This window comes from Streptomyces sp. NPDC058697 (assembly GCF_042715345.1).
Taxonomy (GTDB): Bacteria; Actinomycetota; Actinomycetes; order Streptomycetales; family Streptomycetaceae; genus Streptomyces; species Streptomyces liliifuscus.
Genome location: NZ_JBHXSU010000004.1, coordinates 279,125 through 335,794 on the forward strand (window position 1 = coordinate 279,125; position 56,670 = coordinate 335,794).

The following is a 56,670-nucleotide window of genomic DNA, read 5'->3' on the forward strand; positions in this document are numbered from 1 at the left end:
CGTCGCGGGCGAAGGTGAGCGTCCCTTCGAGGAACTCGTGGTCCGAGCCGTAGCAAAGCGCCTGGTGGACGAACCGCGTACGGCCCACTGCGCCGCTCCTTCCGCCAAGTCCTCTTACAAGTGCGCTTGCTCCACGAGCAGTCCGGGAACGCGGTCCCAGCCGGTGACCCGCATCAGCCGCTGGATGTGCGGGGCGACGCCGTGCAGGACGAGGGTGCCGCCTGACGCGGACAGGGCGCCGCCCGCGAAGACCAGCAGGCGCAGCGCACCGACGTCGATGAAGCGCAGGTCGCGCAGGTCGATGCGGATGCGCACCCCGTTCACCGGGCGGGCGCGGGCACGGGCCGTCTCGGCGTGCAGGGCGCGGGCCAGGGCGGTCACGTTCGTGTCGTCGACCTCTCCGGCGAGCGCGAGACCGGGCGGGGCGAAGGTGCGGGTGATGGAGAGCAGTTCGTCGTGCCAGACGAGGTCGGCGGCGACCCGGCCGTGGTGCAGGCCGTCGAGAGGGGCCAGTTCCCCCTCGTCGAAGACACGGCGGTCGTACTGGCAGATGCCGAGCACCGGCAGGGACGCGAAGACGGGTTCGAGGAGGAGTTCACTGTCGTGCAGCGTCTTGAGACCCTTGCCCGCCTGGCCGCGCATGACCTCCATGCTGACGCGCAGGCCCAGATAGCCGTCGCCGACCGCGCGCCGCGTCTCGCGGCGGATCACCTCGTCGAGGTCCCACAGACCGTCGGGGGTCGCGAGGTGCGGGTCCACGGTCAGCCGTCCGGCGGCGAGTTCGTCGTCGACCGCGCAACCGCGGGACTCCAGGAAGGTGAGGGCGAGGTCGGCCGGCAGATCGGCCGGGCCCAGCAACAGCCCGCGGTGGCCACTGGCCAGCCCGTCCAGGAGGAACGCGGCGACCACGGTCTCGCGCTCCTCGTCCGCTTCGTAGCCCAGGAGCAGATGGTCCCCGGCGCGCATCTCCCCGACTGGTTTCGGTGCGGGCACGGTGTCCATCCCCCGCACCTCCCAAGGTCGCCGCTCGGCGTGCCGGATCGCATCCACGCTACGCCCAATACAGCCTCGGCGTGAGGACGAGGGCCCGAATACCGGTCACCCGGACAGAGGTCGGACACGGGCGTTCCCGGGCGTTAGGGTGACCGCCATCGGTCGGGTGAGGGGGAGCGATGGTGGCCTCGGTACGCAACGGCAGGACCGGCAATCTCCCCGCCGAGTCCAACGCCTTCATCGGCCGCAGATCCGAACTGGCCGAAATATCAGCCCTGTTGGGGACCGCACGGCTCGTCACCCTCACCGGCCCCGGCGGAGTCGGCAAGTCACGGCTGGCACTGCGGGCCGCGCACACCGTGCGGGCCTCCTTCCCCGGCGGAGTGTGGCTGGTCGAACTCTCCGACCTCAAGAACCCCGAACTCCTCACGAACACCCTGGCCGAGGCGACCCGGCTGACCGAGCAGACGCTGCGCCCGCTCCTGGAGGCCGTCTGCGAGCATCTCGACGACGGGCCGCTGCTGCTCGTCCTGGACACCTGCGAGCACGTACTGGACGAGTGCGCGCGTGTCGTCCACGAACTCCTCGCGCACGTACCGGAGTTACGGGTTCTGGCCACCAGCCGGCAGCCACTGGGCGTAGCCGGTGAGCATCTGCTGTCCGTGACGCCGCTGCCGCTCGGTGAACGCGCCGACGCGGTGGCGCTGTTCGCGGCCCGCGCCGCGGCCGCCGTGCCGTCGTTCACGCTGACCGACACCAACCGGCCGGACGTGGCGGCGGTCTGCGCCCGTCTCGACGGGATCCCGCTGGCCCTGGAACTGGCCGCGGTACGACTGCGCGGCTTTCCCCTCGACCGGCTCCTGGAGGGCCTCGACTCGCGGTTCGACCTGCTCGTCTCCCCCGCCCGGCCGCGGCTCGCCCGGCACCAGACACTGCGTACGGCGATCGGCTGGAGCCACGAACTGTGTACTCCGCTGGAGCGGCTGCTGTGGGCCCGCCTCTCGGTGTTCGCGGGCGGCTGGGACGTGGAGGCGGCCGAATTCGTGTGCCACGGGGGCCCGTTGGACGCCGAGGAGATACTCGCGCTGCTCGCGTCGCTCACCGAGAAGTCGATCGTGACACGCGAGGGCGACGGTGTGGCCGGGCGCTACCGCATGCTCGACACGGTCCGCACCTTCGGCGCCGAGTGGCTCGAAGGCCTCGGCGAGCAGGACACCGTACGCGACCGTCACCGTGACTACTTCCGCTGGATCGCGCGCCAGGGCCAGGCCGAGTGGCTGGGCCCGGGCCAGCGGATGTGGGCCGAGCGGCTGCGTGTGGAGCACGCCAACCTGCGGGTCGCGCTGGAGGAGTGCCTGGCGGCGCCGGAGCCCGAGACGGCACTCGAACTCGCGGGCACGCTCTGGTACTTCTGGTTCGCCTGCGGTTTCGCCGAGGAGGGCCGCGGCCATCTGGAGCGCGCGCTGCGGCGGGCGCACGACGGTGGCCCCGAGCACACGCTGGCGACCTGGGCACACCGCCTGGTCACCGTGGTGCCGGACGACCTGGACGCCGCCGAGTCGGTGAGCGCGGCGTACGTATGGGTCGCCGAGGAACGTCAACTGCCCGTTCCCGCACTGCCGTTGACCGGGGCGAGTCTCGCGGTGCGCGGCGAGTCCGCGCGGTCCGCGCTGCTGTACGGCAGCAGCACGCAGGGGCCGGGCGGCGGGGGCGGAGCGGAGTTCTTCCAGCTCCTCACACTGGCGCTGCAGGCGTATCTCCTGGCAGGCCAGGGCGCGTTCGAGCGGTGCGCGGCGGTGGCCGAGCGGCTGCGCGCCGACTGCGCGAAGCGCGGTGAACTGTGGATGAGGGCCTGGGGCGACTTCTTCGTCGCCCTCGCCGGGATCGGGCTCGGACGGCCGCACGAAGCGCTGGTCTCCGCCCGCGAGGCCCTGGCCGCCAAGTGGCGCGTCCACGACCGGCTGGGCGCCGCGGCCGTCGCCGACCTCCTGGTCGCCGCGGAGGCCTCCCGCGGCGAGCCCGAACGCGCCGCCCGCCTCCTGGGCATGGGCACACGCCTCTGGCACGCCGCCGGGCTCCCCCAGCTCGGCGACACCGGGACGACCGTCTTCCGCCGGGAGTACGCACGCCACCTCCGCAAGGCCCTCGGCGAGGGCGTCTTCACCGAAGCGGTGCGCGAGGGACGGGAGTTGAGCCCGGAGGCGGCGATCCGGCTCGCACTGGACGGCGCACTCGACGAACCGGACCTCTGAGCGACGCCGGACTTCTGGGCCTCAGAACGGCACCGGCCCGAGAATGCCGTCACCCGACGGATGGCAAGTGTGCCGTGCGGGTCTAACGTCGAAGGCATGTCCGAGACGGCCACAATCCGGGCACACGGAGATTGCCGAGATGCCGAATCGGGCCCACGCGCTCACCATCGACAAGGGGCCACCTGCAGAAATCCAGAATGTTCGAAAGGAAAGGCACCCCCATGGGAACCTTCACCACCAGCGACGGAACCGAGATCTTCTACAAGGACTGGGGCACCGGGCAGCCGGTCGTCTTCAGTCACGGCTGGCCCCTCAACGCGGACGCGTGGGACGGACAGGCCCGGCTGGTCGCCGACAACGGCTTCCGTGCCGTCGCCCACGACCGTCGGGGCCACGGCCGCTCCGGGCAGCCGTGGCAGGGCAACCACATGGACCAGTACGCGGACGACCTGGCCGAGCTCCTCGACGATCTCGGACTCAAGGACGCGGTCCTGGTAGGCCACTCGACCGGCGGCGGCGAGGTGGCCCGCTACATCGGGCGCCACGGCACCGCGCGGGTCGCCAAGGTCGTGCTGCTGGGAGCGGTACCACCGCTGATGCTCAAGACGGACGCCAACCCCGAGGGCACCCCGCGGGAGGTCTTCGACGGCCTCCGGCTCGGCGTCGCGGGGGACCGCTCGCAGTTCTACTGGAACTTCAGCGAGGCCTTCTTCGGCTTCAACCGGCCCGGTGCCACGGTGTCGGAGGGCATGCGCCGCTCGTTCTGGCTGTGGAGCATGCAGGTCGGGCTGAAGGCCGCGTACGACTGCATCGAGCAGTTCTCCGAGACGGACTTCACCGAGGACCTGGGGCGCATCGACGTACCCACGCTGGTCGCGCACGGTGACGACGACCAGATCGTGCCGATCGTGGCGGCCGCCCCCAAGACGGCGCAGCTCGTCAAGGACGCCACCCTGAAGGTGTACCCGGGCGCCCCGCACGGCCTCGTCGGCGAGTACGAGAAGGCCTTCAACGCGGACCTGCTCGACTTCATCAGGAGCTGAAGCACGGTCGTCGGGAGCCGGGGCGGGCCCCGCAGCCCCGGCTCACAGCCAGCCGTTGCGCCTGAAGCCCCGGTGGATGGCGAAGCAGAGGGTGGCGATGACACAGAGGACCAGCGGGTAGCCGTACGTCCAGCGCAGTTCGGGCATGTGGTCGAAGTTCATGCCGTACACACCGCAGATCATGGTGGGGACGGCGACGATGGCGGCCCAGGCCGTGATCTTGCGCATGTCCTCGTTCTGGGCGACCGTGACCTGCGCGAGGTGGGCCTGGAGGATCGAGTCGAGCAGCCCGTCAAAGGCGTTGATCTGCTCGGTGACACGGGCGAGATGGTCGGCGACGTCACGGAAGTACGGCTGGATGTCCGGGGAGAGGGCCGCCGGCGGCTCGTGGGCGAGTATTTGCAGGGGCCGGGCCAACGGGACCACCGCTCGTTTGAGCTCCAGTAGTTCCCGCTTGAGCTGGTAGATCTGGCCGGCGTCGCCACGCGCGGCGTGCTCGGCGAAGACGGCGGTCTCGACGGCCTCTATGTCGTTCTGTACGGCGTCCGTGACCTCAAGGTAATCGTCGACCACATGATCCGCGATGGCGTGCAGGACGGCGGAAGGGCCCTTCGCAAGCTGGTCCGGCAGGCTCTCCAGGGCTTCGCGGAGCGGGCCCAGGGAGCCGTGGCTGCCGTGCCGGATGGTGATCACGAAGTCGCGGCCGATGAAGACCATCAGCTCGCCGGTGTCCACCACCTCGCTCGTGGCTGTGAGCTGCTCGTGCTCGACGTAGCGCACGGTCTTGAAGACGGCGAACAGCGTGTCGTCGTACCGCTCCACCTTGGGCCGCTGATGGGCGTGCACGGCGTCCTCGACGGCCAGCGGATGGAGGCCGAAGAGTTTGGCGAGGCCCGCGAACTCCTCGTCCGTGGGCTCATGCAGCCCGATCCAGACGAAGCCGCCCCTGCCCCTGCGGGCCCGCCGGATCGCCTCGGCCGGTGCCCAGTCGCCGGGCTGCCGTCCGCCCTCGCGGTAGACCACGCAGTTCACCACCGCGCTGCCGAGCGGGGAACGGGCGGGATGGCTGAGGTCGACGGTACGGCGGTACGCGCGGCGCACCGCTCTGCTCAGGTTGCTGATCATGGGCACGGGTCGGTCTCCTTCGGTGACCGGGTCAGTGTGCCACCGAATTCCGTTCGCTCCGCGTATGGGTCACCGGGCCGCTGACCGGGGTGAACACCTCCGGGCGAGGCCGGGCCGTGACTCGCCCGGAGGTGGGTCCTCGCCCGCCGCCCGGAGGTGCGTCCCCGTCTACAGGCCGACGTCCCGGCTGCGGATGTCCTCCAGCGACTCCCGGCGGACGAGAAGCCGGGCGTGACCGCGGTCGACGGCCACCACGGGCGGGCGTCCGACCAGGTTGTATCCCGAGGCCATGGAGAGGTGATAGGCACCGGCGACCGGCACGGCCAGCAGGTCGCCCGGGTGTACGTCACCGGGCAGCCGGACGTCGGAGGCGAGGATGTCGCCCGCCTCACAGTGCCGGCCGACCACGGTCACCGGCGTCGGCTCCGCGGTGGAGTGGCGTCCGATCAGCCGGGGCGCGTACCGCACTCCGTACAGCGCGGGGCGCGGGTTGTCGCTCATCCCGCCGTCGACGGCCACGAAGATGTGGTCGGCGGTCCGCTTCACCGCGAGCACGTGATAGAGGGCGAGGCCCGCCGGTCCGGCGATGGCGCGCCCGGGCTCGATGAGCAGCCGCGGCACCGGCAGCCTGGCGGCGGCGCAGCTCTCGACGAGTTCGGCGCGCACCTTGCGGGCCAGCGTGGTGAGGTCGAGTGCCTCCTCCCCCGGCCGGTAGGCGATGCCGTGACCGCCGCCCAGGTCCAGTTCGGGCAGTACGACACCGTGGGCGTCGCGCAGACGGGCCATCAGCCCGACCATGCGTCGTACGGCCGCGAGATACGGCTTGACGGTGGTGATCTGCGAGCCCAGGTGGCAGTGCAGGCCGGTGAGTTCCAGTTGGGGCTGGTCGAGGATGCGGGCGATGGCGTGCTGGGCGTAGCCGTCGGTGAGGGTCAGGCCGAACTTCTGGTCGTCCGTGCCCGTTCGGATCTTCTCGTGGCCGCCCGCGCTGATACCGGGGACGACCCGCACCATCACCCTCTGGTGTCCACCGGTGCCGACCGCCGCCGCGAGCCGCGCGATCTCCGACGGGCTGTCGATCACGATGCGTCCGACGCCCAGCCGCAGCGCGGTCTCCAGGTCGTGCGGCGACTTGGCGTTGCCGTGCAGCACGATCCGCTCGGGCGGGAAGCCGGTGGTGACGGCGAGTTCCAGCTCACCGGCGGAGCACACGTCCAGGCCGAGCCCCTCCTCCTCGACCCAGTGGGCCATGGCACGGCACAGGAACGCCTTGGCGGCGTAGAGGACTTCGGCCTCGGGAAAGGCGTCCCGGTAGGTGCGGCAGCGTGCGCGCACCTCGCTCTCGTCGAGTACGTAGACGGGCGTGCCGAAGCGGTCGGCGATCTCGGTGAGGGGTACGCCGCCGACGGCGAGGTCTCCCCGGTCCTGGCGGGCGGTGGAGGCGGGCCACACCGACAGGTCGTCGGCGCGGGTGGTGACGGCGGGCTCGTGCACTGTGGTCATCGCGGTTCCCTTTCCGGCCTCAGAAGGTCCGTACGGCCCGTACGGCGCGGGTGGTCGCCCCGCTCGCGCGCGGCACCTCGGCGGCCCGCGGATCCCATGCGCGGGGTGCGGCACCGGCCGGGGGTGCGGAGAACTGGGGGTCCACGGTGACCGTGGTGACGCCGAGGGGTTCGGTGAGGGCGCGGAGTACGGGCTCGGCGAGGCGGATCCAGGCCTGCCCGTCGCCGAGGGTGGCGGTCAGGAGCTCCCTGCTGGTGAAGCCGACGGCGGTCCGGGCTCCGAGGGGTGTGCGGAACAGCCGGGTCGAGCATCCTGCTGGTCCCGGCCGGACGGGTACGTACAGGGGTCCGGCCGGGAACCGTTCTGAGGGCTCGGGGTCTTCGGCGCACACAAGGTCTGTCATGGGATGCCTCCTGGAGGATCCGGGTGGTGGAGCGTGATGGCGCCCCGGCGCGGGGAGGCGAACCCGGGGCGTGCCACGAAGGTATGCCCGCTTCCCCCGGCTCCCTGGGCCGCCGACGCGCTTCATGACGCGATGCTGACGGGGAACCGCCACGGACTGACGGGACGCTGACGCGAGGGGACGCGGGGATGCCTGGGGGACGAGAAGATCCCGGGAGCAGACGGAAACGGCGAGGTCCCGCCGACCGTCGCGTCGGCGGGACCTGGGGCGGGCGTCCGGGCCCGGTTTCCTGCGGGTGGCCGGCTCAGGCCTGTGTCTCGGTGATGTTGACCATCCAGGGGATGCCGAACCGGTCCGTACACATGCCGAACACGTCTCCCCACATCTGCTTCTCGAGTGGGACGGCCACCGTGCCGCCGGCGGACAGCTTCTCCCAGTAGCCGCGCAGCTCGGCGTCGTCGTCACCGCTGAGGCTCACCGAGAAGTTGCCGCCCGGGGTGTACTTCATGCCCGGCGGGGTGTCGGCGGCCATCAGCGTGAAGCCGCTCGGGGTCTCCAGCATGCCGTGCATGATCTGGTCCGCTTCGGGGCTGTCCGCCATACCGGACTCCCCGAAGGTGTTGAGCGCCAGTGTGCCGCCCAGGACCTCCTTGTAGAACTCCAACGCCTGCCGGGCGTCACCGTCGAAGCTGATGTAGGGGTTGAGGCGCGAGGCCATGAAAACCTCCCAGAATGGGCCAAACGATCGGATCTGCGCAGACTAGCGCGGGCCACTGACAACGGCCCGTCGTAGCTGATGGGGAGCGCACGAAGGACAGGTGAACCGTGGGGGGCCTCGCCGCGCAGGGCGCATTTTCGGTCAGGAGGCACCCGGGCCCGGGCGATCGACAGGGACGGTTCGGGCTGTCCGGAGTGTCCCGGGCCTGCCTCTTACGCCATCCGTACGGATCTCGCCGCACCTGACGCCGTCCTGACACCCTGCCGGGCAGGGCTCCCCGGATTCGGGCCGCTCCCGCGCATACGCTCGCGCCGTGTTCAACGTGACGGGTCTGCTGAAACGCCTGGTGATCGGCAGGGCCAGGCGCAGTGAAGAGCTCCAGGAGACGCTGCTGCCCAAACGGCTCGCCCTGCCGATCTTCGCCTCCGACCCACTGTCGTCGGTGGCGTACGCGACGCAGGAGATCCTCCTCGTGCTCACCCTCGGCGGGCTCGCGTATCTGCACTTCACACCGTGGATCGCGGTGGCGGTCGTGTCGCTGATGACGGTGGTGGTGCTCTCGTACCGCCAGGTGGTGTACGCCTACCCGAGTGGCGGCGGCTCGTACGAGGTGGTCTCCACGAATCTCGGCCCGTCGGCCGGTCTGGTGGTGGCGGCCTCGCTGCTCGTCGACTACGTGATGACGGTGGCCGTCTCCGTCGCCTCGGGGGTCGACAACATCATCTCGGCGATCCCCCAACTGGCCGACTACCGCGTCCCGTTGGCGCTGGCCTTCGTGGCGGTCCTGACCGCCATGAACCTGCGCGGCACCCGCGAGTCGGGAAATGCCTTCGCGGCGCCGACGTACCTGTTCATCGGCGGCGTACTGATCATGGTGGGGACCGGTCTGGTCCGCTATCTGCTCGGTGACGCGCCGGTCGCCGAGAGCGCGAAATACGGAGTGACACCGGAGCCCGGGGACGCGCATCTCGCCGGGCTGGCGCTGCTGATGCTGGTGCTGCGGGCCTTCTCGTCCGGCTGTACGGCGCTGACGGGTGTGGAGGCGATCTCCAACGGCGTACCGGCGTTCCGCAAACCCAAGTCGCGGAACGCGGCCGCCACGATGGTGGCGATGGGGGCCATCGCGATCGTCATGTTCGTCGGTGTCACGACGCTCGCGATCGTCTCCAAGGTGCGCATCACCGAGGACTCCTGCCGGCTCACCGGCCTGGACGGCAACTGCGAGAGCCATACGCAGCGCACGGTCATCGCACAGATCGCGGCCGCGGTGTTCGGCGGTGAGAACAGTGTCGGTTTCTACTTCATCCAGGCGGCCACCGCGCTGGTGCTGGTCCTTGCCGCGAACACCGCGTTCAACGGCTTCCCGCTGCTCTCCTCGATCCTCGCCCAGCACCGCTATCTGCCGCGTCAGCTGCACAACCGCGGCGACCGGCTCGCCTTCTCCAACGGCATCGTGGCCCTCGCGGTCGTCGCCGGTCTGCTGCTGTGGGGCTTCCGGGCGAACGTCACGAACCTCATCCACCTCTACATCCTGGGCGTGTTCACCTCGTTCACGCTGTCGCAGACGGGCATGGTCCGGCACTGGAACCGTGAGCTGCGCACCACGACCGACCCGGCATCGCGCCGACGCCACCACTCGGCGCGGCTGATCAACGCGCTGGGCGCGGTGGTCACCGGCCTCGTCCTGGTGATCGTGCTCGCCACGAAGTTCCTGGAGGGCGCATGGCTGGCGGTGCTCGCAGCGATCGTGCTCTGGGTGATGATGCGGGGCATCCGCAGGCACTACGACGCCACCGCCGCGGAGCTCGCCGTGACGGACCCGCGCGAGGAACTCGTCCCGCCCTCACGGGTGTTGGGCATCGTGCTGGTCTCGACACTGCACAAGCCGACACTGCGTGCACTGTCGTACGCGCGTGCCTTCCGGCCCGACCGGCTGGAGGCGCTGACGGTGTCGGTGGACCGCGACGAGGCCCTCGCGCTGCGGGAACGCTGGGAGGAGTACGGCATCGACGTGCCCCTCAAGGTCATCGACTCGCCCTACCGCGAAGTGACCCGGCCGGTGGTCGGCTATGTGCGCTCACTGCGGCGGGAGAGCCCGCGGGACGTCGTGGCGGTGTTCATCCCCGAGTACGTCGTCGGTCACTGGTGGGAGAACCTGCTGCACAACCAGTCCGCCCTCTGGCTGAAGAGCCGTCTGCTGTTCACGCCCGGCGTGATGGTCATCAGCGTGCCCTGGCAGCTGAGCTCCTCGGCACACGCCGACCGTCCCACCCCCCGGGCACCGGGCTCGGTCCGCCGCGGCGAGCCGGCACCCACGAAATGAGACTACGAAGGGTGACGGGTGGTTGCATTCCGGACGGGCGCCGTACGACACGCGTCAATTTCACCGGCCGGAGAGTCAGCGAAGCATCAAGTCGCTCCCACCGCGTGACGCGCGTGCCTACCGTCGCCGCCATGTCTCGACGTATCGAGGGGCCCGCGTCCGGCCGTTTCCCCGATGTGCCGGCGTACGACGACGGCACATGGGTGCACGACCGCGCGTGGGCGGGCGAGGCGCGCTCGGCCGTGGGCTGTGCCGCGCTGATGCTGGGGCTGCTGCTGGTGTGCGACGCGGGTTCGGGACACCTCACAGCGTTGCGGTTCCTGCTGTGGGCGACGCTGGCCTTCGCCCTGTTCGCCGTGCTGCTGCCCGCCCGCGTGTCCGCGTGCGAGGGCGAGCTCGTGTGCCAGGGCCTCTTCGGACACCGGTCCGTGTGCACGGACCGGCTCGTGGCGGTGTGCCGCTCGGACGGAGTGGCCCAACGCCTCGTCCTGCGCGACGAGTTCGGCGGACGCGTCGAGTTCGATCCCCGGGTCCTGGCCGCCAACCCCGCGCTGTGGCGGCTCCTGGACGAGGGCGCGCGGGCCTCGGCGGCGGGCGGCTCGCTCGTCTGCGGCACGACGGAGCTGCGCCGCCTGTCGGAACGGCTCGACCGGGAGACGGCTCGGACGGTGTTCCGGATCTCCGGTCTCGAGTAGCCGCCGCTTCGAGCGCTTCGAGCGCTTCGAGCGCAGCTACTCCGCACTCCCCGGCTTCGTCGCCACCACCATCCGGCAGCGGGGGCTCCCGTCACTCCTGCGCCCGAACTCGGGGAGGGCGTACAGCTCCACCGAGAAACCGGCGCGGGCGAGTTCCCGTCGTACGTCGTCGAGGCGGAAGTCCCGGTAGTACATGACGAACGGGGGCCGCCACACGGCGTTCCGTACGCGCATCGCCGCGTCGAAGCCGAGCAGGGCCCAGTAGCCGCGTGAGCCGGGGCGGGCGGGGGCCCCGATCGGGAAGGCGAACCGCCCGCCGGGCCGGAGCACCGAGTGGACCTGCGCGAACAGCCCCGGCAGTTCCCCGGGCAGGAAGTGCCCGAACGCCCCGAAGCTCACCACCAGGTCGAAGGCCGGCCCGAACGGGAGGGCGCGGGCGTCACCGCGTACCCAGGCGGTCGGCGGCCCGCCGGGACGTGCCGCCCTTTCCCGGGCCACGGCGAGCATGCCGGTGCTGATGTCGACGCCGGTGACCTGCTCCCGGCACACCGTCCGCAGCACGTCCATGCCCGCGCCGGTGCCGCAGCACAGGTCCAGTCCTCGCTGGAACGGGCCGATCCTTCTGAGTGCCCGTGCGACGGATCGCAGTACCGAGTCCGGCGTACGGAAGGGGGTGTGGTCGAACTTCGGTGCGAGCAGGTCGTAGCCGTGCTCGACGGACGACAGTGCCTGTACGGCGAGTTCGCGGAACGTGGGGCCTTGCGGGGTGAACATGGCTGTTCAGCGTAGGCGTTCCACTGGGGTGCCGTGATTTGTCTGCGGGTTCGTTGTGGCTGGGCGCGCAGTTCCCCGCGCCCCTTCGGGGCGCGCCTCCCGCCCAGGCTCTGGCCATGGCGTGGTCTTCCCCAGGCCTCGGTCGCGCTGTCACTCTCGATCTATGAACTCCTTCCGTCCCGCGCCGGCCTGGCTGGCCGATGCCGTGTTCTACCAGATCTATCCGCAGTCGTTCGCGGACTCGAACGGCGATGGGATCGGTGACTTCGACGGCGTCGCCGAGCGTCTTGACCATCTGGAGTGGCTGGGGGTGAACACGGTCTGGCTGAACCCGTGCTTCGTCTCGCCGTTCGGGGACGCCGGGTACGACGTCGCCGACTATCTGAACGTGGCTCCGCGCTACGGATCCAACGACGACCTGGCGAAGCTCGTCGACCTGGCCGGCCGCCGAGGCATCCGGGTGCTCCTCGACCTGGTCGCCGGGCACACCTCCGCCGAGCACCCGTGGTTCAGGGCCTCGGCGAACGATCCGGACGACCATCGCTACATCTGGGCGCCGGAGGGACGGTCAGGGGGCACGCCGGAGGGGTTCGTGGCCTCGCCGGGCAGTCGGTCGGGCGCGTATCTACCCAACTTCTTCGACTTCCAGCCCGCTCTCAACTTCGGTTACGCGCGCGAGAGTCCGGCCGAACCGTGGCGGCAGCCGGTGGACGCGGAGGGGCCGCGCGCCAACCGTGAGGCCCTGCGCACGATCATGGACCACTGGCTGAGCCTCGGCCTCTCGGGCTTCCGCGTCGACATGGCCGCCTCGCTCGTCAAGGACGACCCGGACAAGGCCGGGACGAGCGGGATCTGGACGGAGTTGCGCCACTGGCTGGACCGTACGCACCCGGACGCGGTGCTGCTCTCGGAGTGGGGCGAGCCCGAGGTGTCGGTTCCGGCGGGGTTCCACACGGACTTCTTCCTCCACTTCGGCGGCCCCACCGACGGCCTGGCGCTGCGCTCGCTGTGGAGCAACGGCACCGGCACCGTCAATGACACCTGGGACCCGCTCGACTGCTTCTTCGACCCGAGCGGCCAGGGCTCGCCCCGCCCCTTCGTCGAGGCCTGGCAGCGGGCCTCGTCCGCCCTGGGCAGCAGCGGCTTCATCTCCCTGCCCACCGCCAACCACGACTTCTCCCGCCTCAACTGCGGCCCCCGTACGGCCGAACAGCTCCCCGCCGCCTTCGCCTTCCAGCTCACCTGGCCCACGCTCCCGGCCATCTACTACGGCGACGAGATCGGTATGCGCTACGTCCCGGACCTCCCCGACACCGAGGGCAGCGTGCTCGGCCCGCGCTACAACCGGGCGGGTTCCCGCACTCCCATGCAGTGGGACGACGGCCCCAACGCGGGCTTCTCGACGTCCGACCACCCCTACCTGCCGGTCGACCCGGCCCCCGACCGCCCCACCGTCGCCGCCCAGCGCGCCGACGACAGGTCCCTCCTCCATCTCGTACGCCGTCTCATCGCCCTCCGCACGACGACCCCGGAACTCGGGTCGGGCGGCTCGGTCGAGATCCTGCACGCCGGATACCCGTTCGTGTACGTGCGCGGCGGACGGTATCTCGTGGTCGTCAACCCCCAGCAGGGGCAAGCGAGTTACCGCCTCGACGGCGTGCGGCCCGGCCGAGCCCTGGAGTCGTCCGGTGTCGCGATCGACGGCGACACCGTCACGGCTCAGGGCTTCGGGTTCGGGATCTTCGACGTGACCGGGTAGTCCGGCCGTCAGAACAGGGCCATGGCTCAGCTCCCCAGCCGGAGGCCCGCGAGCCAGGCGTCCGGGCCGCTGTCACGCCCGTCGCCGCCCGTGCTGTGATCGGCCGGTGGTTTCGCCGCGTGGGGCACGGGCTGCCGGCGCCGCGGCGACAGCAGGGCAAGGAGCTTGTCGGCGCGCCGGACGGGGGCGGCGGGCGTGGTGGGGTCGGTGGCGGTCATCGGAGCCTCCGGTGTCGTCGGGTGCTTTCACCCCACCGACGAACCGCTCCTACGCCGATCGACACTCCGCGAGGCGCTTTTCCAGGAATCGCCGCTCGGCGTCGTTCTCCACCAGCTCCAGTGCCTGCTCGTACGCCTCGGCCGCTTCCGCCATGCGTCCCGTGCGCCGCAGGAGGTCCGCTCGGGTGGCGGGCAGCAGGTGGTAGCCGGCCAGATCGCCCGCCTTCTCCAGTTCCGCCACCAGGGCCAGGCCGGCTTCGGAGCTCTCGGACATGCCGACGGCCACCGCGCGGTTCAGCCGGACGACATCGGACGGCACGTGGCGAGCCAGCTCTCCGTACAGCGCGGCGATGTCGGCCCAGTCCGTCTCCTCGGCGGTGGCGGCGGTGACATGGCAGGCCGCGATGGCGGCCTGGATCTGGTACGGCCCCGGCCGCCCCCGGCGCAGCGCCGTCTCCAGCAGGGCGGCGCCCTCGTCGGCCTCGGCCCGGTCCCAGGCCGTACGGTCCTGGTCCTCCAGGGTGACCAGGTCACCGGCCGCGTCCACGCGGGTGTTCCGCCGGGCGTCGTGCAGCAGGAGGAGCGCGAGCAGGCCGAGGACCTCGGGCTCGTCGGGCATGAGCCGGGCCAGCACCCGGGCGAGCCGGACGGCCTCCGCGCAAAGGTTCCTCCGCAGGAGATCGGCGCCGGACGTGGCCGCGTACCCCTCGTTGAACAGCAGGTACACCACGCCCAGCACGCCGGTCGTCCGCTCGGGCAGCAGATGCGCGGGCGGTACGCGGTACGGGATGCCGGCGTTGCGGATCTTCCGCTTGGCGCGCACGAGGCGTTGCGCCATCGTCGCCTCGGGGACGAGGAAGGCGCGGGCGATCTCGGGCGTGGTGAGCCCCGCGAGGGTGCGCAGGGTCAGGGCGACCCGGGCCTCGATGGGCAGCGCGGGGTGGCAGCAGGTGAAGAGCAGCCGCAGCCGGTCGTCCGTCACCCCGCTGTCGTTGTCGAAGTCCGGGTCGTGCGGGTCGAACGGTCCCCCGTCGCGTGCCAGCACAGCCGCCTCCCGCAGTTTCGCCGCGCCCACGGCCTCCCGGCGCAGCACGTCCAGGGCGCGGTTGCGCGCGGTCGTGGTCAGCCAGGCGCCGGGGCGGCGCGGTACTCCGTCGCGCCGCCACCGGTCGAGGGCCTGGGCGAAGGCGTCCTGCGCGCACTCCTCGGCCAGGTCCCAGTCGCCGGTCACCCTGATCAGGGTGGCGACGACCTGGCCCCATTCCTCTCGGAAGGCGGCGGCGACGGCCTCCTCGACGCCGTCCGCGCCTTGGTTCTCGTTCACTCCCAGACCGGCCGCACCTCCACCGAACCGCCGCCGAGCGCGGCGGGATGCCTGGACGCCAGCGCGATGGCCTCGTCGAGGTCGGCGACCTCGATGATGTCGAAGCCGGCGACATACTCCTTGGACTCCACGAACGGCCCGTCGCTGAGCAGGACTTCGTCGCCCTGGACGCGCACGGTGGTGGCGTCGGTCGCCGGCCGCAGCCGCGCGCCGCCCTTCACCACGCCGCTGGTGCGGACCTCGTCGATGTACGAGGTGAAGCGGGGGTCGTCGGCGATCTCCTCGGGGCTGAGCTCCTCGCCGCCGACGGGGGTGCAGATGAACATCACGTACTTCATGATCCGGTCCTCCTCGATTCCCTCTGTTCCTGGTCCCTGCACCCCACCGACGAACGGGCCGGCGCCGGATCGACACATCCCCATGATTATTCGGGCGAGCCGACTTCACACCCTCGGTTGCACCCGTTTCACACCCGCTGTGGCACCCGTACGGGAAGTGCCCGGACGCTGTTGCCCACGAAGCTGGAGTGGCGGGCCAGGTCCGCCTCGGGCAGAGCCAGGTCGAGGCCGGGGAAGCGCGTGAACAGCCGCTCCAGGGCGATGGTGGACTCCAGACGGGCCAGCGGGGCGCCGAGGCAGTAGTGGGCGCCGTGGCCGAGGGACAGATGGCGGGTGGTGCCGGGCCTGGCGGGTCTGGTGACGTCGAAGCGGTCCGCGTCGGGCCCGTGCGCGGCCGGGTCGCGCCCGGCGGCCGAGTAGCCGGAGAGGACGGGCGTGCCCCGCGGAATCACGGTCCCGTCGACCGTCAGGTCCCGCACCGGATAGCGGAAGGGGAAGTAGCTGACGGGCGCGTCCCAGCGCAGGGTCTCCTCGACCACGTCCGACCAGCTCGCCTCGCCGATCGTGACCCGTTCCAGCTGGTCCCGGTGGCCGCACAGGGCACGTACGGCGTTGGTGATGAGGTTCAGCGTGGTCTCGTGCCCGGCGATGATCATCAGTACCAGGGTGCCGATGAGTTCCTCGTGGGTGAGCCGGTCGCCGCCCTCGTCGCGGGCGGTGATCAGCGCGCTGGTGAGGTCGTCGCCCGGCCGCTCGGTGCGGTCCGCGACCACCGCGCCCAGCACGGCCAGCAGCTCCTTGTTCGCGGCGAGGGCCGTCTCGGGCCGGATGTCGGTGGCGACGACCTGGTTGGAGAGGTGGTGCAGCCGGTCGCGGTACTCGGCGTCGACCCCGAGCAGTTCCCCGATGACGCCCATCGGCAGCGGCAGCGCGAAGTGCTCGCGCAGATCGGCCACTCCCCCGCCCTGTTCGGCCGCGCGGTGCAGGCCGTCGAGCAGACGGTCCGTCAACTCCTCGATTCTGGGCCGCAGTTGCTCGACCCGCCGGGCGGTGAACGCCTTGCTGACCAGTGAGCGCAGCCGACGGTGGTCGTCGCCGTCCGCGGTCGTCATCCCTCGTACGGTCGCGAAGGTCGTCAGGGGCCATCCCTTGGCTATCCGCCCCTCCCGCAGCGCGGTGAAGTGGCCTGCGTCCTTGGCGACTTCGGGGTGGGCGAGGAACTCCTTCAGCGCCTCGTGCCCGAGGACCGCCATGCCCTCCACACCGCCGGGCAGGACGACCGACGCGACGGCGCCGCGCGCGAGGAGGCGCGCGTTGTCGGCGTGCGGGCAGCCGCCGGCGGGGTCCATCCGGTGCGGTGGCGTGGCGGGGGTGTCCAACCCGGTGTTCATGGCAGGGGTGCTGTCCAACCGAATCTCCTGACTGTCGTCGGCGAGCCGCCCTCGCCGCCGTCCGTGACCGCCTGTGACCGTCACAGGAAGGGGGTGCCCGGGTCGACTCCCGACAGGACGCGGCCGTAGATCTCCAGGTTGGTGGCCGGGTTGACGAAGGAGTGCAGGGACAGGGCGTTGATGTCACGGGCGATGCGCTGCATGGGCACCTCCTGCTGGAGCGAGGAGGCACCGGAGGCGGAGGCGAGCAGATCGACGGCCTCCTTGCAGAGGCGGGTCAGATAGCCGCTCTCGGCCCGGATCCTGGCCCGCTCGGGCAGGCTGTACGGGGAGCCGTCGCGGGCCTTGGTCTCGATCTCGGCCGTCAGCCGGGCCGCCACCAGCTCGGCGCTGGAGATCCTCATCTGCGCCTCGGCCGCCTGGAGATGCGTGACGGTGGCCTCGTTCTGCCGCTCGTGGAAGGTGTACGTGATGCCGCGCCGGTGGATGCGCTCGCCGAACTCCGTCATCGCCGCCCGGGCCAGGCCCAGTGCCACCGGAGCGGCCCAGGCGCAGAACAGCAGCAGCACGGGCATGCGGTAGAAGGGGTCGTCCGCGTTGGCCTTCGACGGGATCTGTCCGGCGAGCATCGGGCCGACCGGAAGCACGCGATGGGCGGGGACGGGAATGTTCCGGGCCACGACGGTGTTGCTGCCAGTACCGGCGAGACCTGTGACATGCCAGTCGTCCAGGATCTCCAGCTCGGACATCGGCACCGCGGCCCAGACCATCTCGGGCGGCCCTTCCGGCGGCGAACCGTCGGCGGGCGTGACCGCGGCCGTCAGCAGATGCCAGTCCGCGTGATGACAGCCGGTAGCGAAGGCCGAGGCGCCGTCCACCCGATAGCCCCCGTCGTACGGCACCGCCGTGGCGCCGGGGACGAGCGTGCCGCCGACCCTCGCGTCGGGGCCGCTCGGGCCGGTGAAGAAGTCGTCCTGCGCCTCGTCGGGGAAGAGCGCCGCGATGTACGAGACACCCGCCTGACTCAGTGTCATCCACGCCGTGGAGCCGCACTCGACGGCGATCTCCGCGAAGGCGTCGACCTGTGTGCGCAGCGGGGTCTGGTAACCGCCGTAGCGGCGCGGGACGTTCATCCGGTGGATGCCGGTGCCGGTCAGCGCGGCGACGACCTCGTCGGGCACACGTCGTTCCCGCTCGGCCCGAAGCGCGTTCCGCCGGATCAACGGCCGCAGTTCCCTTACGCGTTCGACGATCCCGGCATCGACCATGCCGACCACCGTGACGCGAGGCATCTCCCCTGTCAACGCCCTGGGATCCGGCCGTCCGGCCCCCGCCGGAGGGAGTAGTGCTACAGTGCCATCAGCACTTGTGTACGCCTCCTTCTGGGGCGCCGGTGCTGAACTACCTCTCATCCAGCTGATCAGCCCGTCCCTTCCGACCGGCGAAGCAGCTTCTCCGCACCACCTCTCCTCGTACAGGCACAACGCGTGCGAGTCGTGCGACTCCTACGCCGTGTCCGGTCACGGGCTTCGCGTCCGCCGTACACGGCGTGGCGCGGCACGAGAGGTGATGTCTCCGCCGCCGGGGTGTGTCCATACCGCCCCAGATCCGGCCTCTCCCCCATCCCTCATGACCACATGAACCGTCCGCGAAAGGACACCCACCATGACCACCACACTCGAACGCCCGCCCACTCCCGTCACACAGGAGCAGGCCACCGGCGTACTCGACATCACCTCGAACGGGCAGGGCCACCTGCGGGCCCAGAGCCTGCTTCCCGGGCCCTCCGACCTCCAGGTCTCCGCCGCGCTGATCCGCCGACACGGACTGCGCAAGGGCGACCTCGTCGAAGGCGTACGCGGCAAGCAGCGAGCCCTCACCGAGGTCCAGCGGGTCAACGGCCTGCCGGCAGCGCAACTGCGTGGCCGCCCGCACTTCCATGACCTGACCCCGCTGCACCCGCGCGAGCGGCTGCGGCTCGAACACCCGGCGGGCGGTGCGACCACCCGCCTCATCGACCTGGTCGCGCCGATCGGCAAGGGCCAGCGCGGTCTGATCGTCGCCCCGCCCAAGACCGGCAAGACCGTGCTGCTCCAGCAGCTGGCCGCTGCCGTCGCCGGCAACCACCCCGAGGCGCATCTGATGGTGGTACTCCTCGACGAGCGGCCCGAGGAGGTCACCGACATGCGCCGTTCCGTACGGGGTGAGGTGCTCGCCTCCACCTTCGACCAGGCTCCCAAGCAGCACATCGCGCTCGCCGAGCTGGCCGTGGAGCGCGCCAAGCGGCTGGTCGAGGCCGGCCAGGACGTCGTGATCCTCCTCGACTCGCTCACCCGGCTGTGCCGGGCGCACAACAACGCGGCCGCCACCAGTGGCCGCACCCTCAGCGGCGGTGTCGACGCGGCCGCGCTGCACGGGCCCAAGCGGTTCTTCGGGGCCGCGCGCCTCACCGAGGAGGCCGGCTCGCTCACCATCATCGCCACCGCCCTCGTGGAGACCGGCTCCCGCGCCGACGACTACTACTTCGAGGAGCTCAAGAGCACCGGCAACATGGAGCTCCGCCTGGACCGCAACCTCGCGTCCCGCCGGATCTTCCCCGCCGTCGACATCACCCCGTCCGGCACCCGCCGCGAGGAACTCCTCGTCCCGGCCGCCGAGTTGGGGACCGTACGAGGCCTGCGACGCGCCCTGCTCTCCCGCGGGGACGCGCAGGCCGGCCTTGAGACGCTGCTGGACAAGCTGCGCCGGACCCCGGACAACGCGACGTTCCTGAGGCAGGTCCAGCCGACCGTGCCCGCGGACCAGTAGACCTGGACCTCGCGGGGCCGCCCCGGACCGGGCAGGACCACGGCCGCTGCGGCATCCGGGTGCTCGATGCCGCCGCCCGGCCCGGGCAGCCGGGGATGCGACCTGCGCGTTCCTAGGTTGGCGGTATGACAATCGGATTTCCTTCGCGTGCGGCCGTCTGCTGCTCCGCCGCCTGTGTGGTGGGCGCGCTGGCCTTCGCGCCGAGAACGGCCGCCGCCCACGACGGAGCCACCCCGGCCACTCCCCATGTCTCCGCGTCAAAACCCGCCACCGCGCGGCCCTCGACGCTGGACCGGCCCGGGACGCAGGTACGGCCCCGGGCCGGGGCGCCCAAGCTGCCCCAGGACGTCTCCGCCCGGTCGTGGGTGGTGGCCGACGCCGAGAGCGGCGAGGTGCTCGCGGCACACAACGCCCACCTCAAGCTGCCGCCCGCCAGCACGTTGAAGACCCTCTTCGCGCTGACCGTGCTGCCGGTGCTGCCCGCAGCGGTCCGGCACACCGTCACGGAGGAGGAACTGGCCGGCGTCGGCCCCGGCAGCAGCCGGGTCGGCATCGCCGCGGGGCGTACCTACAGCGCCGCCGACCTGTGGCGGGGCGTCTTCCTGAACTCCGGCAACGACGCCGTGCACGTACTGGCCGAGATGAACGGCGGCTGGCGCAGCACGGCCGCCCAGATGCAGGCCAAGGCCCGGTCCCTGGGCGCCCACGACACGCGGGTCGTCTCGCCCGACGGATACGACACGCCGGGCCAGGTGTCGTCCGCGTACGACCTTGCCGTCTTCGGGCGCGCCGGGCTGCGCAACGCGGACTTCGCGCGGTACGCCGCCACCGTCCGCGCCAAGTTCCCGGCCGACGGCTGGTCGTTCGAGATCCAGAACACCAACCGGCTGCTCACCGGCGCCGACGGGGTCGCGCCCTACCGAGGGCTCGTCGGCGTCAAGAACGGCTACACCTCCCAGGCGGGCAACACGCTCGTCGCCGCGGCGCGCCGGGACGGGCGCACCCTCGTCGTCACGGTGATGGACCCTCAGGCGGGCGGCGGATTCACCGTGTACGAGGAGGCGCGCTCGCTGCTCGACTGGGGCTTCGAGGCCGCCGGGCGTGTCGAACCGGTGGGCTCGCTGCTGCCGCCGCGCCGCGTGTCCACGGCGGGCCCGGCGGCAGTGCCCGCGGCCATGGCGGGCGAGGACGCCTCCGTCGGCTGGCTGGCGGAGGCGGGGACCCTCGCGGGCGCCGCGGGACTGGGCGCGGGTGCCGTGTCGCTGGTCCTGCGCCTCCACAGCGGGCGGTTCACCCGTGCCTGACCGACGGGCAGCCCGAGGAGCAGGCCGAGGGTGATCCACACATAGGTGTTGCTGCCGACGAAGCCGTCGATGCCGGACGCGTCGTCGAACCACAGCCACACCACACTGCTGCACAGCAGGACGTACAGGCCCCCGGCGATCCACAGCAGCCGTCTGCGCCGGAGCCCCTCCCCGAAGAGGATCGCGAGCGACGGCAGCAGCCAGACGAGGTGATGCACCCAGGTGATCGGGCTGAGGAGACAGGCGGCGAGCCCGGTGAGGGCGAAGGCGCCGAGGACGTCGTCCGCGGCCAGCGCCCGGCGCGCGCGCCACACCCACACGCCGAGCACGGCCAGCGCCGCCAGGGCCCAGGCGGCGCGGCTCGGTTCGGCGGGGTCGGCGAGCCGGGCCAGTACGCCTTGCAGCGACTGGTTGGAGACGTAGTCGAGGCGGCCGATGCGGGTGGTGTCCCAGACCGCCTCGGTCCAGTAGAAGCGGGAGGCGTCGGGCATGACCCAGGCCGCGAGTGCGGTGGCGGCAGCGGCGACGCCCACCGCGGTCCCGGCGGCTCGCCGCCGTCCGGCGAGGAGCAGCAGGACGATGAAGATCGCGGGCGTCAGCTTGATCGCGGCGGCGAGCCCGATCCCCACGCCGGCCCAGCGCACACGGCCCGTCGACAGCAGCCAGGCATCGCCGAGGACCAGGGCCAGGAGCACGAGGTTGACCTGGCCGAAGCTGAAGGTGTCGCGGACCGGTTCGAGAAGGGCGAGCAGACAGACCGTGACGGCGAGCCCGAACCAGCCGTGCCGGCGCAGCCTCTCCCCCGCCAGGACGTGCAGGACGAAGGCCGTCGCGGCGAGGTTGAGCAACAGGCACACGGCGATCGCGGCGTGCAGTCCGAACAGTGCCATCGGCAGCATGCTGACCGCGGCGAACGGCGGGTACGTGAAGCCGTACTCCGTCCCCGGCACCCGGTAGTCGTAGACGCTGCCGCCGTGGTGGATCCAGGCGTCGACGGCCCCGTGGTAGACCCGCAGGTCGAACCAGTCCCGCAGGAGCGGCACGGTCGCGGTGAAGACGGCCACAGCGGTGGCGAGGGCGAGCACGAAGAGCAGCCGCCCGCGGTCTGTACCGGTCAGCCTCATGCGGTCCGCCCCAGGACAGGTGCGGTCGTCGTCTGGTGCGCCTGCCAGAGCACGACCAGCGCGAGCATCCCGCCGGACACCGCCAGTGCCAGTTGCTCGGCATCGGGGGGACCGCCGCTTGGCAGGACCGCAAGCGCGAGGGCCCCGCTCACGGCGGCGACCCGGTGGCGTACGGATGTGCTGGGCGCGGCCGCGGCGATGAGGAACAGCCCCCACAGCGCGTACCAGGGGCGGATGGCCGGGCCGAGCACGGCCACCGTCGCCAGGCTGAGGCCCAGCGCGTAGACGGGGCTGAAGCGCGGGCTGCGCAGCCATATGGCGAGTATGGCGACGGCCGTGGCCACGAGGCCGAGGGCGTGCCAGGCGGGCAGCGCGAAGCGAGCGAGGTCGCTGCCCAGGCCTTGGAGCAGGGCACCGGTGGCACGGCCGAGGACGCTCGTGGGCGACAGGTTCTCCGGTGACACGGGCGTCTTGAGGGCGCCTATCCAGCCGTATCCCGTACCGGCGGCGGCCGTTGCCGCGACGGTGGTGGCCGCTGCGGCGGCCGTGGTCGTGGCGATGGCTCTTGCCATGCTGCGGCCGGCCCTCACCTGGAGGGCCACGACGGCCGCGAGGCCGAGCAGGGCAGGGACCTTGACGAGGGCCGCGAGCGTGACGAGCACCGCGCCCAGGACGGGCCACCGGCCGAGTGCCGCCACCAGGCCCGCGCCCAGCAGGCCGAGCATGATGGCGTCGTTGTGCGCGCCCGCGACGAGGTGCAGCAGCACGAGCGGGTTGAGCGCGCCGAGCCAGAGCGCGGCTGCCGGGTCCGCGCCGCTGTGCCTGGCCAGCCTCGGCAGCGCGGCCGCCATCAGCGCCACGCCGAGCAGCGCGACGACCCGCATGCCGAACAGCCCGGCGGGCACCTCGCCGCGGGTCAGCCCGGACAGCGCGGACGACACCGCGAGGAAGACCGGTCCGTACGGTGTCGCGGTCCGCTGCCACACGGGGGCGACCTCGTCCGCGAGCGGTCCGCCGAGTATGGCGGGGCCGTGCGTGTAGACGTCGATGTGCGCGTCGACCATCGCGCCCTGTGCGAGGTAGCTGTAGACGTCACGGCTGAACAGGGGTGGTGCCAGGAGCAACGGCGTGGCCCATACGGCGAGTACGACCAGCAGCGCTCGCGGGGTTGGGGGCTCGGGCCCTCTGATCACGCGGCCCAGCAGGCCCCAGGCCGCTATGAGCAGCACCACTCCGAAGTACACGCCGACCAGGCCGAGCGCCGCCCGTCCGGACGCGAGCGCCGGCAACTCCCGTACGGGCAGTGCCCCGGCCGTCTCGCCTCCCAGGGCGAGGACGACCGAGCCCGTGAGCCCGAGCAGTTGACAGCGACGCAGATCGACGGAGAAACCCTTGGCCAACACTCAGTCAGCGTGTCAACGCGGGGTGGCCGGAAAGCGACATGTCTCCCTCTGAGCGGCAGCCGCAGCATGTCCGCCGTGTTACCGGACGGCGGTCGGCTGTCCTCGGCCGTCGGACGTTCCCGTCCAACCGGCTCGAACACGGACACGCCCGTGCCGGCTAGAACACGGACACGCCCGTGAGGGTTGTGAAGCGGTCCAGGGCTGTTACTCCCGCCACCGAGTTGCCCCGCTCGTCCAGGCCGGGGCTCCAGACGCAGAGCGTGCAGCGGCCGGGGACGACGGCGATGATGCCGCCGCCGACGCCGCTCTTGCCCGGCAGGCCCACGCGGTAGGCGAAGTCGCCCGCCGCGTCGTAGGTGCCGCAGGTGAGCATGATCGCGTTGACCTGTTTGGACTGGCTCTGGGTCAGCAGGCGGGTGCCGTCGGAGCGGATGCCGTGGCGGGCGAGGAAGCCGGTGGCGAGGGCGAGGTCTGCGCAGGATGCTTCGATGGAGCACTGGTGGAAGTACTGGTCCAGGAGGACCGGGACCGGGTTCTCGATGTTCCCGTACGACGCCATGAAGTGGCCCAGGGCGGCGTTGCGGTCTCCGCGGGTTGCCTCGGAGGCGGCGACGTCCTTGTTGATGGCGAGTTGGTCGTTGCCGCTCTCCGCGCGCAGGAAGTCGAGGAGTGTGCGTGCCGCGTCGCCGGTTCGGGTGTGGAGGCGGTCGGTGACGACGAGGGCGCCGGCGTTGATGAACGGGTTGCGGGGGATACCGTTTTCGTACTCCAGCTGTACGAGGGAGTTGAAGGGGTTGCCGGAGGGTTCGCGGCCTACGTGTTCCCAGAGTTCGTCGCCTTCGCGGGCCAGGTCGAGGGCGAGGGTGAAGACCTTGGTGATGGACTGGGTCGAGAAGGGCTGGCGCCAGTCGCCGACGCCGTACACCGTGCCGTCCAGCTCTGCGACCGCCATGCCGAAGCTGTGCGGGTCGCAGGCCGCGAGCGCCGGGATGTAGTCGGCGGGGCGGCCGCGGTCGGGGGCGGCCGCGATCTCTTCGGCGATTCGCTGCAGGACCGGTTGGAAGGTCAGGGGCGAGCTCATGATCACCATTGTGACGCCGGTTCGTGTATGGGTGCGGGTTGGGTGGGGCTGGTCGCGCAGTTCCCCGCGCCCCTAAAAGCCGCGCCAGCCGCCCGCCGCCGAGTCGGGCCCGCGCCGGGGCATCCGATCACAGCTGTGTCATCCCGAACCATCAACTCACCCACGGGAGGTCGTGCTGAGATCGGAAACCCCGACACGCCCCCTCCGGCAGAAGGGCGACTACCGCCGAGTGGGGCCGCGCCCCGTCAGGGGCGCGGGGAACTGCGCGCTAAGCCCCCACCGGCCCGGCAGCCGACAAACGACCGCAAGCCCCCACCCCCCAGGGGCGCGGGGAACGGCGCAGTCTTTTGGCTTTAGGGGCGCGGGGAACTGCGCGACCAGCCACGACGCACCCGCACGTACGCACCCGGCCTCAGGCACGCTCATCAGGGGCGCGGGGAACTGCGCAATCTTTTAGGGGTGCGAGGAACGGCGCGAGCAACCCCCACCGGGCTGCACCCGGCGACGAACCCCCGGCCCCCTCAGCCCGGCTGGGAGCCCGCCAAGACCTCCGGGCGGAGCAGCGCCGCCAGGCGGTCCGCCGGGAGGAGGCCCTTTTCGAGGACCAGCTCGGCGACGCCGCGCCCGGTCGCGAGGGCCTCCTTCGCGATGTCCGTCGCGGCCGTATAGCCGATGTGGGGGTTCAGCGCGGTCACCAGGCCGATCGAGTTCTCCACGGTCACCCGCAGCGCGTCGGTGTTCGCCGTGATTCCGGCAACGCACCGCTCGGCCAGCGTCATGCAGGCCGCCCGCAGATGCGTCAGGCTCTCGGAGAGTGAGTGGAGAATGATCGGCTCGAACGCGTTCAGCTGGAGCTGCCCGGCCTCCGCCGCCATGGTGATCGTCACGTCGTTGCCGATCACCTCGAAGGCGACCTGGTTGACGACCTCGGGAATCACCGGATTCACCTTGCCTGGCATGATGCTCGAACCGGCCTGCACAGGCGGCAGGTTGATCTCGTTCAACCCGGCCCGCGGTCCGGACGACAGCAGCCGCAGGTCGTTGCAGCTCTTGGAGAGTTTTACGGCGATCCGCTTCAGCACTCCGGACATCTGGACGAACGCGCCGCAGTCCTGGGTCGCCTCGACCAGGTTCGCCGCCGTCACCAGGGGAAGACCGGTGATGTCCGCGAGGTGTCGGCGCGCCGCCTCGGCGTACCCGACGGGCGCGTTGAGCCCCGTACCAATCGCCGTCGCACCCAGGTTGATCTCGTGGATCAGCTCGACGGCCTCGGCGAGCCGGCTGCGGTCCTCGTCCAGCATCACCGCGTACGCGGAGAACTCCTGCCCGAGCGTCATCGGCACCGCGTCCTGGAGCTGGGTACGTCCCATCTTGAGGACGTCGCGGAACTCCAACGCCTTGGCCGCGAAGGCGTCCTGCAGTACGGACATCGCCTTCAGCAGCTCGCGTACGGCGAACACCGTGGCGACCTTGACGGCCGTCGGGTAGACGTCGTTGGTGGACTGCCCGAGGTTGACGTCCTCGTTCGGGTGCAGGAACTCGTACTCGCCCTTGGCGTGACCGAGAAGCTCCAGCGCCCGGTTGGCGACCACCTCGTTGGCGTTCATGTTGGTCGAGGTGCCGGCCCCGCCCTGGATGACGTCCACTACGAACTGGTCGTGCAGTTTCCCCTGCCGGATCTCCCGGCAGGCGGCCACGATCGCGGCCGCCTTCCGGGGTTCCAGCAGCCCGAGGTCCTCGTTGGCGCGGGCGGCTGCCTCCTTGACGGCGGCGAGCGCCTCGATCAGGTGCGGGTACGCGGAAATCGGCATCCCCGTGATGGGGAAGTTCTCCTTGGCACGCAGGGAGTGGACACCCCAGTACGCCTCGGCGGGGACGTCACGGTCGCCGAGAAGGTCGTGCTCACTGCGGACTGTCATGTCGGTGCGGTTCTTCCTTGTGGAGAGGGTGGGGTGGTGAGGCTGTGCACCTGCGGCGGATTCGTTGGGCTTTTCAGGACGTCGGAAGTCCTGCGATTGGGTCGAGTGCCCGGGCCGGGCGGATGCTTCCGACCACCGCGCCGCCGCCGAGGAGTGACGCCCCGGCGAACTCGGTGAGCGCGGACGGGTCTACGCCGCAGCGGGCCAGTGCCGCGGCGGTGACCGGTACGCGGGCCCGGTCGGCGCCGTCCGCGATCTTCACGGCGACCGCCCGGCCGTCGGGGAGCGCGGCGACCTGTACGCCCTCGAAGCCGTCCTTGGTGAGCAGGCCAGGTACGGCGCGCATCAGCGCGGCGACGTCGCGGCCTGTGCCGGACGCCATCTCGGCGTACTCGCGCATCGCGTCGGCGACTCGTGCCTCGGGGGTGCCGTGCGGGGCCGTCGTGATCCGGGCGGCGGCGCGCGCGAGCCCGTGCAGCGAGACGGAGAACAGCGGGGCGCCGCAGCCGTCGACGGTGACGCGGGCGATGGCCTGGCCGGTCAGGTCCTCGACGATCTCCGCGATCGCCTGCTGAAGCGGATGCGCGGGGTCGAGGTAGTCGTCGAGCGACCAGCCGTTCAGGCGTGCGGTGTAGAGCATCGCCGCGTGCTTGCCCGAGCAGTTCTGTGCGAGCCGGGAGGGCAGGCGGCCGGTGCGGATCCAGTCCTCTCGGACGACCGGGTCGTAGGGCAGGTCCGTGACGTTGCGCAGATTGTCCTCGGCGAGTCCGGCGAGTTCCAGGATCCGCCGGGTGCCGGCGAGATGGCGCTCCTCGCCGGAGTGGCTTGCGGCGGCCAGCGAGAGCAGGTCGCCGTCGAGCGGCAGCCCGGCCCGCAGCATCGCCACGGCCTGCACCGGCTTGAGGGCCGAGCGGGGGTAGAAGGCCGCCTCGATGTCACCGATCTGCAGTTCCACACTTCCGTCGGCGGCCAGCACTACCACCGATCCGTAGTGGATGCCTTCGATGACTCCGCCCCGTATGAGATGGGCGACGGGCGCGTGCAGCGGTTCGCGGATCGAGGGCGCCGCTGCGAGTGAGCAGCCGTAGTCGGCGAGGGTGCCTGAACTCATGCGTCCACCTTGGGCTTTCGTATCGACTCGACCCGGCGGCGTACGCCGTACCAGCCGGCGACCAGCGCCGCCACGATCAGCGGCAGGCAGAGGACCGTGGTGCGGCCCGCTCCTCCGTCCGCGTACATGAGGACCAGTACGGAGGCGAGGAAGAAGAGGGTCACGAGTTCGGTCCAGGGCGAGCCCGGGAGGCGGTAGCTCGGGCGGTCCAGCTCGCCGTCCTCCGTCTTCCGCCAGAACTGCAGATGACAGATCATGATCATGCCCCAGGTGGCGAGGATGCCGATCGCCGCGAAGTTCAGCACGATCTCGAACGCGTCGGCGGGGACGACGAAGTTGAGTCCGACGCCGAGTACACAGATACCGCTGGTCAGCAGGATTCCGCCGTACGGGACCTGGCTGCGGCTCATCACGGAGGTGAACTTCGGCGCCGAGCCCGACATCGACATGGAGCGCAGGATGCGGCCGGTCGAGTAGAGCCCGGAGTTGAGGCTGGACATGGCGGCGGTCATCACGACCAGGTTCATGACGCCGCCCGCGGCCGGGATGCCGATGTTGGAGAGCACGGTGACGAACGGGCTCTCTCCGGCGGTGTACTTGTTCCAGGGCAGCAGCATCGAGAGCAGGAGGACCGAGCCGACGTAGAAGAGGCCGACGCGCCACATGATCGAGTTGATGGCCTTCGGCATGATCTTCTCGGGGTTCTCGGTCTCGCCCGCCGCGACGCCCACCAGCTCGACGGAGGCGTAGGCGAAGACGACGCCCTGGACGATCAGCAGCATCGGCAGGAGGCCGTTGGGGAAGAGGCCGCCGTTGTCGGTGATCAGGGAGGGGCCGGGGGTGGTCCCGTCCACGGGGTTCTGCGTCACCAGCAGGAAGATGCCGATCAGCATGAAAGCGACGAGTGCGCCGACCTTGATGATCGCGAACCAGAACTCCAGCTCGCCGAAGATCTTCACCGAGATCAGGTTCACGGTCAGCACGACCGCGAGCGCGATGAGGGCGATCACCCACTGCGGGACGTCGGAGAACATGCCCCAGTAGTGGGTGTAGGTGGCGACCGCGGTGATGTCGGCGATACCGGTGGTCGCCCAGTTCAGGAAGTACATCCAGCCCGCGGTGTACGCGCCCTTCTCGCCCAGGAACTCCCGGGCGTAGGACACGAAGGCGCCTGACGAGGGCCGGTACAGGACGAGTTCGCCGAGGGCACGGACGACCAGGAAGGCGAAGACACCGCAGACGGCGTACGCGATGAAGAGCGAGGGTCCGGCGTCGGCGAGGCGGCCTCCGGCGCCGAGGAAGAGACCGGTGCCGATGGCGCCGCCGATGGCGATCATGTTGACGTGCCGGGACTTCAGGGACTTGCTGTAGCCCGCGTCACCGGCGTCGACATGAACAGCGGCTTTCCGTGTCTGCCCTGTCTCTTTTTCGAGGGACTGCTCGCTCACGCCTTCGGTCCGCCTTCCGTGGGGGTGTCCGCGCCGTCCGTGTGCTCGGAGCGCACGATCGCGGTGAGGGTCGTCTCGACGCGGTCGAGGTGGTGTGCCATGGCCTCGGTCGCGTCGTGTGCGCTGCCGTCGACCAGGGCCTCGACGATGGCGCGGTGTTCGCGGTTGGACTGCTCGCGGCGGCCCCCGAGCTCGTTCAGGAACGCCGACTGGCGGGCCAGCGCGTCCCGGATCTCCTCGATCACGCGGCGGAAGACCGGGTTCTGGGCGGCCTGCGCCACGGCGAGGTGGAAGAGCGTGTCCATGGCCACCCACGCGGTGGTGTCGGTCTCGCGCTCCATCCGATCCAGCAGGTGGGCCAGGTGGTCGAGGTCCTCGGGGGTGCGGCGCGCCGCCGCGTAGCCGGCCACGGGGATCTCGACGTGCCGCCGGACCTCCAGCAGGTCGCTGGCCGCGTAGTCGCCGAAGGTGGGGTCCTCGACGGGTCCGTTGGACAGCACGAATGTGCCCTTACCGGTCCGGGACACGGTCAGCCCCATGGTCTGCAGGGCCCGGAGTGCTTCGCGCAGCACCGGTCGGCTGACCTCCAGCCGTCGGCAGAGTTCCGCCTCGGAGGGGAGCTTGTCCCCCACGGCGTACTCACCGCGCTCAATGGCACCACGAAGGTGCCCGAGCACCGCTTCCATGGCGCTGATACGCCTCGGCACCGAGCCAGCTGTCTGGCTGTCTGACAGGTTCACGGGGGTGATCCTGGGGGTTACGGGAGGTGACTGTCAAGGGAGGCCCGGGGTGTGAGATCGCCTCGCGGGCCCCGCCCGCCCGGGCGATCAGAGGGGGCGGGCGTTCGGGCGACGGCCGCGGCACCGGCACCGGCACCGGCAGGCAGTCGTACGTCGGCCGTGGACCGGCCAGTCCTACTACGCCCAGGTGTGACCCCAGGGGCTACGCCCAGAGAGCCTCTGCCATCGAAACGCCCGCAAACGCCGCACCGAGGCCTACGGCCACGCTCGCGATCACGTTGGCGGTTGCGTAGAGACGGGCCCCGTCCTCGGCCAGCCGCAGGGTCTCGAACGAGAACGTCGAGTACGTGGTGAGCGCTCCGCACAGGCCGGTGCCGAGCAGCAGCTGGAGGTGCGAGGAGGCCGCTCCGGCCACGGCGGCGCCGGTGAGGGTGCCCAGGATCACGCAACCGACGACGTTCACCATGAAGGTGCCCCAGGGGAAGACCGTGTCGTGGCGGGACTGCACCGCGCGGTCGGTGAGATAGCGCAGCGGTGCACCGACCATGCCGCCGACGATCACCAACACCCAGTTCACAACGACTTCTTACCCTTCCCGCCCGTGGCGTTCATCGGCGCCGCGCCAGGGCCCGGCGCGTGGCCGTCACCGCGAGCCAGACCGCCGCGAGTGCCGCCACCAGGGTCGCGGCGAGATAGGCGAGGCCGGTGCGGGGATGGCCCGTGTCGACGAGTCTCTGGATGTCGACGGCGTACGTCGAGAAGGTGGTGAAGCCGCCGAGTACTCCGGTGCCGAAGAAGGGGCGTACCAGCGCGTGGGCCGCCCACGCCTCGGTGATCACGACCATGAAGACGCCGATCACGAAACATCCGCCGACGTTGACCCAGAACGTGGTCCACGGGAAGCCGCCCGTGTGCGTGGGCCAGAGGAGTGCGGCCCCGTAGCGCGCCGAGGCACCGAGCGCGCCGCCGACCGAGACCGCCGCCACGGCCGGCCCCTGCCCCCGCAAGACCGAAGGCCGTCGGCCGGACGCGCGCCGCTCCGCCGGTTCGTCCACCGTCTCGGAATCGGGGGCGGTCATGGGCGTACGTCTCCTGGTCGTGGCAGGAGATCAGGCTAACCCTGAGAGGTCAGGACGTGCCCGACGCCTCCTTCTCGACGGCCTCGAAACGGGCCGCCATCGCGGCCTGGAGCGCCTGGGCCGCCGACAACGGGCGGACCATGACCGTGAGCTCGTCGACGCGGCCGTCCTCGTCGAAGTGCAGGATGTCGCAGCCCTGGAGTGCGCGGTCGCCCACTCGCGCCTCGAAGACGAGGACGAGGTCCCGGCCGTCCGGGTTCGCGATCTCGCGGATGTAGTGGAAGTCCTCGAAGACCTCGATGACCGCCCCCAGGATCGCCGCGGTGATCGGCTTTCCCGCGTACGGCTTGAACACCACGGGGCTGGTGAACACGACGTCCTCGGCGAGCAGGTCGACGACGGCCGCGTGGTCGCCGTCCTCCACCGCCTTGCGGAAGGGATTCATCTGCCACCTCTTAGGTAACTAATTGATTAGCCACTTCGGACAGTAGTGGCCGCTGGTGGCATTGCGCAACGCCGGGGTAGGTACGTATGCATCACCGACCCCGGAGGTGCTGTCGTGTACTACCCGCTGACCGTCCGTGACTTCCTCGACCGCGCGGCCCACGTCTATCCGGACCGCGTCGCCGTCGTCGACGAACCGGAGCAGCCCGGGCCGAGCCTCGGCGAGCCCACCTACCGGGAGCTGGCGGCGCTCGCCCGTGCCCAGGCGGCCAAGCTCGACCAGCTGGACGTACCCGTGGGCGGCAGGGTGGCGGTGATCTCGCAGAACTCGGCGCGGCTGCTCACCTCGTTCTTCGGCGTCTCCGGCTGGGGGCGCGTCCTGGTTCCGGTGAACTTCCGGCTGACGCGGCCGGAGATCGACTACATCGTCCGGCACTCCGGTGCCTCGGTGGTCTACGCGGACGCGTCCTGCGCGGACGTGCTCGACACGCTCGACGTCAAGCACAAGTTCGTCCTCGGCGACGACGACGATCTGTTCCTTCGTGGCGTCGAGCCGCGGGAGTGGGCGGAGCCGGACGAGGGCGCGACGGCCAGCGTCAACTACACGTCCGGAACGACCGCCCGCCCCAAGGGAGTTCAGCTCACGCACCGCAATCTATGGCTCAACGCGGCCGTGTTCGGGCTGCACACCACGATCAGCGACCGTGACGTCTACCTCCACACGCTCCCGATGTTCCACGCGAACGGCTGGGGCATGCCGTACGGCGTCACGGGCGTCGGCGGCCGGCACATCGTGCTCCGTCAGGTCGACGGCGCCGAGATCCTGCGGCGCGTCGAGCGGCACGGCGTCACCCTGATGTGCGCGGCGCCCGCCGTCCTGAACGCCGTGCTCGACGCGGCCGCCGACTGGGAGGGCGAGATCCCCGGCCGCGACCGGGTCCGTATCGTCTGCGCGGGCGCGCCGCCGCCGACCCGCACCATCGAGCGTGTGATGGGCGAGCTGGGCTGGGAGTTCATCCAGATCTACGGGCTGACCGAGACCTCACCGCTCGTCACGGTCAACCGGGGGCGCGAGGAGTGGGACGACCTGGAGCCCACCGATCGGGCCCGGCGGCTGGGGCGGGCGGGGGTGCCCGCTCTCGGCGTACGCGTCGATGTGGACGTCGACGGCGAGGTGCTGACCGCGTCGAACCACAACCTGGACGGCTACTGGGACCAGCCCGAGGAGACCTCGAAGGCGCAGGCGGGCGGCTGGTTCCACACCGGGGACGGCGGATACCTCGACGACGAGGGGTACTTGGTGATCTCCGATCGCAAGAAGGACGTCATCATCTCGGGCGGCGAGAACGTCTCGTCGATCGAGGTGGAGGACGTGCTCACCTCGCATCCGGCCGTGCGCGAGGTCGCGGTCATCGGGATTCCGGACGCCAAGTGGGGCGAGCTGGTGACCGCGCTCGTCGTGACGGACGGATCGGGCGTCACCGCCGAGGAGCTGATCGCGCACTGCCGTACGCGGCTGGCCGGGTTCAAGACGCCCAAGCGGGTCGACTTCGTGGAGTCGCTGCCGCGCACGGCGACGGGGAAGCTGCAGAAGTTCAAGCTGCGGGAGCCGTTCTGGCGCGAGTGAGGCCGCGAGCGGTGAGGGGGTGACGGAAGCGGTCCTGCTTCCGTCACCCCCTCACCACGACTTCAGACCGTCACCGGTGGCTGAACCACGCCATCGCCGGCAGTGCCCTGTCGTCGTAGCCGAACAGGGCCTGGTTCTCCCAGCCGTTGCCGGAGGAGGGGTCCGTCGGGTCCCAGCCGTTGCCGGTGACCGCGGTCCAGGTGGACTCCCAGTAGAAGATGCCGAGTCCGCGGCCGTTCGGGACGGCCTCCACGATGCTCGCCATGTCCTTCATCCACTGCGTCTGGCCGGTGGTCGAGGCCGGGTAGCCGGCCACCAGCTCGCTGCTGAGGTCGATGATGTTCTCGTGCGAGTCCTTGCTGTCCAGCCGGAAGGGGTACGCCGTCTCGGCGAGGTACACGGGCTTGCCGTAGCGGGCCGCCGCGTCGTCCAGCGTCGTCTGGAAGTCGACGAGCGTGCCGTGCCAGTAGCCGTAGTAGGACAGCCCGATGACGTCGAACTTCACGCCGTTGGAGACCGCGCTGTCGAACCACCAGCGGGTGCCCGCCAGATCGCCGCCCTTGGCGAGGTGCAGGGCCACGGTGGTTCCGGAGTTGACCGCCTTGACCGCGTCGTAGCCGGAGTTGAGCAGCCCGGCGAGCTGCGACCAGTTCGAGGTGGAACCCTCGTTCCAGAGCATGCCGCCGTTGATCTCGTTGCCGACCTGCACCATGTCGGCCGTGGTGCCCTGCGCCTTCAGCGCGTTCAGCACGTCGTACGTGTGGTTGTAGACGTCGGTCCTGAGCTGGCTGTACGAGTGTCCTGCCCAGGCGGCGGGCTTGGACTGGGCGCCCGGGTCGGCCCAGGTGTCCGAGTAGTGGAAGTCGACGAGGAGCTTCATGCCCTGCGCCTTGACGCGCTTTGCCGTCGTCAGGACGCGCGCCTTGTTGTTGTAGCCGTCCGCGGGGTTCACCCACACCTTGAGGCGGGCGTAGTTCTGCCCGGCGGACTTGAGGATGGCGAGCGCGTCACCGGTCGTGCCGGAACTGTTCTTGTAGACGCCGCCCTTGGCCTCGCTCTTGGCGAGCGACGACACGTCGGAGCCCTTGATGGGCAGGCCCGCGGTGCCGGAGGTGAACGTCAGGTCGTCGACGTTGATCCAGTTGCCCGCCTTCGCATCGGAGTTGATGCTGATCGTGCACTGGTTGTTCGTCACGGCGACGGGGGTGACGATACGTATCCAGCCGCTGGACGAGACCGGGATGTCGGTGCGCTGTTCCGCACCGCCGCAGTTCTTCAGGGCGAGGTAGGCGGAGTTCTGGCCGCCGCCCGAGCGCACCCAGGCGGTGAGCTTGTAGTTGCCGTTCGTGAGGCCGGAGAGGTACTGGTACGTCTCCACCTTGTAGGCGGAGGCCGAGTAGTGCGTCAGGCGGTAGCTGCCGCCGTGGCCGCCCGACTCCGTGAAGGAGGCCGCGGTCTGGCCGCCCGCCGAGTAGGTCGACCAGCCGGTCGGGGTGGTGGTGCCTGTGCCGTTCGACTCGAAGCCGGCGTTGGTGAGGGTGCTTGCGGCGTGGGCGCTCTGCGGGGGCAGGGCGGTGAGGGCGAGGGCGGCTGCCAGCGGTAGCAGCAGGGCCTTGAGTGTGCGTCTGGGATGGAACATCGTCGTCCGTCGTCCCTTCGACGTGATGATGTGGATGTGCCCTGGAGGGGGCTGGGGGTGGGGTTCTTCGCCCCCGCCGCCCCTACCCGTTCCCGTCCCTTCTGGGGGCTCCGCCCCCAGACCCCCGTATCGGCCTGAACGGCCTCGTCCTCAAACGCCGGACGGGCTGGTGGTGTCGGCCCGGGCTGCGAAAATCTTTAGCCTCTCCGGCGTTTGAGGAGCGGGGGTTCGGGGGGCTGGCCCCCCGAAACGGACGGGAATGGGTAGGGGCGGCGGGGGCGAAAACAATGGGCGAGTCACTCGTCGAGGCGCACAACCCGGACGCCCCCGGCGGGCACCGCCAAGCGCCCCGCCGCCCGCTCACCGGTGAGCAACTCCGTACCAGGCGCATCGAGCGCCACCTTCGCATCGACCCCGGAGTGGTTGATCGCGAAGAGGAACACCCCCGACTCCCCCACCCGCCGCACCACTTCGACATCCCGAGGCAGATCCGCCCGCGGCGCGATCCGCGCATCATCGGCGGCCCAGCCGACAAGCGCGTCGAGCCCCTGGGCCCCGAGCCGCGTGGACACGTACCAGGCGGACCCCTCCCCGAGCCGGTGCCGGGTGACGGCCGGATGCCCCTCGGTGAGCCCGTCGGCGTACGTCCACACGGTCTCGGCACCGCGAGGCACGACGAACTCGGTCCAGACGTCCCCGGCGAGTTCGGATCCGTCGGGCCCGGTGATGCGGACCCGGTCGCCGGCGAGCAGCGGTGAGAACTCCTCGACGGTCAGGCCGAGTACGTCCCGCAGCGGGCCGGGGTAGGGGCCGTCGTGCACGGCGTCGTGCTCGTCGACGATGCCGGAGAAGTACGAGACGACGAGGGTGCCCCCGTTCTCGACGTACTCCGTGAGGTTCTGTCCGGCGGCCTCGGTCATCAGGTAGAGGGCCGGCACGACGACAAGGGGATAGGCCGACAAGTCGGCTTCGGGGTGGGCGAAGTCGACGGTGAGGTGGCGGTCGTAGAGGGCTTCGTAGAAGGCGTCGGCGCGCTCGCGCGGGTCGTGGTCCTCGCTGGGGCGCCACTGGAGGTTCTGCGCCCACCAGGAGTGCCAGTCCCACAGGACGGCGGCGTCGGCCTGGGTGCGGGTGCCGCGGATCGTACTCAACGCGTCGACGGACGCGCCGAGTTCGACGACCTCGCGCCACACGCGCGAATCCGTGCCCGCGTGCGGCAGCATCGCCGAGTGGAACTTCTCCGCGCCGCGCCGTGACTGCCGCCACTGGAAGAACATGGCGCCGTCGGAGCCGCGGGCCACATGGGCGAGGGAGTTGCGGGCCATCTGGCCGGGTGCCTTGGCGGGGTTGCGGGTCTGCCAGTTGACGCCCGAGGTGGAGTGTTCGAGGAGCAGCCAGGGGGCGCCGCCGGCGACGGAGCGGGTGAGGTCGGCGGCCATCGCGAGGTTCACATGCGTACGGCGGCCGTCGGTGATCAGGTAGTGGTCATTGGTGACGAGGTCGACCTCGCGGCCCCAGGCCCAGTAGTCGACGGAGTCGCACTGGCTGAGGGCGGTCATGAAGTTGGTGGTGACGGGTATGCCGGGCGCGAGCCGGTGCAGGATGTCCCGCTCGGCGACGAAGTTCTCGCGCATGGTGTCGTCGGCGAACCGCTTGTAGTCGAGCGCCTGCGCCGGGTTGCCGACCGTCGGGGCAACCCGGGGCGGGTTGATCTGGTCGAGGTCCGCGTACCGCTGGCCCCAGAAGGCCGTGCCCCAGGCCTCGTTGACCGCGTCGACCGTGCCGTACGTCCTGGCGAGCCAGCGGCGGAAGTGGGCGGCGCAGCTTTCGCAGTAGCAGGCCGAGACGGGGACGCCGTACTCGTTGTGGACGTGCCACATCGCGAGTGCCGGGTGGTCGGCGTACCGGGTGGCGAGCTTGGTGGTGATGTCCGCGGCGGCCGAGCGGTAGTGGGTGTTGCTGTGGCAGATGGCGCCGCGTGAGCCGAACTCGTAGCGGGTGCCGTCGGCGGCCACGGGCAGGGCCTCGGGGTGCTCGCGGTAGAACCAGGCGGGCGGCGCCACCGTCGGCGTACCGAGGTCGGCGCGTATCCCGTTCTCGTGCAGCAGGTCGAGGAGCCGGTCGAGCCAGCCGAAGTCGTGGTTCCCGGGCTCGGGCTCCAGCAGTGCCCAGGAGAAGATTCCGACGCTGACCATCGTGACGCCGGCCTCGCGCATCAGCCGGACGTCTTCGGGCCAGACGGATTCCGGCCACTGTTCGGGGTTGTAGTCCCCACCGAAGGCGAGCCTGGTGAGGCCCTTGGGGGTGGTCTCCGGCATGGATTGTCTCCCGGTCGATCGATCATTTGGGAACGTGCACACACAGCTCCAATGGCGCGGGGCCAACATAACCGCACAGCAACAACCATTGACAAGTGTCCTGGATGTTTCTCTACTGTGAACGCTCACAGAAGCAGCACGGGCAAGTCACACCGGCTGAAGCGCCGGAGGCGAGCCGCACAGGAAAAAAAGGGGCAGGCCTCCGCAGCAGGCGGAGACCACGGTCAGGGAGATAGATCCATGCCACACACGAAGCTGCGTCGCCTCGTGACCATCTCGGTCGCCGTCACGCTCGGCGCCACCGCACTTGCCGCCTGCGGCTCCTCGGACGACAACGACAGCGAGGCCGACTCGGGGCCGGTCTCGCTGACGTACTGGTCCTGGACGCCGGGCATGGACAAGGTCGCCGACCTGTGGAACAACGGCCAGGGCAAGAAGGACCAGATCAAGGTCACGGTCAAGAAGCAGGCGTCCGGCGACACGCTGGTCACCAAGATCCTCACCGCACACAAGGCCAAGAAGGCCCCCGACCTGGTCCAGGCCGAGTACCAGGCGCTGCCGACCCTGGTCAGCAATGACGCCCTCGCCGACATAGCCGGCGACGTCGACGGCGTGAAGGACAAGTTCGCCGACGGCGTCTGGCAGCAGACCACGCTGGGCTCGGACGCGGTGTACGCGATCCCGCAGGACTCCGGGCCGATGATGTTCTACTACCGCCAGGACCTGTTCAAGAAGTACGGCCTCGAAGTCCCGGAGACCTGGGACCAGTTCGCCGAGACCGCCCGCGCGCTGAAGAAGAAGTCGCCGGGCACGGACCTGACCACCTTCTCCGCCAACGACTCCGGTCTCTTCGCGGGTCTCGCCCAGCAGGCGGGCGCCAAGTGGTGGACGACAGAGGGCCAGAAGTGGAAGGTCGGCATCGACGACGCGGCGACGCAGAAGGTCGCCGACTTCTGGGGCGGTCTCGTCAAGGAGGGCGCGATCGACAACCAGCCGATGTACACCCCGGCCTGGAACAAGGCGCTCAACACCGGCAAGCAGATCGCCTGGGTCAGCGCCGTCTGGGCGCCCGGCACCCTGACCACCGCCGCGCCCGACACCAAGGGCAAGTGGGCGATGGCCCCGCTGCCGCAGTGGTCCGCGGGTGAGAACGTCACGGGCAGCTGGGGCGGTTCGTCCACGGCCGTCACCACGGACTCCAAGCACAAGTCGGCCGCCGCGAAGTTCGCCGCCTGGCTGAACACGGACCCCCAGGCGCTGACCGCGCTCGCGAAGGAGGGCGGCATCTACCCGGCCGCCACCAACGCGCAGACCAGTGGCGCCTTCACCGAGCCGCCGGCGTACTTCTCCAACCAGCCGGACTTCTACACCCAGGCCTCCGCCATCGCGAAGACCGCCGCGCCCTCCGCGTGGGGCCCGAACGTGAACGTCGCGTACACCACGTTCAAGGACGCGTTCGGCGCCGCCGCCAAGAACAAGTCGGACTTCGGAGCCGCCCTGAAGACGATGCAGGGCGAAACCGTCGCCGACCTCGAGAAGCAGGGCTTCGAGGTCGCGGAGTGACGAGCGCACGCCGGAAGTCGTACGGGGTCAAGGGGGCCCCGTACGCCTTCCTCCTCCCAGCCACGATCCTCTTCGCCCTCTTCTTCGCGCTGCCCATCGGCTACGCGATGTGGCTCAGCCTGCACAAGGTCCAGGTCAAGGGCCTCGGCCTGGGCGCGGGCGCCCGCGAGGAGGTCTGGGCGGGCCTGGAGAACTACACCGACTCCCTCACCGACTCCCAGCTGCTCGACGGCGCCGTGCGTGTGCTCGGCTACGGCGCCATCGTGGTGCCGGTGATGCTCGGGCTCGCGCTGCTCTTCGCGCTGATGCTCGACACCGACCGGGTCCGCCTCGCACCGGTCACCCGGCTCGCGATCTTCCTCCCGTACGCCATTCCCGGTGTCGTCGCGGCCATGCTGTGGGGCTTTCTGTACCTGCCGGACGTCAGCCCCTTCTACTTCGTCCTCGACAGGCTGGGCATGCCGCAGCCGGATCTGCTGGACGGCGGGCCGCTGTATCTCGCGCTGTCCAACATCGCGGTGTGGGGCGGCACCGGCTTCAACATGATCGTCATCTACACCGCGCTGCAGGCCATCCCGGCCGAGGTGTACGAGGCGGCGAAGCTGGACGGCGCCACCCCGCTGCAGATCGCGATCAGGATCAAGATCCCGATGGTGGCGCCCTCGCTGGTGCTGACCTTCTTCTTCTCGATCATCGCGACGCTCCAGGTGTTCAGCGAGCCGACCACCCTCAAGCCCCTGACCAACTCCGTGTCCACGACCTGGAGTCCGCTGATGAAGGTGTACCAGGACGCCTTCGGCAAGGGCGACATCCACTCGGCGGCGGCGACCGCGGTGATCATCGCCCTCGTCACGCTGGTCCTGTCCTTCGGCTTCCTGCGGGCCGCGAACTCCCGTAACAAGCAGGAGGCAGCACAGTGAGTTCTCTTGCCGTCCGCAAGGCGTCCCCGGCCGCGGGGACGACACCCGGCACCGCCCAGGGGCCGCCGCTGCGCCGCCGGATCGCCTTCGTCCCGACGGTGACGCTGCTGATCGGCGCGATCTACTGTCTGCTGCCGGTGGCGTGGGTGGTGATCGCGTCGACCAAGTCGGGCAGCGAGCTGTTCTCGACGTTCACGTTCCTGCCCGGCACGGGCTTCGCCGACAACGTGACAGACCTGAACGCCTACCGCGACGGCGTCTACTGGAAGTGGATGGGCAACTCCGCCCTCTACGCGGGCCTCGGCGCCCTCCTGTCCACCGTCGTCTCCGCGTTCAGCGGCTACGCCCTCGCGATCTACCGCTTCCGCGGCCGCGAGACCATCTTCAACATCCTGATGGCGGGCGTGCTGATGCCGCCGGTGATCCTCGCGATCCCGCAGTATCTGCTCATGGCCAAGGCCGACCTCACGGACTCCTACGCGTCCGTCCTGCTGCCGCTGATCCTGTCCCCGTACGGCGTGTATCTCGCGCGGATCTACGCCGCCGCCGCGGTGCCCGGCGATGTCGTCGAGGCGGGGCGGATGGACGGGGCGAGCGAGCTGGGAATCTTCACCCGGATCGCGCTGCCGATGATGGTGCCCGGACTGGTGACGGTGTTCCTCTTCCAGTTCGTGGCGGTGTGGAACAACTTCCTGCTGCCGTACATCATGCTCAGCGACGACGAGAAGTTCCCGATCACCCTCGGTCTGTTCACCCTGCTCGAACAAGGCTCCAACACGCCGGCCCTCTACACACTGGTGATCACCGGCGCGCTGCTCGCGGTCATTCCGCTCATCGCTCTGTTCCTGGTCATCCAGCGGTTCTGGAGCCTCGATCTGCTGTCGGGAGCCGTAAAGTCGTGACCATGAGCCAATCGGGGGGCCGGCGCAAACCGCCGACGATTCACGATGTCGCGCGCGAGGCGGGAGTCTCACGAGGGACCGTCTCGCGTGTGCTCAACGGCGGGCACTATGTGAGTCCCACGGCCCAGGAGGCGGTCAACGCCGCCATCCGCAGGACGGGCTACGTCGTGAACCGGCACGCCCGCTCACTGATCACCGGACGCTCGGACTCGATCGGCTTCCTCCTCACCGAACCGCAGGAGAGGTTCTTCGAGGACCCCAACTTCAATGTCCTGCTGCGGGGTTGTACGCAGGCACTGGCGGCGCACGACATCCCGCTGCTGCTGATGCTGGCGGGCACCGAGGACGAGCGGCGCCGCATCACCCGGTACATCACGGCGGGTCATGTCGACGGCGTGCTGCTGGTCTCCAGCCACTCCGGCGACCCGGTCGCCGAGCAACTGCGCGAGGCGGGGGTGCCGCTCGTCATGTGCGGCAAGCCCATCGGGGTGGGCTCCAAGGTGAGTTACGTGGCCGCGGACGACCGGGACGGCGCCCGGGACATGGTGCGCCATCTGGTGTCGCTGGGCCGTCGCCGTATCGGCGTGGTGACCGGTCCCCTGGACACACCCGGCGGTGTGGAGCGGCTCGCGGGCTACCGGGAGGTGCTCACGGAGTCGGGCATCGACTTCGACGAACGGCTCGTCGTGTCCGGGGACTACAGCCGGGCCAGCGGCGAGGCGGGCGCGGAACGGCTCCTGGCCCAGTGCCCGGACGTGGACGCCGTGTTCGTCGCGTCCGACCTGATGGCTCAGGGCGTCCTCACCTCACTGGAACGGGCCGGTCGCCGCGTCCCGGAGGACGTCTCGGTGGGCGGCTTCGACGACTCCTCGGCCGCCCTGGCAGCGCGCCCCCAGCTGACGACCATCCGGCAGCCCTACGACCGGATCAGCGCCGAGATGGTACGGGTGCTGCTCGCACAGATCGGCGGAGAGGATCCGGCGGCGGTGATCCTGCCGACGGAACTGGTGAAGCGTCAGTCCACCTGAAGCGTGTTGCAGAAGGCCGGGGCGCTTCAGGCGGCTTTGAGGGGTGGCCCCAGCAGCAGGTGCACGCCCTCCGCCGACAGCGTCACGGCCTCGGGCGAACCCGGGTCGATGGTGAGCGCCAGGCCGCGCACCGGCCAGTGGGCCGGAATCATGCCCAGAGGCACGAGGTGGTAGCACTGGACGTCCGGCAGGGCCTGCGCCATGCGCTCCTCGGACGTGAAGGCGAGGACGACCCGGCCGATGACCGGCAGAGTCAGTTTCGGCGTCTCCGTGTCGGAGGCCGGCACCAGCACCTTGGTCCCGGCCAGCCGCGTCCGCGCGGCGCCGTCCAGGCCGTTGTGGGCCAGGACGCTCAGCGCGCGCAGGATCACATCGGACGTGTCGTCCGAGGTTGTCGCTTCGTGAAGTGAGCCGTTCATGAGGGTTCCGCTCGTGAGTCGCGGGGCGGGACCATCCCTTGCCCCTCCGCGTCGAGTGTCCTTCGCATACCCCCGCCCCGCACTCTCATGCGAGGCCCGTATGGGTGTCCTGTACACTGAGTGACTGCGAAGGGGAGTAGTCCTGCGAACCGGTCGTCGACACACTGGAGCCCTCGGGTTCCCGGTGGCCGGGCCCGCGTGATCACACGGGTGGACGAGACCTTCGGCCAGGCATTGATGTGCCCGCGAGTCCTTGCGGCGCACCCGTCATGCCGGGCCGATCGGTTCTCCCGTCGCCCCAGTCGAGGGCGCTTCGCGAAGATCCGGGGGCCCGGCCCCTACAGAAAGCCACCCGGAATGCATCTCGACCCTCTGGCGATCCTCACCGCCTTCGGGCTGATCTTCCTCGCCGAGCTGCCGGACAAGACGATGTTCGCGTCGCTGGCCATGGGCACCCGTATGCGGCCGCTGTACGTGTGGTTCGGTACGTCCACCGCGTTCATCGTGCATGTCGCGATCGCCGTCGGCGCCGGAAGCCTCATCGGTCTGCTGCCCGACTGGACCGTCAAGTCGGTCTCGGCCGCGCTCTTCGCGTTCGGCGCCTTCATGCTGCTGCGCGGCACGGGGGACGACGACGAGGAGGACGCCGGCGGCCGGACCGTGACCGGCTTCTGGCCCGTCTACACGACCGCCTTCATGGCCGTCTTCATCAGCGAGTGGGGCGATCTGACACAGATCACGACCGCCAATCTCGCGGCGACCAACGGCGTCGCGTCCGTGGCGGTCGGTTCCGCCGCCGCCCTCATGTCGGTCTCCGCGCTCGCGCTGCTGGCCGGGCGGTTCATCGCCAAGCGCGTACCGCTGAAGACCGTGCAGCGGATCGGCGGGCTGTGCATGCTCGGACTCGCCGTCTGGTCGGTGGTGGAGATCTTCGCCGGGTGACGATGCGCGCTCCTGGACGACCGGTCAGGATCGGAGAAGCGTGCTCCCGCCGCTCGGCCATAGCGTGATTCCACCGGCGAGAAGCCGGTCCGAACCGGTGAAAACCGCCGGTGGAGATCGCGACCAGCGGAGGAGCCCGTCATGTCCGAAGGCCTCAGGACCATCACCTACCCCGTCAAGGACCTCGCCCGCGCCAAGGCCCTGTTCGGCACGCTCCTGGGAGTGGAGCCGTACGTGGACGAGGCGTACTACGTGGGCTTCCGGGCCCCCGGCGGGCCGGAGGTCGGGCTCGACCCGAACGGTCACGCGAAGGGACTCACCGCCCCCGTCCCCTACTGGCATGTCGCCGACATCAAGGCGAGCCTGGCCGGTCTCGTCGACGCGGGCGCCGATGTCGTCCAGGACATCCAGGACGTCGGGGGCGGCACGCTGATCGCCTCCGTCAAGGACGCGGACGGCAACGACGTCGGTCTCATCCAGGAGGCGTCCTGAAGCAGGGGTGAGGAACTCCATGCAGCTGCACTAGTTGCATGGTAAACAATGGCCGCTTTCTCTGTTACCGTGCGGACATGGCAGCAGAGAAGGTCGCTCCCCGGCTTGAGGACCAGTGGCGGGACATCCTGTCGGTGCACGCGCGCACCATGTGTGAGATCGACCGCGAGCTCCATCCGCACGGCCTGGGCGCCAGTGACTTCGAGGTCCTCGACATCCTCGCGTCGGGTATGACGACAGCGGGCCCTGACTCCGACTCGCATACGAGCACGGGTTCGGGCGCGGGCGCGGGCGCGGGTCCGGTCGAGCAGTGCCGGGTGCAGAACATCGCCGACCGGGTCCATCTGAGCCAGAGCGCCCTCTCCCGCCTCATCGGCCGCCTGGAGAAGGAGGGCCTGGTGGAGCGGAGCGTCTGCCAGGAGGACCGCCGCGGGGTCTGGGTTGCCCTCACCGGCAAGGGCCGCGAACTGCACTCCGAGGTACGCCCGCTGCAGCGCGCCGTCCTGGCCCGCATGCTGGCCAAGGGCTGAGGACTTAGAGCTGAGGGCTCAGGGCTGAGTCCCTCGGCGCCAAGAGCCCGTGTCCCCCAGCGGGGGCCGAGTCATCCCGCCGGACGCAGCAGGTTCCGTACAGCCTCGAACGCCGCAGCCACCGTCTCCGGATCGGCGCCCGGCCGGGCCAGTGCGCTCATCGGGATCGGTGTGACCGACGGCAGTCCGTCGTACGGGCTCAGCCCGTCCGGCGCGGGACCGACCGCGGCGAGGAGCGCCACGCCCACGCCCGTGCGCGCCACGTCGAGCACCCCCGCGAGATAGCCGGCGTCGCCGACCACCGTGGCGGCGACTCCGTGCGCGGCGAGGGTCGCGATGGCCCGGCGGCGGATCGCGCACGGGTCCTCGATGGCGACCAGCGGGACCGGGGCAGGCGCCGTCGGCGGCGTCCAGCCGGGAATGGCGTGCCAGGTCAGCGGGAGGCCGCCCACCGGAGTGCCCTCGGTGGCCGCCGCCTCCGTCACATACACCGCGACATCCACGCTGCCGCGCTCCACGGCCTCGACGAGCCGTGCCGAGCGGTCGATGCGAAAGCGCACCCGGCAGCCGGGCCGCACCTCCTGGACGGCCGCGGTCAGCCGGGGCAGGAACTGGTCGGCGGCGTGCTCGGTGGACCCGATGGTGACGGTGTCGCCCTCGGTGTCGAGCAGCACCCGCACCGCCTCGTCGTGGACGGCGAGGATGCGGCGGGCCTGCTCCACGAGGAGACGGCCCTCCGGGGTGAACCGGGTGCCCCGGCCCTCGCGTTCGACGACCGGGCTCCCCAGCGTCTTCTCCAGCCTGCGCACATGCTGGCTGACCGCGGACTGGCTCAGGGCGAGGGAGTGGGCCGCGCGGTGGAAACCGCCGCAGTCGGCTATCGCGGTCAGGCTGCGCAGGGCCACGATGTCCAGGACAGGTTGGGGCATACGGCGACCGTAGCCCGTCCCTCTCATCGATCGCGATCGCTGATCGATTTCGATGCGGAATCGTCGTTGGACGGAATCCGCCCGGGCCGGTCATGATGAACCCATGGTTCCCACGACCGCTTCTGCTGCCCTTCTGACGCAGCGCCGAGTCATCGACTTCGGCGTGGCGTGCAGCGCGCGCTGTCGTTGATTCCCCGCCGGTCACCGGCGTTCCCGCTCGGCCTCCACTGATCGTGTCTCCCCTGTCCTGACACGTGTCGGCAGGCTGCCGCGCCTCCTCCTCGCTCCTGCGGTCCCCCTTTCCCCCTGCCCTGAACAAGGGAGTTGCTTCTCCATGCCCTCCTCGCTGTCCACCTCCTGGGACGAACCCGAAGGCCTCGCCGCCCGCGGCACGCTGATCGTGCTGGCCGGCCGGGGCGAGCACGGTGGTGTGTACGAGCGGTTCGGCCGCCGTCTCGCCTTCGACGCCTATCGCGTACGTGCCCTCGGTGACCCGGTCGCCGATCCGTCCGTGCTCGACGAGGCGGCCAAGCTCCTGGCCGACGAGTCCCTGCCCGGCCCGAAGGTGCTGGTCGGCTCCGACACGGGCGCGCTGTACGCCGCTCGGCTCGCCGCCGAGCAGACCCCGGGGATCGACGCGCTGATCCTGGCCGGTCTTCCCACCGCCCCCTGGAAGTCCGGGAGTTGGGAGGCCGGGAGTTGGGAGGCGGAGGTCGAGGCACGCACCGCCTGCCCCACCCACCAGGCACGCCTCACGAACGACCCGGGCTTCCGGCGCGGGGCACTGGACGCGACCCCGGACCTGCCGGAGCCGAGCCTGGATCTCGTACGGGTTCCGGTACTGGCCCTGCACGGGGCCGAGGACTCGGTCAGTCCACTCGCCGACGCGCTCAGCGTCTACGAGGGGCACCCCGGCGTACGGACCGTGACCTTCAACGGCGGCCGGCACGACGTGCTCAACGACGCGCTGCACCGCACCGCCGCCGCCACGGTCGTGCTCTTCCTGGAACGGCTGCGCCTCTCCCCCGAGCTGCCCGCGATCGCGGAGGGCCTCGTATGAGCACCCGTGTGACGACGACGGTCGCGGAACTGCGCGAGCTGCTCGACTCCGGGCAGCCGCCCGTCCTGCTCGACGTGCGCTGGGCGTTGGGCGACCCGCACGGCAAGGACCACTACGAGGCCGCTCACATCCCGGGGGCCGTGTACGTCGACCTGGACCGCGAACTGGCCGGTCCGCCGAGCCCGGAGGGCGGCCGTCATCCGCTGCCGGACCTCGCGGATCTGCAGGCGTCCGCGCGGAGTTGGGGCCTCGGCGAGGGGCGGCCGGTCGTCGTGTACGACGACCTGGGTAACACGGCCGCCGCCCGCGCCTGGTGGCTGCTGCGCTGGGCCGGAGTCCCGGAAGTGACCCTGCTGGACGGGGCGTTGGGCGGGTGGCGGGCGGCGGGGCTGCCGTTGGAGTCCGGTCCGAGTGCGACTAGGCACGCACCGAATGCGCCGAAGCCGGATCCAGATGCAGATGCAGATGCACCGAAGCCGGGTGACATCGTCCTCCGGCCGGGCGGACTGCCGGTGACGGACGCGGACGGGGCGGCTCAACTGGCCGTCACCGGGCTGCTGTTGGACGCCCGCGCCGGGGAGCGCTATCGCGGTGAGCAGGAGCCGGTCGACCCTCGCGCGGGCCATGTCCCGGGCGCGGTCTCCGCCCCGACCGGCGAGAACCTCGCGGCCGACGGGACGTTCCTGCCGCCCGAGGAGCTGCGCAAGCGGTTCGAGGACCGCGGTGCCGGAGACGCGGCGGAGATCGGCGTGTACTGCGGGTCCGGTGTCACCGCGGCCCACCAGATCGCCGCCCTCGCGATCGCCGGGTTCGACGCGACGCTCTTCCCCGGCTCCTGGTCGGCCTGGTCGGCCGATCCCGCCCGCCCGGCGGCGACCGGTTCCCTGCCGTCCTGATGCGCACCGAGCAGTCCCGAACCGCCTTCGGCCGTCCCGAGAGGAAGACCGCCATGACGACGAAACAGATCGGGGTGACAGCCCCCGTACTGGAGAAGCCCGAACCGCCCGCCGAGCCCTCACCCGCCCGCGTCACCATCCGCGGTACGGCACATCTCCCCCGCCGCCGCCTGTCTGTCCCCCGTTCCGTACGCCGGGCCGCCGGACCGGTCGGGCTGGTCCTCCTGTGGTTCCTGGGCTCCGCCACCGGTGTGCTCCCGGAGTCCGTGCTCGCCTCGCCCGTGGACGTCGTACGCCAGGCCGTCGAGCTGACGAAGACCGGCGAACTGCCCGACGCCATCGCCGCGTCCGGGCGCCGGGCGGCGACCGGCTTCCTCATCGGAGCGACGGTCGCGCTGTCGCTGTCCCTGCTCGCCGGGCTGTTCCGGCTCGGGGAGGACGTCATCGACTCCTCGATGGGCATGTTCCGGGCGATCCCGTGGGTCGGTCTGATCCCGCTGTTCATCGTCTGGTTCGGCATCGAGGAGACCCCGAAGATCGCGCTGGTGGCGCTCGGCGTGACCTACCCGCTGTACTTCAACATCTACGGCGGCATCCGTTCCACCGACGCCCAACTCGTCGAGGCCGCACGGATGATGGGGCTCGGCCGGCTCGGCCTGATCAAGTACGTCATCCTGCCGAGCGCGCTGCCCGGTGCCCTCGTGGGACTCCGGTACGCCCTCTCCACCGCCTGGCTCGCCCTCGTCTTCGCCGAGCAGATCAACGCCGACGCCGGCCTCGGCTATCTGATGAGCAACGCCCAGCAGTACTTCCGTACGGACGTCATCGTGCTGTGCCTCGCCGTGTACGCGCTGCTCGGCCTGGCCTGCGACTTCGCCGTACGGGTCCTCTCGCGCCGCCTGCTGAGCTGGCGTGCCTCCTTCGAAGGCGAGGCGTGACCATGACCGCCAACACCGTGAACACCGTGAAGTCCCAGCCGGTGCCCGCGACCCCGACGACAGTGGCGAACAGTGTCGAGATCCGCGGTCTGTCCCGCGCCTTCGACGGCAACACCGTGCTGCACGAGCTCGATCTCGACATCCGTGAGGGCGAGTTCGTGGCCCTGCTCGGCCACAGCGGCTGCGGCAAGTCGACCCTGTTGCGCATCCTGGCGGGGCTCGACGACGAGATCGGCGGCGAGGTGACCGTGCCCGCCCGGCGCAGCGCCGCGTTCCAGTCGCCTCGCCTGCTGCCCTGGCTGAAGGTGTGGCGCAATGTCGTCCTCGGGCTGCCCGGCCGGCCCGACCGGGCGCTGGCCGACAAGGCGCTGGACGAGGTCGGCATCGCCGAGCGCGCCACCGTCTGGCCCAAGACGCTCTCCGGTGGTCAGGCCCAGCGCGTCTCGCTGGCCCGCGCCCTCGTCCGTGAGCCCGAACTCCTGCTCCTGGACGAGCCGTTCGGCGCTCTCGACGCGCTGACCCGCGGCAAGGTGCAACAGCTCGTCGCCGAACTGTGGGAGCGGCACGGCTGCGCGATCCTCCTGGTCACGCATGACGTGGAGGAGGCGCTGCTGCTCGCCGACCGCGTCCTGGTGATGGACGAGGGACGCATCGCGCACGAGGTCACCGTCGAGCTGCCCCGCCCCCGCGATCTGACCGCCCCCGAGTTCGTCACGCTCCGCGCCCGCCTGCTCGGCTGGCTCGGCGTGACCCACACCGGCACCTCCGACGTCCCCAACTCCCGTACCCCCGAATCCCGTACCCCCGAAGGGAACACCCCGTGAAGCGCACCATCTTCCGTACGCTCGCCGCCGCTCTCGGTCTGAGCGCCCTGCTGACGGTGACGGGCTGCGGAGGGGATTCCGCCGCGGACACGGCCGGCGGCTCCTCGGACGTCACGCTCACCATCGGCGACCAGGCCAAGACCCTCCAGACGATCCTTGCCGGTTCCGGAGCCCTCAAGGGGGCCGACTACAAGGTGAAGTGGGCCGAGTTCGAGGGCGCGGCCCCGCTGTTCCAGGCCGTGCAGGCGGGCGCCGCCGACACCACGTACTCCGCGGACCTGCCCGCGCTCCAGGCGCTCAGCGGCGGGGTGAAGTTCAAGAACGTCGCCGCTCTCAAGAACGACGGACATCACACCGGGATCGTCGTCCGCAAGAACTCGGACGTGAAGAGCGTCAAGGACCTCAAGGGCAAGAAGGTCGTGGTGTCCTCCGCGAAGGGCAGCATCGCCGAGTACCTGCTCGCCAACGTGCTTCAGCAGAACGGCCTCAAGTACTCCGACGTGAAGGTGCAGTACCTGCTGCCGACCGACGCACAGGCCGCCTTCTCCTCCGGGAAGGTCGAGGTCTGGGCGACCTTCGGGGTCTACCAGGCGGTCGGCCTCCAGCAGGGCGGCAGGCTGCTGGTCGACGGCGCCGACGGGCGGATCAGCGGTTACGGATTCATCGGGGCCTCCGAGAAGGCTCTCGCGGACAAGGCGAAGAAGGCCGCGCTCGGCGACTTCCTGAAGCGGCTCGGTACGGCCCTGAAGTGGACCAGCACCCACCAGGACGCGTACGCCGACGCGATCGTCGAGCGCAACGGCGCCGACCCCGCGATCGCGAAGACCCTGGCCTCGGCCGCGTACAGCAAGGTGCTGCCCGTCACGCCCGAGGTGAACGGGACCGTCCAGGACGTCGCCGACCTGATGCACGGCATCGGTGTCCTCGACCCGAACGTCGACGTGGCGAAGTCCGCCGACGCCTCCGTCCTCAAGTAGCGGCCGAGAGCCTTCAAACAGCCGCCGAGATCCTCAAGCGGCTTTCCGAGCAAAGGAGTTCACCATGCCTGTCGAGTTCATCAGCGCCGTGCACACCGACTCCGGGGCGTCCGGACCGGCCGCCGCGAGCCGCACCGGTCTCGATGTCGACCATCTGCGCAGGTACGCCCGGGCGTTGGACGACGGCGGCTTCGACCACACGCTGGTCGCCTATCACTCGGCTTCACCGGACGCCTTCCAGATCGCCCAGTTCGTGGCCACGCACACCGAGCGGGTGCGTCCGATCCTGGCCCACCGGCCGGGCGTGATCTTCCCGACGCACGCGGCCCGCGCGCTCGCCACCCTCGACCGGATCAGCGACGGCCGGCTGACCGTGCACATCATCTCCGGGGGCAGTGACGAGGAGCAGCACCGCGAGGGCGACTACCTCGACAAGAGGGAGCGGTACGAGCGGTCGGACGAGTACATCCAGATCCTGCGGAAGGTGTGGCAGGCCGACGGGCCCGTGTCTCACGAGGGCACGTACTTCAAGTTCGAGGGCTACTACTCGGACGTGAAGCCGGTGAACGGCCTGGTCCCGATCTCGGTGGGCGGCTCCTCCCAGGACGCGTACCGCGTGGGCGGACAGCAGGGTGACATCTTCGGGCTGTGGGGTGAGCCGCTGAAGGAGACGGCCGAGCAGATCGCCGCCGTGAACGCGGTCGCGGACGCCGCCGGTCGCCCCCGTCCCCGCATCTGGGTGTCGTTCCGCCCGATCATCGCGCCCACCGACGAGTTGGCCTGGGAGAAGGCGCACCGCACTCTGGGTGTGCTGAAGGACCAGGCGCAGAACACCGAGTTGCTGCGCCACTACAAGACGAGCGGCCGCCCGGCCAATGTCGGTTCGCAGCGGCTGCTCGACATCGCCGAGCGGGGCGAGGTGCACGACCGCTGCCTGTGGACGGCCCCGGCGGTCGCCACCAACGCGGCCGGTGCTTCGACCGCACTGGTCGGCTCCCCCGAGACGGTCGCCAAGGCGCTGCTCGACTACGTGGACATCGGCTGCGACCTGCTGTCGATCCGCGGCTACGACCCGCTCAACGACGCGATCGACTACGCCCGTTACGTCCTGCCGCTGGTCCGGCAGGAACTCGCCCACCGCGCTTCGGCCGACCGGGCCGCCTGACTTTTCACGTCCCGCGCGCTCGCTCGTCCCTCCCCTCTCTCGCCCCTCCTCCCCCACCATCCCCACCCTCCGTCCTCCGTCCCCGTCTGAATCGATTCCTCTCATGGAGACTCCGTGTTCCGTCGCACCCTGCTCACGTCCACCGCCGCGCTCGCGCTGCTGCTGCCGCTCGCCACGGCCTGCGGAGGTGACGCGGAGGCCGAGTCCTCGTCCTCTTCAGACCTCTCCTCGGTGACGCTGGCCGTCGGCGCCACCGGCTGGAAGAACGAGGAGGCCGTGCTCAAGTTCGCGCACCTCGACGACACCCCGTACAAGGTGAAGTGGAGCCTGTTCCAGGGCGGCGACCAGCAGCTTCAGGCCGTCCGTGCCGGAGCGCTCGACCTGGCCTCCTCCAGCGAGATCCCGCCGATCTTCGCCGCCGCCGACGGCAAGCCCAACTTCAAGGTCGTCGCCGTGCAGCGCGGCAGCACCCTCAACCAGGAGGTCATCGTCCCGAAGGGCTCGCAGGTGAAGGACATCGCGGGTCTGAAGGGCAAGAAGGTCGGCTACGTCCAGAACACCACCGCCCACTACTTCCTGTACGACCTGCTGAAGCGGGCGGGCCTGGAGTGGTCGGACATCGACGCCAAGCCGCTCCTGCCCAACGACGGGCTCGCCGCCCTGAACGGCGGCGGCATCGACGCCTTCGCCTCCTACGGCACATCGGTCATCACCGCCCACCAGCAGGGCGCCGTCACGGTCGGCTCGGGCAAGGACGTGCTGTCCGGCAACTTCCTCTGGTCGGCTCGTGAAAACGTCCTGAAGAGCCCCGGCCGGCGGGCCGCCGCGGCGGATCTGATCGCCCGGATCACCAAGGCGTACGCGTACATCCGTGACGGCCGCGAGCACGAGTTCGCGAAGGTCGTCGCCAAGGCCACCCACCAGCCCGTGGCCCAGGCGGAGAAGGACTTCCGCGACGCACAGGCACAGCGCCCGACCCAGGCCAGGGCAGTCGGCGACGACACCATCGCCTCGCAGCAGAAGGTCGCCGACGCCTTCACGGAACTGGGCGCCCTGAAGGGGAGGTTGGACGTGAAGTCCTTCTGGAGCCGTGCACTCGACACCGATCTGGAGAAGGCCCTGTGACCGTGCAATCCCGCGTGAACCGGGACGTGAACCCGGACGTGCGCCCGGACGCAGACCCGGACCTGCTGACCGCGCGCCTCGCCGAACTCTCCGTCGAATACGACCGTTCGGGCGCCTTTCCCGCCGAGTCGATCCAGGCGGTGCACGAGGCGGGGCTGCTCACCGCGACCGTCGGGGAACGGTACGGCGGCCGGGGCGCCCGGGGCGAGGAGACCGCGCGCATCCTGCACACGCTCGGCCGGGGCGATCCGTCCGTGGCCCTGATCACGGCCATGACCCTCAACACCCACGCCCGCGAGGCCGTACGCCCGACGTGGCCCGAAGAGCTGTACGCGCGCGTGCTCAAGGAGTCCGAGCAGCGACCCGTACTCATCAACCACGCGCGCGTGGAGCCCGAACTGGGTTCCCCCGCGCGGGGCGGACTGCCCGCAACCGTCGCCCGGCGCACCGCGGACGGCTGGTCGGTCGGCGGGCGCAAGCGGTTCGTGACGGGCGCGGAGGGGCTGGACTGGTTCCTGGTGTGGGCGACCACCGACGAGCCGGAGCCGCGCGTAGGCACGTTTCTGGTGCCCGGCGGCTCGCCCGGCATCGAGATCACCGACCGGTGGGACCAGTTGGGTCTACGGGCGAGCGGCAGCCACGACGTGACGTTCCGGGACGTGGAGGTCCCGTACGAGCACGTCATCGGGCTCGGCCCGTACGGTCCCGCGAGCGAGCAGGACAACCGGGCCGGAGCCTCCCTCCATCTCCCGCTCGCCGCCTTGTATGTGGGGGTCGCGCGTGCGGCGCAGGCCTTCTTCCACACCTTCGCGCACACGCGCGTGCCCGCCAATCTCGGTCACCCGGTGGCCCGTACCGAACGCTTCCGGCGGACGGCCGGGGAGATCGAGGTGCTCCTCGCCACCGCCGAGCAGCTGCTCTTCGACGGGGCCGCGCGGGTCGACGCCGAGGATCCGACCTACACGCCGGAGCAGGCCCTCGGCGCGCGCGTACTGGCCGACCGGCACGCGGTACGGGCCGTGGAGCTGGCCGTGCGGCTGCTCGGCAATCCGGGGCTGGCCCGCGGCAATCCTCTGGAGCGGCACTTCCGTGACATCCAGTGCGCGCCCGTGCACGCGCCCCAGGAGGACATCTCCCTGCTCGCCATCGGAACGAAGGCACTCGACCTGTGACCGCTCCCACGACAACCGCTCTTGAGTCCACGAAAGCCGCCGAGCTGCTCGGGCTGCTGGCCCGTGACCTGGCCCCCGACCGGTTGGCCACCGATCCGCGCACACTGGCCGCGCACGCCACCGACCGTTCCGGTGCCCGGTCCGACGGCAGTCCCCTCGCGGTCGTCCACGTCCGGCGCACCGAGGAAGTGGCGGTCACCCTTCGGCACGCGCATGCCCTGGGGGTGCCGGTCGTGCCGCGCGGCGCGGGCACCGGTCTGTCGGGCGGCGCGACCGCGGGCGAGGGCGTACTGGTCCTCGACCTGTCCGGGATGAACCGCATCCTGGAACTGTCGGCGGACGACCAGCTCGCGGTCGTCGAACCGGGCGTGATCACGGCCGAGTTGGACCGCGCGGCCGGTGCCCACGGCCTGCGGTACGCGCCCGACCCCGCGAGCGCCGCCATCTCCACGATCGGCGGGAACATCGCGACCAACGCGGGTGGTCTGCGCTGCGCCAAGTACGGCGTGACGCGGGACAGCGTGCTCGGTCTGGAGGCGGTGCTCGCGGACGGCACGGTGATCAGGACCGGCCGCCGTACGGTGAAGGGCGTCACCGGCTACGACCTGACCGCCCTGCTCACCGGCTCCGAGGGCACCCTCGCGGTGATCACCTCGGCGACGCTGCGGCTGCGGCCCGTCCCGGTGGCGACGGCCACGCTCGCCGCGTACTTCCCGTCTTTCGAAGCCGCCGCCGAGGCTTCGTACGCGATCGGCCGGGCCGGGGTCGAACCGGCGCTCGCGGAGCTGGTCGACGGGCCCGTGCTGCACGCCATCGACCCCGAACTGCGGGAGCGGGGGGCGGCGTTGCTGGTCGTCCAGTGCGACGGTGCGGGGGCGGCCGTGGAGGCGGAGGTGGTCGCGCGACTGCTCACTCCGCTGGCGACGACGGTCGAGGTGACCGACGATCCCGCCGAGGCCGAGTCGCTGCTCGCCGCGCGCCGGCTGGCCCTGCCCGCCCTCGAACGGCTGGGCCGGCCGCTGATCGAGGACATCGCGGTACCGCGTTCGCGGCTTGCGGAGGCGGCTCGTTCGATCCGTGCGGTTTCCGAACGCCATGGCGTCCCGATTTTCACCATCGCGCACGCTGCCGACGGGAATCTGCATCCGATCATCGTCGTGGACCCGGCTCTGGACCGGCTCCCGGATGCCGCGTGGGAGGCGGCGGGCGAGATCTTCGCGCTGGCGCTGCGGCTTGGGGGCACGCTCACGGGAGAGCACGGGGTGGGCGTTCTGAAGCGGCAGTGGGTCGCGGAGGAGCTGGGGCCTGCGGCGCACGCGCTTCAGCGGCGACTGAAGGAGGCGTTCGATCCCCGGGGGATCCTCAACCCCGGCAAGAGCCTCTGATCGGGGGCGGTCGGCTGCGGGTTGTGTGTGGCTGGTCGCGCAGTTCCCCGCGCCCCTGGGAGTGGGGGCTGGGCTGGTGGTGACCTGCGGGTCGTCGTCGGCTGAGCGCGCAGTTCCCCGCGCCCCTAAAAGCGGGGCTGCGCCCCGGCTTTTGTCTTTAGGGGCGCGGGGAACTGCGCGACCAGCCCCCACTCAGCCGCACCCAAAAACGAACCAGGGGCGCGGGAGCCAAAGGCATCCCGCGCCCCAGAACACGCCCCGCTCAGGCGTGCGGCCTCGCCAACAGCGCCCGCACGCCCTGAGAGCTGAGCGTCAGCCCATGCGGAGCACTCGCATCGATGCTCAGCGAGACCTCACTGGTAGGCCACTGCGCGGCAAGCGCACCGAGCGGCACCAGGCGGTAGCGCGAAACCGACGGCAGCAGCTCAGCCATCCGCACCTCCGAGGTGAACACCGGAACCAGCGGGTCCCCGCCCGGCTGCTCGATGACGGGCAGGGCGACGACGGAGGGATCACCGGCCGCCTCGTCGTCGGCGTCGTCCGGCACCGGGACCAGCACGTCACTGCCGGCCAGGGTGTCCAGGGCATCGCCGTCCTCGGCGTTCTCGGCCAGCACGGTAAGCGCTCGCTCGGCCTCCGCCGTGACGTTGTCGTTCGAGGAAATCTCCATGGCACATCCCGACGTAGTAACGAAAACAGGCCGCCCGGACCAGGTTCCGACCCGGGCGCGGCTGGTCGCGTACCCGACGCGGGACGGGCCATGCACGCCTCACCCGGACGTCACCGAACGCTCACGGAATCAGCGGGATGTCGTGGGACGGCAGCCCGAGCCGGTCGCAGCCGACGCGCCGCGCGAGCGGCTCGGCCATGGTCGGTCCGATGTGGGTCCAGTACGTGGCGGCGTCCCGGAAGTAGCGCTGCATCCGCTCGCCGTCGCGAGCGTAGCGCGAACCCGCCGTGCGGAAGAGGATGCTCTGTGTGACGTCCCAGGCCATGCGGCCCGCCGTGAGGAAGACCAGTGCGAGGCGGTTGTCGTCGGCGATGGTGAAGGGCGCCTCCCCGGAGACATTGCGACGGCAGGTCTCCATGTAGTCCTCGGCATTGCGCTGGAGGGCCGCCTCGGCGGTGTGGATCGCACCGAGCGCCTCGCCCAGGTGGCGCTGGTAGTCGTGGAGCTCGGCCCGCGTGCGGTCGGGTTCCAGGGTCAGCGGCCGCTCGGCGAGCATCCGGGCGTACTCGTCGGCGGCCGCGAACGCGGTGCCGACCATGATGGCGGCCAGTTCCCCGTGGAAGAAGCTGGGGGCGCGGCCCGCGTACAGCGCGTTGCCGTGCAGCTTCGATCCGGGTGTGCCGCCCTCCACCGGCAGGTCGAGCAGGCCTGCCTCCCGGGTGAGGTACTCGGGGATACGTGCCTGTTCCATGCGGATGCTGTTGGAGCCGCTGCCGCGCAGCCCGAGGACGCCGTGCCAGTCGTCGAGCAGCGTCCACACCGAGCGCGGCGCGACGAACAGCACGAGCGGTCCTGGCGGGTCGCCCGGCTTCTCCGGGGCGCGCAGGGTCTGGCCGACGTAGTGCGTGGAGTACGGCGATCCGGAGGAGTACGGCCAGGTTCCGTCGAGGACGACATGCCCGTCGCCGTCAGGGCGGGCCACACCGACCGGCATGACCGTGGACGCGGCGCGGAACTCGCCGTCGTCACCGAAGATCTCGTCCTGTGCCCGTTCCTCGAACTGCGCGGCGACCTGGAGCACATGGGCGGCGGTCAGGGAGAGCGCCCAGCCCGTGGAGGGGCAGCCGCGGGCGATCTCGGTGACCACGCGGTAGAAGGTCGGCACGCCGAACTCGTATCCGCCGTAGCGGCGCGGCTGCAGGATCCGGTAGAAGCCTGCCCGCAGAAAGTCGTCGTGCGTGTCTTTCGGGTAGCGCGTCAGCCGCTCGGTCGATCAGTTCGCGTTCGGTCAGTCCGGGTTCGGGAGCGGCGATCACGGTGCCTCCTGACGTGTGGGGCCGTCCGTACGTGACGCGATACAGGTGATTGAACACGCCACGGGCACCTGCTGTACCCATCGGATAGCGCCAAGTAGTGCCGTACGGGAGTGATCCGGTGGCACGTGGAGGGATGCCACCGCATCCGGATCCCAGGGTGAAAACGGACCAGTAGTGGTGACCGTCGCCCACGCGTCGAAACCGGGCGCGCGCCTAGCGTGGAGCCATGCCGATGCAACCCTGGTTTCCCGATGCCAAGCTGGGCATCTTCATCCACTTCGGCGTCTACGCCGTGGGCGGCGCTGCCGAGTCCTGGTCGTTCTACACGGGTGAGATGACGCACGAGCAGTACATGAAACAGCTCGACGGCTTCACCGCGTCGCACTACGACCCGGACGCCTGGGCGGAGTTGTTCGCCCGGGTGGGCGCGCGGTACGCGGTGCTCACCGCCCGGCACCACGACGGTGTCGCCCTCTGGGACACCGACCACCGCAATCTCGATGTGGTGCGGGA

52 protein-coding genes and 1 pseudogene (2 of these 53 only partly in view) are annotated in these 56,670 nt (G+C 70.6%); 25 read left to right on the top strand and 28 right to left on the bottom strand.

The features are described from left to right. Positions 1-88 carry the 5' portion of an anti-sigma factor RsbA family regulatory protein gene (locus ACFWXQ_RS12135; protein ID WP_383948017.1) on the bottom strand. Its footprint begins 887 nt before the window's first position, so the window shows 88 of its 975 coding nt (coding positions 1-88); its start codon is at positions 86-88; its stop codon lies off the left edge, out of view. A 26-nt stretch (positions 89-114) separates the two neighbouring features. Next, positions 115-1,002, bottom strand: coding sequence for an MEDS domain-containing protein (locus ACFWXQ_RS12140; RefSeq protein ID WP_386268091.1), 888 nt, complete (start codon positions 1,000-1,002; stop codon positions 115-117). Between the two features lie 170 nt (positions 1,003-1,172). Between ACFWXQ_RS12140 and ACFWXQ_RS12145 the strand changes: the two genes are divergently transcribed. Both ACFWXQ_RS12145 and ACFWXQ_RS12150 read left to right on the top strand, forming a co-directional pair. After that, positions 1,173-3,245 carry an ATP-binding protein gene (locus ACFWXQ_RS12145; protein ID WP_383948008.1) on the top strand — a complete coding sequence of 691 codons (2,073 nt, stop codon included), beginning with the start codon at positions 1,173-1,175 and terminating at the stop codon, positions 3,243-3,245. A gap of 221 nt (positions 3,246-3,466) precedes the next feature. Then, positions 3,467-4,288, top strand: a complete 822-nt coding sequence (locus ACFWXQ_RS12150; protein WP_383948005.1) for an alpha/beta fold hydrolase — start codon at positions 3,467-3,469, stop codon at positions 4,286-4,288. 42 nt (positions 4,289-4,330) lie between these two features. Here ACFWXQ_RS12150 and corA read toward each other — a convergent pair whose 3' ends face one another. The 4 genes from corA to ACFWXQ_RS12170 all read right to left on the bottom strand — a co-directional run bounded on the left by corA (position 4,331) and on the right by ACFWXQ_RS12170 (position 8,037). After that, positions 4,331-5,413 (bottom strand): magnesium/cobalt transporter CorA, encoded by a 1,083-nt coding sequence (corA, locus tag ACFWXQ_RS12155; protein WP_383948002.1) that lies wholly within the window; start codon positions 5,411-5,413, stop codon positions 4,331-4,333. A gap of 168 nt (positions 5,414-5,581) precedes the next feature. Further along, a complete protein-coding gene (gene lysA / locus ACFWXQ_RS12160; RefSeq protein WP_386268094.1) occupies positions 5,582-6,916 on the bottom strand; it encodes a diaminopimelate decarboxylase in 1,335 nt (444 codons plus the stop codon). Between the two features lie 19 nt (positions 6,917-6,935). After that, a complete protein-coding gene (locus tag ACFWXQ_RS12165; RefSeq protein WP_383956520.1) occupies positions 6,936-7,319 on the bottom strand; it encodes an SAV_915 family protein in 384 nt (127 codons plus the stop codon). 304 nt (positions 7,320-7,623) lie between these two features. After that, the gene (locus ACFWXQ_RS12170) at positions 7,624-8,037 is read right to left on the bottom strand and encodes a VOC family protein (protein WP_383956517.1); all 414 of its coding nucleotides are present in this window, start codon (positions 8,035-8,037) and stop codon (positions 7,624-7,626) included. Positions 8,038-8,350: 313 nt separating this feature from the next. Between ACFWXQ_RS12170 and ACFWXQ_RS12175 the strand changes: the two genes are divergently transcribed. After that, entirely contained in the window at positions 8,351-10,360 is a 2,010-nt protein-coding gene (locus ACFWXQ_RS12175; RefSeq protein ID WP_383956514.1) for an amino acid permease, read from the top strand. A 131-nt stretch (positions 10,361-10,491) separates the two neighbouring features. Beyond that, positions 10,492-11,055, top strand: a complete 564-nt coding sequence (locus ACFWXQ_RS12180; RefSeq protein ID WP_384091887.1) for a hypothetical protein — start codon at positions 10,492-10,494, stop codon at positions 11,053-11,055. 36 nt (positions 11,056-11,091) lie between these two features. On the opposite strand, the gene ACFWXQ_RS12185 is transcribed toward ACFWXQ_RS12180, so the two are convergent. Further along, on the bottom strand, positions 11,092-11,829 hold the full coding sequence (locus ACFWXQ_RS12185) for a class I SAM-dependent methyltransferase (protein ID WP_383953207.1): 738 nt from the start codon (positions 11,827-11,829) through the stop codon (positions 11,092-11,094). Between the two features lie 163 nt (positions 11,830-11,992). On the opposite strand from ACFWXQ_RS12185, the gene ACFWXQ_RS12190 reads away from it, so the two are divergent. Continuing rightward, entirely contained in the window at positions 11,993-13,588 is a 1,596-nt protein-coding gene (locus tag ACFWXQ_RS12190; RefSeq protein ID WP_383953205.1) for an alpha-amylase family glycosyl hydrolase, read from the top strand. A gap of 26 nt (positions 13,589-13,614) precedes the next feature. On the opposite strand, the gene ACFWXQ_RS12195 is transcribed toward ACFWXQ_RS12190, so the two are convergent. From ACFWXQ_RS12195 to ACFWXQ_RS12215, 5 genes are all read right to left on the bottom strand, one after another. Further along, complete coding sequence (locus tag ACFWXQ_RS12195; protein WP_383953203.1) at positions 13,615-13,806, bottom strand: hypothetical protein; 192 nt, start codon at positions 13,804-13,806, stop codon at positions 13,615-13,617. 49 nt (positions 13,807-13,855) lie between these two features. Further along, positions 13,856-15,130 carry an RNA polymerase sigma factor gene (locus ACFWXQ_RS12200; protein WP_383953201.1) on the bottom strand — a complete coding sequence of 425 codons (1,275 nt, stop codon included), beginning with the start codon at positions 15,128-15,130 and terminating at the stop codon, positions 13,856-13,858. After that, positions 15,127-15,468: a YciI family protein gene (locus tag ACFWXQ_RS12205; RefSeq protein ID WP_055616712.1), complete on the bottom strand. Its 342-nt coding sequence runs from the start codon at positions 15,466-15,468 to the stop codon at positions 15,127-15,129. Before ACFWXQ_RS12205 ends, ACFWXQ_RS12200 begins: the two co-directional genes overlap by 4 nt. Positions 15,469-15,596: 128 nt before the next feature. Then, positions 15,597-16,859: a cytochrome P450 gene (locus tag ACFWXQ_RS12210; protein WP_383953209.1), complete on the bottom strand. Its 1,263-nt coding sequence runs from the start codon at positions 16,857-16,859 to the stop codon at positions 15,597-15,599. A gap of 80 nt (positions 16,860-16,939) precedes the next feature. Then, positions 16,940-18,151, bottom strand: a complete 1,212-nt coding sequence (locus tag ACFWXQ_RS12215) for a flavin-dependent monooxygenase (RefSeq protein WP_383953199.1) — start codon at positions 18,149-18,151, stop codon at positions 16,940-16,942. A 373-nt stretch (positions 18,152-18,524) separates the two neighbouring features. Between ACFWXQ_RS12215 and rho the strand changes: the two genes are divergently transcribed. After that, positions 18,525-19,667: a transcription termination factor Rho gene (gene rho, locus ACFWXQ_RS12220; protein ID WP_383953197.1), complete on the top strand. Its 1,143-nt coding sequence runs from the start codon at positions 18,525-18,527 to the stop codon at positions 19,665-19,667. Positions 19,668-19,792: 125 nt separating this feature from the next. Then, positions 19,793-20,635: pseudogene (locus ACFWXQ_RS12225) on the top strand (D-alanyl-D-alanine carboxypeptidase family protein); the annotation flags it as partial. Between the two features lie 59 nt (positions 20,636-20,694). Here ACFWXQ_RS12225 and ACFWXQ_RS12230 read toward each other — a convergent pair. The 10 genes from ACFWXQ_RS12230 to ACFWXQ_RS12275 form a co-directional block, all read right to left on the bottom strand. Continuing rightward, positions 20,695-22,095 carry a glycosyltransferase 87 family protein gene (locus ACFWXQ_RS12230; RefSeq protein ID WP_383953195.1) on the bottom strand — a complete coding sequence of 467 codons (1,401 nt, stop codon included), beginning with the start codon at positions 22,093-22,095 and terminating at the stop codon, positions 20,695-20,697. Next, on the bottom strand, positions 22,092-23,498 hold the full coding sequence (mptB, locus tag ACFWXQ_RS12235; RefSeq protein ID WP_383953193.1) for a polyprenol phosphomannose-dependent alpha 1,6 mannosyltransferase MptB: 1,407 nt from the start codon (positions 23,496-23,498) through the stop codon (positions 22,092-22,094). The genes ACFWXQ_RS12230 and mptB overlap by 4 nt, the downstream gene beginning before the upstream one ends. Before the next feature lie 157 nt (positions 23,499-23,655). Further along, positions 23,656-24,588, bottom strand: coding sequence for a glutaminase (locus tag ACFWXQ_RS12240; protein ID WP_383953191.1), 933 nt, complete (start codon positions 24,586-24,588; stop codon positions 23,656-23,658). Between the two features lie 512 nt (positions 24,589-25,100). Continuing rightward, the gene (gene aspA, locus ACFWXQ_RS12245; protein ID WP_383955250.1) at positions 25,101-26,498 is read right to left on the bottom strand and encodes an aspartate ammonia-lyase; all 1,398 of its coding nucleotides are present in this window, start codon (positions 26,496-26,498) and stop codon (positions 25,101-25,103) included. 73 nt (positions 26,499-26,571) lie between these two features. Then, the gene (locus ACFWXQ_RS12250) at positions 26,572-27,609 is read right to left on the bottom strand and encodes an asparaginase (RefSeq protein ID WP_383955247.1); all 1,038 of its coding nucleotides are present in this window, start codon (positions 27,607-27,609) and stop codon (positions 26,572-26,574) included. Next, positions 27,606-29,057, bottom strand: a complete 1,452-nt coding sequence (locus ACFWXQ_RS12255; protein ID WP_383955244.1) for an amino acid permease — start codon at positions 29,055-29,057, stop codon at positions 27,606-27,608. Before ACFWXQ_RS12255 ends, ACFWXQ_RS12250 begins: the two co-directional genes overlap by 4 nt. Continuing rightward, positions 29,054-29,797, bottom strand: coding sequence for a FadR/GntR family transcriptional regulator (locus ACFWXQ_RS12260; RefSeq protein WP_383955241.1), 744 nt, complete (start codon positions 29,795-29,797; stop codon positions 29,054-29,056). Before ACFWXQ_RS12260 ends, ACFWXQ_RS12255 begins: the two co-directional genes overlap by 4 nt. A 202-nt stretch (positions 29,798-29,999) precedes the next feature. Continuing rightward, on the bottom strand, positions 30,000-30,374 hold the full coding sequence (gene crcB, locus ACFWXQ_RS12265) for a fluoride efflux transporter CrcB (RefSeq protein ID WP_383955238.1): 375 nt from the start codon (positions 30,372-30,374) through the stop codon (positions 30,000-30,002). Between the two features lie 31 nt (positions 30,375-30,405). Then, positions 30,406-30,876 carry a fluoride efflux transporter CrcB gene (crcB, locus tag ACFWXQ_RS12270; RefSeq protein ID WP_383955236.1) on the bottom strand — a complete coding sequence of 157 codons (471 nt, stop codon included), beginning with the start codon at positions 30,874-30,876 and terminating at the stop codon, positions 30,406-30,408. A 49-nt stretch (positions 30,877-30,925) separates the two neighbouring features. Beyond that, positions 30,926-31,321, bottom strand: coding sequence for a nuclear transport factor 2 family protein (locus tag ACFWXQ_RS12275; RefSeq protein WP_383955233.1), 396 nt, complete (start codon positions 31,319-31,321; stop codon positions 30,926-30,928). Between the two features lie 114 nt (positions 31,322-31,435). Between ACFWXQ_RS12275 and ACFWXQ_RS12280 the strand changes: the two genes are divergently transcribed. Further along, positions 31,436-32,947, top strand: coding sequence for an AMP-binding protein (locus tag ACFWXQ_RS12280; protein ID WP_386268100.1), 1,512 nt, complete (start codon positions 31,436-31,438; stop codon positions 32,945-32,947). Between the two features lie 70 nt (positions 32,948-33,017). Here ACFWXQ_RS12280 and ACFWXQ_RS12285 read toward each other — a convergent pair whose 3' ends face one another. After that, positions 33,018-34,586 (bottom strand): arabinogalactan endo-beta-1,4-galactanase, encoded by a 1,569-nt coding sequence (locus ACFWXQ_RS12285; RefSeq protein ID WP_383957437.1) that lies wholly within the window; start codon positions 34,584-34,586, stop codon positions 33,018-33,020. A 296-nt stretch (positions 34,587-34,882) separates the two neighbouring features. After that, the gene (locus ACFWXQ_RS12290; protein WP_386268102.1) at positions 34,883-36,904 is read right to left on the bottom strand and encodes a beta-galactosidase; all 2,022 of its coding nucleotides are present in this window, start codon (positions 36,902-36,904) and stop codon (positions 34,883-34,885) included. Positions 36,905-37,144: 240 nt separating this feature from the next. On the opposite strand from ACFWXQ_RS12290, the gene ACFWXQ_RS12295 reads away from it, so the two are divergent. The 4 genes from ACFWXQ_RS12295 to ACFWXQ_RS12310 are packed head-to-tail and all read left to right on the top strand — an operon-like array spanning position 37,145 to position 41,317. Continuing rightward, complete coding sequence (locus ACFWXQ_RS12295) at positions 37,145-38,467, top strand: ABC transporter substrate-binding protein (RefSeq protein WP_383954873.1); 1,323 nt, start codon at positions 37,145-37,147, stop codon at positions 38,465-38,467. Beyond that, complete coding sequence (locus tag ACFWXQ_RS12300; protein ID WP_383954871.1) at positions 38,464-39,387, top strand: carbohydrate ABC transporter permease; 924 nt, start codon at positions 38,464-38,466, stop codon at positions 39,385-39,387. The genes ACFWXQ_RS12295 and ACFWXQ_RS12300 overlap by 4 nt, the downstream gene beginning before the upstream one ends. Continuing rightward, on the top strand, positions 39,384-40,289 hold the full coding sequence (locus ACFWXQ_RS12305) for a carbohydrate ABC transporter permease (protein WP_383954869.1): 906 nt from the start codon (positions 39,384-39,386) through the stop codon (positions 40,287-40,289). The genes ACFWXQ_RS12300 and ACFWXQ_RS12305 overlap by 4 nt, the downstream gene beginning before the upstream one ends. After that, complete coding sequence (locus tag ACFWXQ_RS12310) at positions 40,286-41,317, top strand: LacI family DNA-binding transcriptional regulator (RefSeq protein WP_383954867.1); 1,032 nt, start codon at positions 40,286-40,288, stop codon at positions 41,315-41,317. Before ACFWXQ_RS12305 ends, ACFWXQ_RS12310 begins: the two co-directional genes overlap by 4 nt. Before the next feature lie 26 nt (positions 41,318-41,343). Here the strand turns inward: ACFWXQ_RS12310 and ACFWXQ_RS12315 are convergent, their stop codons facing one another. Next, positions 41,344-41,736, bottom strand: a complete 393-nt coding sequence (locus ACFWXQ_RS12315; protein WP_383954865.1) for an SseB family protein — start codon at positions 41,734-41,736, stop codon at positions 41,344-41,346. A 357-nt stretch (positions 41,737-42,093) separates the two neighbouring features. On the opposite strand from ACFWXQ_RS12315, the gene ACFWXQ_RS12320 reads away from it, so the two are divergent. The 3 genes from ACFWXQ_RS12320 (at position 42,094) to ACFWXQ_RS12330 (ending at position 43,700) form a co-directional block, all read left to right on the top strand. Beyond that, positions 42,094-42,678, top strand: a complete 585-nt coding sequence (locus ACFWXQ_RS12320) for a TMEM165/GDT1 family protein (protein WP_383954863.1) — start codon at positions 42,094-42,096, stop codon at positions 42,676-42,678. A 141-nt stretch (positions 42,679-42,819) separates the two neighbouring features. After that, a complete protein-coding gene (locus tag ACFWXQ_RS12325; protein WP_383954861.1) occupies positions 42,820-43,170 on the top strand; it encodes a VOC family protein in 351 nt (116 codons plus the stop codon). A gap of 77 nt (positions 43,171-43,247) precedes the next feature. Next, entirely contained in the window at positions 43,248-43,700 is a 453-nt protein-coding gene (locus ACFWXQ_RS12330; RefSeq protein ID WP_383954859.1) for a MarR family winged helix-turn-helix transcriptional regulator, read from the top strand. Between the two features lie 71 nt (positions 43,701-43,771). Here the strand turns inward: ACFWXQ_RS12330 and ACFWXQ_RS12335 are convergent, their stop codons facing one another. Beyond that, entirely contained in the window at positions 43,772-44,629 is an 858-nt protein-coding gene (locus ACFWXQ_RS12335) for a LysR family transcriptional regulator (RefSeq protein ID WP_386268106.1), read from the bottom strand. Between the two features lie 334 nt (positions 44,630-44,963). Here ACFWXQ_RS12335 and ACFWXQ_RS12340 point away from each other — a divergent pair, with 334 nt between their 5' ends. From ACFWXQ_RS12340 to ACFWXQ_RS12380, 9 genes are all read left to right on the top strand, one after another. Beyond that, positions 44,964-45,689, top strand: coding sequence for a lysophospholipase (locus ACFWXQ_RS12340; protein WP_383954557.1), 726 nt, complete (start codon positions 44,964-44,966; stop codon positions 45,687-45,689). Next, positions 45,686-46,585, top strand: a complete 900-nt coding sequence (locus ACFWXQ_RS12345; protein WP_383954559.1) for a sulfurtransferase — start codon at positions 45,686-45,688, stop codon at positions 46,583-46,585. The genes ACFWXQ_RS12340 and ACFWXQ_RS12345 overlap by 4 nt, the downstream gene beginning before the upstream one ends. Positions 46,586-46,638: 53 nt before the next feature. Next, positions 46,639-47,523, top strand: coding sequence for an ABC transporter permease (locus tag ACFWXQ_RS12350; RefSeq protein WP_383954561.1), 885 nt, complete (start codon positions 46,639-46,641; stop codon positions 47,521-47,523). A 62-nt stretch (positions 47,524-47,585) separates the two neighbouring features. Continuing rightward, complete coding sequence (locus ACFWXQ_RS12355) at positions 47,586-48,347, top strand: ABC transporter ATP-binding protein (protein WP_383954572.1); 762 nt, start codon at positions 47,586-47,588, stop codon at positions 48,345-48,347. Beyond that, positions 48,344-49,324: an ABC transporter substrate-binding protein gene (locus tag ACFWXQ_RS12360; protein WP_383954563.1), complete on the top strand. Its 981-nt coding sequence runs from the start codon at positions 48,344-48,346 to the stop codon at positions 49,322-49,324. The genes ACFWXQ_RS12355 and ACFWXQ_RS12360 overlap by 4 nt, the downstream gene beginning before the upstream one ends. 64 nt (positions 49,325-49,388) lie before the next feature. After that, positions 49,389-50,489: an LLM class flavin-dependent oxidoreductase gene (locus ACFWXQ_RS12365; protein ID WP_189838737.1), complete on the top strand. Its 1,101-nt coding sequence runs from the start codon at positions 49,389-49,391 to the stop codon at positions 50,487-50,489. Positions 50,490-50,603: 114 nt separating this feature from the next. Continuing rightward, complete coding sequence (locus tag ACFWXQ_RS12370) at positions 50,604-51,614, top strand: ABC transporter substrate-binding protein (RefSeq protein ID WP_383954566.1); 1,011 nt, start codon at positions 50,604-50,606, stop codon at positions 51,612-51,614. Next, positions 51,611-52,786, top strand: a complete 1,176-nt coding sequence (locus ACFWXQ_RS12375; protein WP_383954568.1) for an acyl-CoA dehydrogenase family protein — start codon at positions 51,611-51,613, stop codon at positions 52,784-52,786. The genes ACFWXQ_RS12370 and ACFWXQ_RS12375 overlap by 4 nt, the downstream gene beginning before the upstream one ends. After that, a complete protein-coding gene (locus ACFWXQ_RS12380) occupies positions 52,783-54,171 on the top strand; it encodes an FAD-binding oxidoreductase (RefSeq protein ID WP_383954570.1) in 1,389 nt (462 codons plus the stop codon). The genes ACFWXQ_RS12375 and ACFWXQ_RS12380 overlap by 4 nt, the downstream gene beginning before the upstream one ends. Before the next feature lie 262 nt (positions 54,172-54,433). Here the strand turns inward: ACFWXQ_RS12380 and ACFWXQ_RS12385 are convergent, their stop codons facing one another. Further along, a complete protein-coding gene (locus ACFWXQ_RS12385) occupies positions 54,434-54,841 on the bottom strand; it encodes an SseB family protein (protein ID WP_200400361.1) in 408 nt (135 codons plus the stop codon). Positions 54,842-54,962: 121 nt separating this feature from the next. Next, on the bottom strand, positions 54,963-56,102 hold the full coding sequence (locus tag ACFWXQ_RS12390) for an acyl-CoA dehydrogenase family protein (RefSeq protein WP_386268205.1): 1,140 nt from the start codon (positions 56,100-56,102) through the stop codon (positions 54,963-54,965). Positions 56,103-56,383: 281 nt separating this feature from the next. On the opposite strand from ACFWXQ_RS12390, the gene ACFWXQ_RS12395 reads away from it, so the two are divergent. After that, positions 56,384-56,670 carry the 5' portion of an alpha-L-fucosidase gene (locus tag ACFWXQ_RS12395; protein ID WP_383952346.1) on the top strand. Its footprint extends 979 nt past the window's final position, so only the first 287 of its 1,266 coding nucleotides appear in the window; its start codon is at positions 56,384-56,386; the stop codon falls past the right edge of the window.

Excerpts from the sequence above, each read along its gene's own strand:
- ACFWXQ_RS12140 (WP_386268091.1), bottom strand. The coding sequence starts at position 1,002 with ATGGACACCGTGCCCGCACCGAAACCAGTCGGGGAGATGCGCGCCGGG.
- ACFWXQ_RS12145 (WP_383948008.1), top strand. The coding sequence starts at position 1,173 with ATGGTGGCCTCGGTACGCAACGGCAGGACCGGCAATCTCCCCGCCGAG.
- ACFWXQ_RS12150 (WP_383948005.1), top strand. The coding sequence starts at position 3,467 with ATGGGAACCTTCACCACCAGCGACGGAACCGAGATCTTCTACAAGGAC.
- corA (WP_383948002.1), bottom strand. The coding sequence starts at position 5,413 with ATGATCAGCAACCTGAGCAGAGCGGTGCGCCGCGCGTACCGCCGTACC.
- lysA (WP_386268094.1), bottom strand. The coding sequence starts at position 6,916 with ATGACCACAGTGCACGAGCCCGCCGTCACCACCCGCGCCGACGACCTG.
- ACFWXQ_RS12165 (WP_383956520.1), bottom strand. The coding sequence starts at position 7,319 with ATGACAGACCTTGTGTGCGCCGAAGACCCCGAGCCCTCAGAACGGTTC.
- ACFWXQ_RS12170 (WP_383956517.1), bottom strand. The coding sequence starts at position 8,037 with ATGGCCTCGCGCCTCAACCCCTACATCAGCTTCGACGGTGACGCCCGG.
- ACFWXQ_RS12180 (WP_384091887.1), top strand. The coding sequence starts at position 10,492 with ATGTCTCGACGTATCGAGGGGCCCGCGTCCGGCCGTTTCCCCGATGTG.
- ACFWXQ_RS12185 (WP_383953207.1), bottom strand. The coding sequence starts at position 11,829 with ATGTTCACCCCGCAAGGCCCCACGTTCCGCGAACTCGCCGTACAGGCA.
- ACFWXQ_RS12190 (WP_383953205.1), top strand. The coding sequence starts at position 11,993 with ATGAACTCCTTCCGTCCCGCGCCGGCCTGGCTGGCCGATGCCGTGTTC.
- ACFWXQ_RS12195 (WP_383953203.1), bottom strand. The coding sequence starts at position 13,806 with ATGACCGCCACCGACCCCACCACGCCCGCCGCCCCCGTCCGGCGCGCC.
- ACFWXQ_RS12205 (WP_055616712.1), bottom strand. The coding sequence starts at position 15,468 with ATGAAGTACGTGATGTTCATCTGCACCCCCGTCGGCGGCGAGGAGCTC.
- ACFWXQ_RS12210 (WP_383953209.1), bottom strand. The coding sequence starts at position 16,859 with ATGAACACCGGGTTGGACACCCCCGCCACGCCACCGCACCGGATGGAC.
- ACFWXQ_RS12215 (WP_383953199.1), bottom strand. The coding sequence starts at position 18,151 with ATGCCTCGCGTCACGGTGGTCGGCATGGTCGATGCCGGGATCGTCGAA.
- rho (WP_383953197.1), top strand. The coding sequence starts at position 18,525 with ATGACCACCACACTCGAACGCCCGCCCACTCCCGTCACACAGGAGCAG.
- ACFWXQ_RS12230 (WP_383953195.1), bottom strand. The coding sequence starts at position 22,095 with ATGAGGCTGACCGGTACAGACCGCGGGCGGCTGCTCTTCGTGCTCGCC.
- ACFWXQ_RS12240 (WP_383953191.1), bottom strand. The coding sequence starts at position 24,588 with ATGGTGATCATGAGCTCGCCCCTGACCTTCCAACCGGTCCTGCAGCGA.
- aspA (WP_383955250.1), bottom strand. The coding sequence starts at position 26,498 with ATGACAGTCCGCAGTGAGCACGACCTTCTCGGCGACCGTGACGTCCCC.
- ACFWXQ_RS12250 (WP_383955247.1), bottom strand. The coding sequence starts at position 27,609 with ATGAGTTCAGGCACCCTCGCCGACTACGGCTGCTCACTCGCAGCGGCG.
- crcB (WP_383955236.1), bottom strand. The coding sequence starts at position 30,876 with ATGACCGCCCCCGATTCCGAGACGGTGGACGAACCGGCGGAGCGGCGC.
- ACFWXQ_RS12275 (WP_383955233.1), bottom strand. The coding sequence starts at position 31,321 with ATGAATCCCTTCCGCAAGGCGGTGGAGGACGGCGACCACGCGGCCGTC.
- ACFWXQ_RS12285 (WP_383957437.1), bottom strand. The coding sequence starts at position 34,586 with ATGTTCCATCCCAGACGCACACTCAAGGCCCTGCTGCTACCGCTGGCA.
- ACFWXQ_RS12290 (WP_386268102.1), bottom strand. The coding sequence starts at position 36,904 with ATGCCGGAGACCACCCCCAAGGGCCTCACCAGGCTCGCCTTCGGTGGG.
- ACFWXQ_RS12295 (WP_383954873.1), top strand. The coding sequence starts at position 37,145 with ATGCCACACACGAAGCTGCGTCGCCTCGTGACCATCTCGGTCGCCGTC.
- ACFWXQ_RS12315 (WP_383954865.1), bottom strand. The coding sequence starts at position 41,736 with ATGAACGGCTCACTTCACGAAGCGACAACCTCGGACGACACGTCCGAT.
- ACFWXQ_RS12320 (WP_383954863.1), top strand. The coding sequence starts at position 42,094 with ATGCATCTCGACCCTCTGGCGATCCTCACCGCCTTCGGGCTGATCTTC.
- ACFWXQ_RS12325 (WP_383954861.1), top strand. The coding sequence starts at position 42,820 with ATGTCCGAAGGCCTCAGGACCATCACCTACCCCGTCAAGGACCTCGCC.
- ACFWXQ_RS12330 (WP_383954859.1), top strand. The coding sequence starts at position 43,248 with ATGGCAGCAGAGAAGGTCGCTCCCCGGCTTGAGGACCAGTGGCGGGAC.
- ACFWXQ_RS12335 (WP_386268106.1), bottom strand. The coding sequence starts at position 44,629 with ATGCCCCAACCTGTCCTGGACATCGTGGCCCTGCGCAGCCTGACCGCG.
- ACFWXQ_RS12340 (WP_383954557.1), top strand. The coding sequence starts at position 44,964 with ATGCCCTCCTCGCTGTCCACCTCCTGGGACGAACCCGAAGGCCTCGCC.
- ACFWXQ_RS12345 (WP_383954559.1), top strand. The coding sequence starts at position 45,686 with ATGAGCACCCGTGTGACGACGACGGTCGCGGAACTGCGCGAGCTGCTC.
- ACFWXQ_RS12350 (WP_383954561.1), top strand. The coding sequence starts at position 46,639 with ATGACGACGAAACAGATCGGGGTGACAGCCCCCGTACTGGAGAAGCCC.
- ACFWXQ_RS12365 (WP_189838737.1), top strand. The coding sequence starts at position 49,389 with ATGCCTGTCGAGTTCATCAGCGCCGTGCACACCGACTCCGGGGCGTCC.
- ACFWXQ_RS12385 (WP_200400361.1), bottom strand. The coding sequence starts at position 54,841 with ATGGAGATTTCCTCGAACGACAACGTCACGGCGGAGGCCGAGCGAGCG.